The sequence below is a fragment of the Pseudomonas sp. REP124 genome, from assembly GCF_020164475.1.
GTDB lineage: Bacteria > Pseudomonadota > Gammaproteobacteria > Pseudomonadales > Pseudomonadaceae > Aquipseudomonas.
On record NZ_JAIQWX010000011.1, the window covers coordinates 1 to 54,226 of the forward strand.

At 58.9% G+C, this 54,226-nt stretch carries 59 protein-coding genes, 2 tRNA genes and 4 pseudogenes (1 of these 65 cut by a window edge); 26 read left to right on the plus strand and 39 right to left on the minus strand.

The annotated features are described in order from the left end of the window. Positions 1 to 42: 42 nt before the first annotated feature. Positions 43 to 1,980 (minus strand): bifunctional 5-dehydro-2-deoxygluconokinase/5-dehydro-2-deoxyphosphogluconate aldolase, encoded by a 1,938-nt coding sequence (locus tag K9857_RS04625; protein ID WP_224533699.1) that lies wholly within the window; start codon positions 1,978 to 1,980, stop codon positions 43 to 45. A 310-nt stretch (positions 1,981 to 2,290) separates the two neighbouring features. Between K9857_RS04625 and K9857_RS04630 the strand changes: the two genes are divergently transcribed. Next, on the plus strand, positions 2,291 to 3,211 hold the full coding sequence (locus K9857_RS04630) for a MurR/RpiR family transcriptional regulator (protein ID WP_224533700.1): 921 nt from the start codon (positions 2,291 to 2,293) through the stop codon (positions 3,209 to 3,211). Between the two features lie 113 nt (positions 3,212 to 3,324). Then, positions 3,325 to 4,440, plus strand: a complete 1,116-nt coding sequence (locus K9857_RS04635) for a Gfo/Idh/MocA family protein (protein ID WP_224533701.1) — start codon at positions 3,325 to 3,327, stop codon at positions 4,438 to 4,440. Between the two features lie 83 nt (positions 4,441 to 4,523). On the opposite strand, the gene K9857_RS04640 is transcribed toward K9857_RS04635, so the two are convergent. After that, the gene (locus K9857_RS04640; protein WP_224533702.1) at positions 4,524 to 4,712 is read right to left on the minus strand and encodes a hypothetical protein; all 189 of its coding nucleotides are present in this window, start codon (positions 4,710 to 4,712) and stop codon (positions 4,524 to 4,526) included. A 93-nt stretch (positions 4,713 to 4,805) separates the two neighbouring features. Next, positions 4,806 to 5,015, minus strand: a complete 210-nt coding sequence (locus K9857_RS04645) for a hypothetical protein (RefSeq protein ID WP_224533703.1) — start codon at positions 5,013 to 5,015, stop codon at positions 4,806 to 4,808. A gap of 259 nt (positions 5,016 to 5,274) precedes the next feature. Here K9857_RS04645 and K9857_RS04650 point away from each other — a divergent pair, with 259 nt between their 5' ends. Continuing rightward, on the plus strand, positions 5,275 to 5,592 hold the full coding sequence (locus tag K9857_RS04650) for a YceK/YidQ family lipoprotein (RefSeq protein ID WP_224533704.1): 318 nt from the start codon (positions 5,275 to 5,277) through the stop codon (positions 5,590 to 5,592). Between the two features lie 84 nt (positions 5,593 to 5,676). On the opposite strand, the gene K9857_RS04655 is transcribed toward K9857_RS04650, so the two are convergent. The 10 genes from K9857_RS04655 to thrS all read right to left on the minus strand — a co-directional run bounded on the left by K9857_RS04655 (position 5,677) and on the right by thrS (position 14,061). Next, entirely contained in the window at positions 5,677 to 6,222 is a 546-nt protein-coding gene (locus K9857_RS04655; protein ID WP_224533705.1) for a hypothetical protein, read from the minus strand. A 381-nt stretch (positions 6,223 to 6,603) separates the two neighbouring features. Then, positions 6,604 to 6,680: transfer RNA gene (locus tag K9857_RS04660), tRNA-Pro, on the minus strand. Positions 6,681 to 6,770: 90 nt separating this feature from the next. After that, a complete protein-coding gene (locus tag K9857_RS04665) occupies positions 6,771 to 7,127 on the minus strand; it encodes a MerR family transcriptional regulator (RefSeq protein WP_003179985.1) in 357 nt (118 codons plus the stop codon). Then, entirely contained in the window at positions 7,108 to 7,410 is a 303-nt protein-coding gene (gene ihfA / locus K9857_RS04670; RefSeq protein WP_002553164.1) for an integration host factor subunit alpha, read from the minus strand. Before ihfA ends, K9857_RS04665 begins: the two co-directional genes overlap by 20 nt. Positions 7,411 to 7,413: 3 nt before the next feature. Further along, positions 7,414 to 9,795 (minus strand): phenylalanine--tRNA ligase subunit beta, encoded by a 2,382-nt coding sequence (gene pheT, locus K9857_RS04675; protein ID WP_224533706.1) that lies wholly within the window; start codon positions 9,793 to 9,795, stop codon positions 7,414 to 7,416. Between the two features lie 26 nt (positions 9,796 to 9,821). Continuing rightward, complete coding sequence (gene pheS / locus K9857_RS04680; RefSeq protein ID WP_110967418.1) at positions 9,822 to 10,838, minus strand: phenylalanine--tRNA ligase subunit alpha; 1,017 nt, start codon at positions 10,836 to 10,838, stop codon at positions 9,822 to 9,824. A 109-nt stretch (positions 10,839 to 10,947) separates the two neighbouring features. Next, entirely contained in the window at positions 10,948 to 11,304 is a 357-nt protein-coding gene (rplT, locus tag K9857_RS04685; protein ID WP_007905879.1) for a 50S ribosomal protein L20, read from the minus strand. A 28-nt stretch (positions 11,305 to 11,332) separates the two neighbouring features. Then, positions 11,333 to 11,527, minus strand: a complete 195-nt coding sequence (gene rpmI, locus K9857_RS04690) for a 50S ribosomal protein L35 (protein ID WP_002553160.1) — start codon at positions 11,525 to 11,527, stop codon at positions 11,333 to 11,335. 60 nt (positions 11,528 to 11,587) lie between these two features. Beyond that, the gene (gene infC, locus K9857_RS04695) at positions 11,588 to 12,139 is read right to left on the minus strand and encodes a translation initiation factor IF-3 (RefSeq protein WP_178076697.1); all 552 of its coding nucleotides are present in this window, start codon (positions 12,137 to 12,139) and stop codon (positions 11,588 to 11,590) included. Then, the gene (gene thrS / locus K9857_RS04700; RefSeq protein WP_110967417.1) at positions 12,139 to 14,061 is read right to left on the minus strand and encodes a threonine--tRNA ligase; all 1,923 of its coding nucleotides are present in this window, start codon (positions 14,059 to 14,061) and stop codon (positions 12,139 to 12,141) included. Before thrS ends, infC begins: the two co-directional genes overlap by 1 nt. A gap of 372 nt (positions 14,062 to 14,433) precedes the next feature. Between thrS and K9857_RS04705 the strand changes: the two genes are divergently transcribed. Next, positions 14,434 to 14,736 carry a hypothetical protein gene (locus tag K9857_RS04705; RefSeq protein ID WP_224533707.1) on the plus strand — a complete coding sequence of 101 codons (303 nt, stop codon included), beginning with the start codon at positions 14,434 to 14,436 and terminating at the stop codon, positions 14,734 to 14,736. 291 nt (positions 14,737 to 15,027) lie between these two features. Next, positions 15,028 to 15,240, plus strand: a complete 213-nt coding sequence (locus K9857_RS04710; RefSeq protein WP_003179963.1) for a cold-shock protein — start codon at positions 15,028 to 15,030, stop codon at positions 15,238 to 15,240. A gap of 70 nt (positions 15,241 to 15,310) precedes the next feature. Here the strand turns inward: K9857_RS04710 and K9857_RS04715 are convergent, their stop codons facing one another. The 10 genes from K9857_RS04715 to K9857_RS04760 form a co-directional block, all read right to left on the minus strand. Next, positions 15,311 to 15,631, minus strand: coding sequence for an I78 family peptidase inhibitor (locus K9857_RS04715; protein WP_224533708.1), 321 nt, complete (start codon positions 15,629 to 15,631; stop codon positions 15,311 to 15,313). A 150-nt stretch (positions 15,632 to 15,781) separates the two neighbouring features. Then, a complete protein-coding gene (locus tag K9857_RS04720) occupies positions 15,782 to 16,087 on the minus strand; it encodes a hypothetical protein (protein ID WP_224533709.1) in 306 nt (101 codons plus the stop codon). Positions 16,088 to 16,151: 64 nt separating this feature from the next. Further along, positions 16,152 to 17,180, minus strand: coding sequence for a nucleoside hydrolase (locus K9857_RS04725; RefSeq protein ID WP_224533710.1), 1,029 nt, complete (start codon positions 17,178 to 17,180; stop codon positions 16,152 to 16,154). 37 nt (positions 17,181 to 17,217) lie between these two features. Next, positions 17,218 to 17,622 carry a D-ribose pyranase gene (gene rbsD, locus K9857_RS04730; protein ID WP_224533711.1) on the minus strand — a complete coding sequence of 135 codons (405 nt, stop codon included), beginning with the start codon at positions 17,620 to 17,622 and terminating at the stop codon, positions 17,218 to 17,220. Further along, on the minus strand, positions 17,619 to 18,536 hold the full coding sequence (gene rbsK, locus K9857_RS04735; protein WP_224533712.1) for a ribokinase: 918 nt from the start codon (positions 18,534 to 18,536) through the stop codon (positions 17,619 to 17,621). The genes rbsD and rbsK overlap by 4 nt, the downstream gene beginning before the upstream one ends. Before the next feature lie 24 nt (positions 18,537 to 18,560). Then, positions 18,561 to 19,580, minus strand: a complete 1,020-nt coding sequence (locus tag K9857_RS04740) for a LacI family DNA-binding transcriptional regulator (RefSeq protein ID WP_224533713.1) — start codon at positions 19,578 to 19,580, stop codon at positions 18,561 to 18,563. Positions 19,581 to 19,583: 3 nt separating this feature from the next. Continuing rightward, entirely contained in the window at positions 19,584 to 20,561 is a 978-nt protein-coding gene (locus K9857_RS04745) for an ABC transporter permease (RefSeq protein ID WP_224533714.1), read from the minus strand. Continuing rightward, complete coding sequence (locus K9857_RS04750; protein ID WP_224533715.1) at positions 20,558 to 22,111, minus strand: sugar ABC transporter ATP-binding protein; 1,554 nt, start codon at positions 22,109 to 22,111, stop codon at positions 20,558 to 20,560. Before K9857_RS04750 ends, K9857_RS04745 begins: the two co-directional genes overlap by 4 nt. Before the next feature lie 54 nt (positions 22,112 to 22,165). Then, positions 22,166 to 23,119 (minus strand): sugar ABC transporter substrate-binding protein, encoded by a 954-nt coding sequence (locus K9857_RS04755; RefSeq protein ID WP_175377514.1) that lies wholly within the window; start codon positions 23,117 to 23,119, stop codon positions 22,166 to 22,168. A 186-nt stretch (positions 23,120 to 23,305) separates the two neighbouring features. After that, the gene (locus K9857_RS04760) at positions 23,306 to 23,740 is read right to left on the minus strand and encodes a hypothetical protein (protein ID WP_224533716.1); all 435 of its coding nucleotides are present in this window, start codon (positions 23,738 to 23,740) and stop codon (positions 23,306 to 23,308) included. Between the two features lie 317 nt (positions 23,741 to 24,057). On the opposite strand from K9857_RS04760, the gene K9857_RS04765 reads away from it, so the two are divergent. The 3 genes from K9857_RS04765 to K9857_RS04775 all read left to right on the plus strand — a co-directional run bounded on the left by K9857_RS04765 (position 24,058) and on the right by K9857_RS04775 (position 26,286). Beyond that, positions 24,058 to 25,146, plus strand: a complete 1,089-nt coding sequence (locus tag K9857_RS04765) for an asparaginase (RefSeq protein ID WP_224533717.1) — start codon at positions 24,058 to 24,060, stop codon at positions 25,144 to 25,146. A gap of 206 nt (positions 25,147 to 25,352) precedes the next feature. Next, a complete protein-coding gene (locus K9857_RS04770) occupies positions 25,353 to 25,592 on the plus strand; it encodes a DUF1654 domain-containing protein (protein WP_175377517.1) in 240 nt (79 codons plus the stop codon). 1 nt (position 25,593) lies between these two features. Next, positions 25,594 to 26,286, plus strand: a complete 693-nt coding sequence (locus tag K9857_RS04775) for an endonuclease I family protein (protein ID WP_318011743.1) — start codon at positions 25,594 to 25,596, stop codon at positions 26,284 to 26,286. A gap of 81 nt (positions 26,287 to 26,367) precedes the next feature. On the opposite strand, the gene K9857_RS04780 is transcribed toward K9857_RS04775, so the two are convergent. Continuing rightward, positions 26,368 to 26,736, minus strand: a complete 369-nt coding sequence (locus K9857_RS04780) for an SPOR domain-containing protein (protein ID WP_175377519.1) — start codon at positions 26,734 to 26,736, stop codon at positions 26,368 to 26,370. Between the two features lie 250 nt (positions 26,737 to 26,986). On the opposite strand from K9857_RS04780, the gene csrA reads away from it, so the two are divergent. Continuing rightward, positions 26,987 to 27,181, plus strand: coding sequence for a carbon storage regulator CsrA (csrA, locus tag K9857_RS04785; RefSeq protein ID WP_077044507.1), 195 nt, complete (start codon positions 26,987 to 26,989; stop codon positions 27,179 to 27,181). Between the two features lie 97 nt (positions 27,182 to 27,278). Here the strand turns inward: csrA and K9857_RS04790 are convergent, their stop codons facing one another. Next, on the minus strand, positions 27,279 to 27,734 hold the full coding sequence (locus tag K9857_RS04790) for a DUF2214 family protein (protein ID WP_224533719.1): 456 nt from the start codon (positions 27,732 to 27,734) through the stop codon (positions 27,279 to 27,281). Positions 27,735 to 27,967: 233 nt separating this feature from the next. Between K9857_RS04790 and K9857_RS04795 the strand changes: the two genes are divergently transcribed. Further along, complete coding sequence (locus tag K9857_RS04795; protein WP_224533757.1) at positions 27,968 to 28,744, plus strand: carbonic anhydrase; 777 nt, start codon at positions 27,968 to 27,970, stop codon at positions 28,742 to 28,744. 53 nt (positions 28,745 to 28,797) lie between these two features. On the opposite strand, the pseudogene K9857_RS04800 reads toward K9857_RS04795, so the two are convergent. After that, a pseudogene (locus K9857_RS04800) lies at positions 28,798 to 28,990 on the minus strand (hypothetical protein). 320 nt (positions 28,991 to 29,310) lie between these two features. Beyond that, positions 29,311 to 29,649, minus strand: a pseudogene (locus K9857_RS04805) (hypothetical protein); the annotation flags it as partial. A gap of 22 nt (positions 29,650 to 29,671) precedes the next feature. Between K9857_RS04805 and K9857_RS04810 the strand changes: the two are divergent. Then, entirely contained in the window at positions 29,672 to 29,959 is a 288-nt protein-coding gene (locus K9857_RS04810) for a hypothetical protein (RefSeq protein WP_224533720.1), read from the plus strand. A gap of 29 nt (positions 29,960 to 29,988) precedes the next feature. On the opposite strand, the gene K9857_RS04815 is transcribed toward K9857_RS04810, so the two are convergent. Both K9857_RS04815 and K9857_RS04820 read right to left on the minus strand, forming a co-directional pair. Then, entirely contained in the window at positions 29,989 to 30,834 is an 846-nt protein-coding gene (locus K9857_RS04815; protein WP_224533721.1) for a hypothetical protein, read from the minus strand. Positions 30,835 to 30,978: 144 nt separating this feature from the next. Further along, entirely contained in the window at positions 30,979 to 31,239 is a 261-nt protein-coding gene (locus tag K9857_RS04820; RefSeq protein ID WP_224533722.1) for a hypothetical protein, read from the minus strand. A gap of 233 nt (positions 31,240 to 31,472) precedes the next feature. Between K9857_RS04820 and K9857_RS04825 the strand changes: the two genes are divergently transcribed. Next, on the plus strand, positions 31,473 to 31,841 hold the full coding sequence (locus K9857_RS04825; protein WP_224533723.1) for a hypothetical protein: 369 nt from the start codon (positions 31,473 to 31,475) through the stop codon (positions 31,839 to 31,841). Here the strand turns inward: K9857_RS04825 and K9857_RS04830 are convergent. Next, entirely contained in the window at positions 31,828 to 32,463 is a 636-nt protein-coding gene (locus K9857_RS04830) for a hypothetical protein (RefSeq protein WP_224533724.1), read from the minus strand. The two genes, K9857_RS04825 and K9857_RS04830, sit on opposite strands and share 14 nt — an antisense overlap. A 46-nt stretch (positions 32,464 to 32,509) precedes the next feature. Between K9857_RS04830 and K9857_RS04835 the strand changes: the two are divergent. After that, positions 32,510 to 33,433 (plus strand): annotated as a pseudogene (locus tag K9857_RS04835) (DNA cytosine methyltransferase). A gap of 43 nt (positions 33,434 to 33,476) precedes the next feature. Here the strand turns inward: K9857_RS04835 and K9857_RS04840 are convergent. After that, positions 33,477 to 34,124, minus strand: coding sequence for a hypothetical protein (locus K9857_RS04840; RefSeq protein ID WP_224533725.1), 648 nt, complete (start codon positions 34,122 to 34,124; stop codon positions 33,477 to 33,479). A gap of 268 nt (positions 34,125 to 34,392) precedes the next feature. Between K9857_RS04840 and K9857_RS30355 the strand changes: the two are divergent. From K9857_RS30355 to K9857_RS04860, 5 genes and pseudogenes are all read left to right on the plus strand, one after another. Further along, a pseudogene (locus tag K9857_RS30355) lies at positions 34,393 to 34,473 on the plus strand (hypothetical protein); the annotation flags it as partial. Positions 34,474 to 34,561: 88 nt separating this feature from the next. Continuing rightward, on the plus strand, positions 34,562 to 34,678 hold the full coding sequence (locus K9857_RS30255; protein ID WP_318011744.1) for a DUF4406 domain-containing protein: 117 nt from the start codon (positions 34,562 to 34,564) through the stop codon (positions 34,676 to 34,678). Then, a complete protein-coding gene (locus tag K9857_RS04850) occupies positions 34,675 to 35,136 on the plus strand; it encodes a hypothetical protein (protein WP_224533726.1) in 462 nt (153 codons plus the stop codon). Before K9857_RS30255 ends, K9857_RS04850 begins: the two co-directional genes overlap by 4 nt. A 146-nt stretch (positions 35,137 to 35,282) precedes the next feature. Continuing rightward, the gene (locus tag K9857_RS04855) at positions 35,283 to 35,588 is read left to right on the plus strand and encodes an HNH endonuclease (RefSeq protein ID WP_224533727.1); all 306 of its coding nucleotides are present in this window, start codon (positions 35,283 to 35,285) and stop codon (positions 35,586 to 35,588) included. Further along, on the plus strand, positions 35,585 to 36,337 hold the full coding sequence (locus K9857_RS04860) for a hypothetical protein (protein WP_224533728.1): 753 nt from the start codon (positions 35,585 to 35,587) through the stop codon (positions 36,335 to 36,337). Before K9857_RS04855 ends, K9857_RS04860 begins: the two co-directional genes overlap by 4 nt. A 45-nt stretch (positions 36,338 to 36,382) precedes the next feature. Here K9857_RS04860 and K9857_RS04865 read toward each other — a convergent pair whose 3' ends face one another. Further along, on the minus strand, positions 36,383 to 37,324 hold the full coding sequence (locus K9857_RS04865; RefSeq protein ID WP_224533729.1) for a hypothetical protein: 942 nt from the start codon (positions 37,322 to 37,324) through the stop codon (positions 36,383 to 36,385). Between the two features lie 161 nt (positions 37,325 to 37,485). Here K9857_RS04865 and K9857_RS30260 point away from each other — a divergent pair, with 161 nt between their 5' ends. Genes K9857_RS30260 through K9857_RS04875 form a run of 3 tightly spaced genes read left to right on the plus strand, consistent with a single transcriptional unit; the run spans position 37,486 to position 39,016 of the window. Beyond that, complete coding sequence (locus K9857_RS30260) at positions 37,486 to 37,608, plus strand: hypothetical protein (protein WP_263487774.1); 123 nt, start codon at positions 37,486 to 37,488, stop codon at positions 37,606 to 37,608. A 35-nt stretch (positions 37,609 to 37,643) separates the two neighbouring features. Further along, the gene (locus K9857_RS04870) at positions 37,644 to 37,877 is read left to right on the plus strand and encodes a hypothetical protein (protein WP_224533730.1); all 234 of its coding nucleotides are present in this window, start codon (positions 37,644 to 37,646) and stop codon (positions 37,875 to 37,877) included. Next, positions 37,877 to 39,016, plus strand: coding sequence for a tyrosine-type recombinase/integrase (locus K9857_RS04875; RefSeq protein WP_224533731.1), 1,140 nt, complete (start codon positions 37,877 to 37,879; stop codon positions 39,014 to 39,016). The genes K9857_RS04870 and K9857_RS04875 overlap by 1 nt, the downstream gene beginning before the upstream one ends. Before the next feature lie 112 nt (positions 39,017 to 39,128). On the opposite strand, the gene K9857_RS04880 is transcribed toward K9857_RS04875, so the two are convergent. Next, a tRNA-Val gene (locus K9857_RS04880) sits at positions 39,129 to 39,205 on the minus strand. Between the two features lie 183 nt (positions 39,206 to 39,388). Here K9857_RS04880 and K9857_RS04885 point away from each other — a divergent pair. Then, entirely contained in the window at positions 39,389 to 40,672 is a 1,284-nt protein-coding gene (locus K9857_RS04885) for an NAD(P)/FAD-dependent oxidoreductase (RefSeq protein WP_224533732.1), read from the plus strand. 133 nt (positions 40,673 to 40,805) lie between these two features. On the opposite strand, the gene K9857_RS04890 is transcribed toward K9857_RS04885, so the two are convergent. The 5 genes from K9857_RS04890 to K9857_RS04910 all read right to left on the minus strand — a co-directional run bounded on the left by K9857_RS04890 (position 40,806) and on the right by K9857_RS04910 (position 47,507). Continuing rightward, positions 40,806 to 41,777: an XdhC family protein gene (locus tag K9857_RS04890; RefSeq protein WP_224533733.1), complete on the minus strand. Its 972-nt coding sequence runs from the start codon at positions 41,775 to 41,777 to the stop codon at positions 40,806 to 40,808. Between the two features lies 1 nt (position 41,778). Beyond that, positions 41,779 to 43,014 (minus strand): c-type cytochrome, encoded by a 1,236-nt coding sequence (locus K9857_RS04895; RefSeq protein ID WP_224533734.1) that lies wholly within the window; start codon positions 43,012 to 43,014, stop codon positions 41,779 to 41,781. Positions 43,015 to 43,016: 2 nt separating this feature from the next. After that, entirely contained in the window at positions 43,017 to 43,556 is a 540-nt protein-coding gene (locus K9857_RS04900) for a (2Fe-2S)-binding protein (protein WP_224533735.1), read from the minus strand. Further along, complete coding sequence (locus tag K9857_RS04905) at positions 43,549 to 46,380, minus strand: xanthine dehydrogenase family protein molybdopterin-binding subunit (protein WP_224533736.1); 2,832 nt, start codon at positions 46,378 to 46,380, stop codon at positions 43,549 to 43,551. The genes K9857_RS04900 and K9857_RS04905 overlap by 8 nt, the downstream gene beginning before the upstream one ends. 185 nt (positions 46,381 to 46,565) lie before the next feature. Then, positions 46,566 to 47,507, minus strand: a complete 942-nt coding sequence (locus K9857_RS04910) for a LysR family transcriptional regulator (protein ID WP_224533737.1) — start codon at positions 47,505 to 47,507, stop codon at positions 46,566 to 46,568. A 124-nt stretch (positions 47,508 to 47,631) separates the two neighbouring features. On the opposite strand from K9857_RS04910, the gene K9857_RS04915 reads away from it, so the two are divergent. The 4 genes from K9857_RS04915 to aldA are packed head-to-tail and all read left to right on the plus strand — an operon-like array spanning position 47,632 to position 52,397. Then, positions 47,632 to 48,927 carry an MFS transporter gene (locus tag K9857_RS04915; RefSeq protein ID WP_224533738.1) on the plus strand — a complete coding sequence of 432 codons (1,296 nt, stop codon included), beginning with the start codon at positions 47,632 to 47,634 and terminating at the stop codon, positions 48,925 to 48,927. 17 nt (positions 48,928 to 48,944) lie between these two features. Then, a complete protein-coding gene (gene rhmD / locus K9857_RS04920; protein ID WP_224533739.1) occupies positions 48,945 to 50,129 on the plus strand; it encodes an L-rhamnonate dehydratase in 1,185 nt (394 codons plus the stop codon). A gap of 14 nt (positions 50,130 to 50,143) precedes the next feature. Beyond that, the gene (locus K9857_RS04925; RefSeq protein ID WP_224533740.1) at positions 50,144 to 50,944 is read left to right on the plus strand and encodes an aldolase/citrate lyase family protein; all 801 of its coding nucleotides are present in this window, start codon (positions 50,144 to 50,146) and stop codon (positions 50,942 to 50,944) included. 19 nt (positions 50,945 to 50,963) lie between these two features. Continuing rightward, on the plus strand, positions 50,964 to 52,397 hold the full coding sequence (gene aldA, locus K9857_RS04930) for an aldehyde dehydrogenase (protein WP_224533741.1): 1,434 nt from the start codon (positions 50,964 to 50,966) through the stop codon (positions 52,395 to 52,397). A 127-nt stretch (positions 52,398 to 52,524) separates the two neighbouring features. Here the strand turns inward: aldA and K9857_RS04935 are convergent, their stop codons facing one another. Beyond that, positions 52,525 to 54,226, minus strand: partial view of a TonB-dependent receptor gene (locus tag K9857_RS04935; protein WP_224533742.1) — the 3' portion only. It continues 722 nt past the right edge of the window; only the last 1,702 of its 2,424 coding nucleotides appear in the window; its start codon lies beyond the right edge, outside the window; its stop codon occupies positions 52,525 to 52,527.

The window sequence follows — 54,226 nt, forward strand, 5'->3', positions numbered from 1 at the left end:
AGGCTCGCTCCCACAGGATCAGTGTTCATGTATCTGAAATGTTCAGCTCCGGGCACTGCGCCAGGCATCGATCAGTTCAACGAAGATGCCTTGCACCTGGCGGATCAGCGTTTGATCGTCGATCTCACCGGCCAGCCACGCGCGGCTCGGCTCCTGGAAGATCGTGCGGCCCACGGCGAAACCGCGACAGGTCCGGCTCTTGCTGGCTTGCGCAAACCCTTCGGCCAACGCCGTCGCCGGAGCGTTCAAGCCCAGCAACACCACGCCACGGCAGTACGGATCGCGCTCCTGAATCAAATCGTCCAGTTGCTTCCACTGCTCGGCACTTTGCGCTTCGATCTTCCACCACGCCGGGTAGATGCCCAGGTTGTAGAGTCGCTTGAGCGCGCGATACAGCACGTCCGGGTGCGTCGAGGGGTGGTCCTTGGGCGGGATGATTTCCAGCAGCAGTTCATGACCGCTGACTTGCGAGGCCTGGTACAGCCCCTTGATCTGGGCCTCCTGCTCAAGGCGCAACAGGGGCTCGTCGTCGGGATGGAATTGCACCAGGCATTTGATGATCTGCTCCTGTGGCCAGGCAATCAGATTGCTGCCGATCGATCGCCCGTGTTCGAACGCCAGCGGTCGGGAGCCCTGGACCTCCACAGGCCGCGCCACCCACCAGCCACGACCGGTGGCGGCGTTCAGCGAGTCCTGACCGAATCGCTGGTCCGCCAACAGGCCGACGTCAGCCTCGATGCCCTGTTCGCGCAAATCGCTTTCGACCCGTTCGACGGCCGTAATGAACAGTTGCTTGAGTTCGCAGATAGCGTTGAGATCGCGCCCGCCCTTTTGCGCCAGCTCCACAAGTTGCCGGCGATGATCGAAGGCGAAAATGAACAGTTGCTTCCATTGTTTGCGCGGCACGCTGACCTGATGCAGGCGTTGCAGGGTGGCGTCCTGATCCGGTCGCGTGATCGGCACCGGGCTGCTGAACAGATAATCGAGTTCGGCGCGGGTCGGCATCGCCGGAGCGCAGGCATGGCGTGAAACCACCAGGCCACCGCAGGCATTGGCCAACTGGCAGCAGCGCTCATCGCTGGCATCCTCCAGCCAACCACTTAGAAAGCCCGACATGAAGGCATCCCCGGCGCCCAGTACGTTCAGCACTTCGACTCGCACGCCAGGATAAATCGCACCGTCTTCGAGCCGTTGTGGAATCGCCCCGTGAATCACTGTGCAACCTTGCGCACCGAGCTTGACCACCAGGGTCGCTTCGCTCAATCGGCGGACATTGCGCAGTGCGGTGAGCAAATCCCCGGCACCGCCGGCGATCAGGAACTCTTCTTCGGTGCCGACAATGAGATCGAAGCGCGGGAGGATTTTCTGCACGTGCTGGCTGACGCTCTGGTCGGCCACAAACCGGGTTTCGCCGTCAGCCTTGCCGGCAAGCCCCCACAACACAGGGCGGTAGTCGATATCCAGAATCCGTTTGACGTTGTGTTTGTGCGCATATTCCAGCGCCTGGACGCTGGTCTTGTAGACGCCGTCGGTGGAGAAATGCGTGCCGGTGATCAACAAGGCCTTGCTGGAGGCGATATAGGCTTCGCTGATGTCTTCGGCGCGCAACGCCATGTCGGCGCAGTTTTCACGGTAGAACACCAGCGGGAAGGTTTCGCGGTCCTTGAGACCGAGCAGCACCATTGCCGTCAGGCGCTCGTGATCGACCTTGACGGCGCTGATGTCGCATCCCTCCCGAGCCAGGGACTCCAGCAAGAAGCGTCCCATGTGATCGTCTCCCACCCGGCTCAGCATCGCCGATTTGAGCCCCAGGCGCGCGGTGCCGAAAGCGATGTTGGCGGACGATCCACCGAGGTATTTGGCGAAACTGCTCACATCCTCCAGTCGCGCCCCGACTTGCTGCGCGTAAAGGTCGACGCCAAGACGCCCCAGGCAAATCAGATCCAATTGACGTCCACTGGCAAAACGAGTCTGGCCCATGCTGGCTCCTGTTGTTTTTATCAGCCTGCGTTCACGACGATCAACGTGTCGCACACGCTTGGTGGAATCAGACTAAAACGAGCGGAAACGATAAATCAATAATTATTCCAATTATTTTTTACGTGGAATATTTTTTCCAATAGACTTCGATTCAAGCCAAGCTGGCGCGGTGCATCGTTTCAGCAACCGAGCCCTGCCCGCAAGCTCAAGATTTTGTCCGGGCCTAGCCTGTAGACTGCGCACAGCCAACCTATTGTCAGGGGACGACGCACAGCATCGTCCCCATAAGAACAAGCCAGAAGGATTCCCTATGTCCCGCACCGATCAGCCGGCTTCGACCGAGAGCACGTCAGACAGCGATCTCGTCAGCCCCCCGATCAACGCCGAGCGCCTGTTGCAACTGATCACCAACGAATACGAAAGCCTGCCACGCCAGCTCAAAAGCATCGCCAGTTACATGAGCCAGCAAAGCGATCGGATCATGGTCGACCGCATCAGCGACATCGCCCGCGAGTGCGAAGTACACCCGTCAGCCATCGTGCGGTTCTCCCAGCGCTTCGGCTTCAGCGGCTTCAGCGAAATGCAGGCGCTGTTCCGCGAGGCGTATACCCACAAAACCACGCCGGTGCAGAACTATCAGCAGCGCATTCGCAGCCTGATTGCCAACAAGTCGCAGAAAGCCAGCGGCGGCGACCTGGCGCGCGAGTGCATCGATGCCACCCTGTCGGGCATCGAACGGCTCGGACAGGAACTGGATGACCAGGCTTTCGAAAAGGCTGTGGACCTGGTGGTCAATGCCGACAACATCTACGTGGTCGGCGTGCGTCGCTCGTTCGCGGTCGCCGACTATCTGGTCTACAACCTGCAGCACACCAACAAGCGCATCCACCTGGTGTCGGGCCTGGGCGGCACCTATCGCGAGCAGATGCGCAGCGTGCGCGCCAACGACCTGGTGATCGCCATCAGCTTTACCCCGTACGGCAAGGAAACCCAGCACTGCCTGCGCATCGCCCAGCATCATCAGGCGAAAACCCTGATCATCACCGACAGCAATCTCTCGCCTCTGGCCAAACGCGCCAACACTCTGCTGCTGGTCAACGAAGGCAGTTCGTTCGCGTTCCGTTCATTGAGTGCGACTCTGTGTCTGTGCCAGGCGCTGTTCATCGCCGTGGCCTATCGACTGGAACTGAAGGTCGATGAGATTCACGAGCAGGTGGGGTTCGAAGACTGAAGAGGTGGAACATTGAATGACGTTTTGTAAATATTTTTTCTATTAATTGAATAGAGGGAATTTTTATTCTACAAATGAGCCTTCTGAAACTGAACATTCAAAAGGCTCCCGTCATGCGCGAACTCGGAATCGGACTTATCGGTACAGGCTTCATGGGCCGTGCCCACGCCCTGGCTTTCCGCAACGTCAGTGCGGCATTCGAACTGCCCTTCACAATTCGCCTCGCCGCGCTGGCCGACGCCAACCCGACCCGCGCGCAAGCCTGCGCCCAGGCCTGGGGCTTTGAGCAGGCCTATGCGGACTGGCAGCATTTGATTGACGACCCGAAAGTCGACCTGATCGCCATCACCACCCCCAACCATTTGCACTACCCGATGGCGATGGCCGCGATTGCCGCGGGCAAGCCTGTGTACTGTGAAAAACCGCTGTCGGTGAGCCTCGAACAGGCCAACGCCATGCACCTGGCGGCCAGAAATGCGGGCTTGGTCACCCGTGTCGGTTACAACTACCAGCACAATCCCATCATCGGCCTGGCCCGGGAACTGATCCTGAGCGGTGAACTCGGCGAAATCGTCAGTTTTCAGGGCGAATTCAGCGAAGACTTCATGGCCGATCCCGCATCACCCTGGTCGTGGCGCTGCGAGGCGGGGCACGCGGGCGGCGCGCTGGCGGATCTGGGCAGCCACTTGCTGGCCATGGCGCGCTATCTGCTCGGCGAGGTGGAAGCGGTTTGCGCCCAATTGCAGACCGTCCACGGTCAGCGTCCGGCCACAGCCGGGAGCCAGGAACTGCGTGCCATTGCCGTCGACGATCAGGTCCATGCATTGCTGCGTTTTACTCGCGGTGCCAGCGGCACGTTCAGCAGCAGTTGGCTAAAGCACGGCTACAAGAATCACCTGAGTTTCGAGATCAGTGGCACCCGGGGCACCCTGTCATTCGATCAGGAACGCTTGAATGAACTACGTCTGTGTCGCGTCGGACAGGAGGGTTTCCAGCGATTGCTGGCCGGCCCGAACCTGCCCGGTTACGCCGCGTTCAGTCCCGCAGCGGGGCATCAGCTGGGCTACAACGAGTTGAAGACGCTGGAAGTGCACGAGCTGATCATGGCCTTGGCCGGTCAAGGACAGACCGGCACCGATTTCGAGCAGGCCTTTGAAGTGGAACGATTGGCGACGGCGATTCGTCTGGCTGCGCGGGAGGAGCGCTGGGTGAAAGTCAGCGAGGTGTGATGGTTGATGAGTTACCAGCGCAGCCGGACCCATCGATCAAGCATGCGGGAAGAATGACCGCATGCCTGATCGATCCAGAGCATTCAATCCGCCATCGCCATTCTGAGTGCAACCGAAGCCTCAAGCAGCTTGTGCGCCTGAATCGAGACCGCCTCCGCCAACTCATCGTTTCCTGCTTGTTTGAACGTCGCAGCCAAATCCAGCAGCTTCCCGATCTCCGTCTCAATCGTGCGAACGGATTCTCCTACCTGGTATCGGAGTGAGTGAGCCATTTCCATCCTTCCTGTGAGCAAATCGCCCGGAAGACTACATCACGTTGGATCGTTCAGTGCAGACATCACCCGACTCGCGACCCAACCATCTGTTCAGTGGAGCGTCAACGCCCTGCGACTCTCACCAATCCTGATCCTGTCCAACGCCCGATTCAGCGCATCCAGGGCATCAAGCAACGCCTTCGCCTCGGCCTCGCGTCCGTTGCCCCAGAGACGTTCGGCCATTGTGTTCAAAGCCTGGATGGCGCGCTCGATTTCGGCGGCAGTGGCGGGTGGTGGGGGTTTTGTGAGTTTGTTTGGCATGGTCGAAGTTTCCGGAAGACGGTTTGTGACGACTTGGAACGTCGCATGATTGAGCTGGAACCGGGGGCATTTCGGATGCCTCGTTGACGACTTTCTGCTACCCCATATGATCGCCCGCTGAATCGTGAAGTGATCTCTCCAAGTGCCACTGCTGTAGCAACTGGCATCACTTTACCCCAAGCATGAAGAGGTCCATTAGATGGCGAGGCAATGGGACTGCAAATTATCATTCATGCCCGAACCGAAATGGATGACACGCATGAAGCTATGGATCGCAGTTTGTCTCGCCGCGGCAGTATCAGGTTGCGGCACCATCAAAACGCTGACGGACGAGGAAGGCGCCAGCGACAACCTGGCAAGGTGGAAGTCAAATTGCCAGACTATCCCTCGCGCCTACAGCGGCGCCGCTTATCAATTCTGCAATTTGAATGGACCAGCCCGGTCGGGCCCTCACTGGGCCGCACCGCCCATTGTTCTGGACATGGCAGTTTCCGGTATTGCAGACACGATTCTCCTTCCTTACACCGGCTATCTGCAGTATGAGCAAGGCGACATTCAGATTCGTCGAAGGCAATAGGTATTCAGGGAGGTGAGGCTTAAGCGTTTTTTAGACATGAAAAAGCCCAACCTTTTCAGATTGGGCTAGTCATTGAACATCAGCTTACTTAGCTTTAGCGCTCTTGATATCGCTGATGATTTGCTGAGCGATAGCTTCAACCTGCTCCTTGGTCATGGCTGACATGATTCCCTCCCAAGCAGACGACGAAGTGTCGTAAGTCCGAGTGCCAATAAGGCGTCCCGACTTAATATCTGAATAATCCGCGCTGGAGTTAACCCAGGCGTTACCGACCATCACGCCCGCACCATAGCGCGCACCCGGGGTGATGTATCGAAAGTTGGTCACGTTGATCCTGATGCCTACGCCGTCTTTGTCAGCGGGGATAGAAGCTTTAGTATCCAGAAGGCTATAGCCAGCACGAGTTGCTTCGTTGTGCAGAGCTTCGGTCCACTCTTGCTTCAGACGAGGCCAATCCTCATTCTGCTGAACCTTGTTGTTACCTTGGAAATTTACAATCAGGTTGTGTTTAGCTGATTCAGGAATGGCAAGCGACTCGGTGCCACCGCTTTTCACTTTGGCCGCACAGCCGCTCAGCAGCGATACGCCAATAAAGCACGAGGCGACGAATAGGGTTTTAGTGATTTTCATAGAATTTCCATATCCTGAAAAGCGTGCATGCGCACGATCAAAAGATCTCTGACAGATCGGTTCAGCAGAGAGGTGGAGCTGCGCGACTTTAGCCAATCCTGATTCGATCCACTCCCCCGATATGGTGCATTCAAAGCACCGAGAGATGCTTCGTCCCGGTTCTCGACCATCGTTCGGTCTGTTGTTCGGTGCCCTGGCTGGACAGAACTGTATCGGAGCCTCCACTCACCACGAACACGTTTGAAGCAAACAAAGTGTCAGCGACTGAATCAGGTGGGCCAGCTCTGGCCATTCTGAGGAGGAAAACAGAATCCCCTGCAAAATTCCCTGCACATGAAAAAGCCGAACTGATGAGAGTTCGGCTAAGTCATTTGAAAAATATGGTCGGGACGGAGTGATTCGAACACTCGACCCCTAGCACCCCATGCTAGTGCGCTACCGGACTGCGCTACGCCCCGACTAGGCGTGAAACCTGTTCTTCACCTCGAAGAACGCTCAAGAATATATCGCAAGCTTTTGAAAACTGGAAGTATTTAAAAGCAGTAATTTTATTTCTTGAGGACCACCAGAACATCTTCGAGCTCAGCGATCATCTGGCGGATCATTTGTTTGTATTGCGTGGTGTCGTCTTTGGCTTCATCGCCGGACAAGCGCAGGCGTGCGCCGCCGATGGTGAATCCTTGATCGTAAAGAAGCGCGCGGATCTGCCGGATCATCAGCACGTCCTGGCGCTGATAATACCGGCGGTTTCCGCGGCGTTTGACGGGGTTGAGCTGAGGAAACTCCTGCTCCCAGTAGCGCAGCACGTGTGGTTTTACCGCACACAGCTCGCTGACTTCACCAATGGTGAAGTAGCGTTTGCCTGGGATGACGGGAAGCTCGTCGTTATGACTTGGTTCCAGCATAAGCCTCAACTCGGGCCTTCAACTTCTGCCCTGGACGAAAGGTGACCACACGGCGAGCCGTGATTGGAATTTCTTCCCCGGTTTTCGGATTGCGGCCAGGCCGCTGGCGTTTGTCCCGCAGGTCGAAATTGCCGAAACCGGACAATTTGACCTGCTCGTTGTCTTCAAGAGCGTGCCTGATTTCCTCGAAAAACAGTTCGACCAACTCCTTGGCTTCCCGCTTGTTCAGGCCCAGCTCTTCATACAGACGTTCCGCCATCTCAGCTTTCGTCAAAGCCCCCATACGTCACTTCCTTAACGTGGCGTTCAACCTTTGTTCGAGCGAGGTGAGGATGTTTTGCGTTGTGGAATTCACCTCATCGTCATTAAGAGTGCGCGATGGATGCTGCCAGGTCAAGCCGACGGCGAGGCTTTTTCTATCAGGATCAATGCCTTTACCCTGATACACGTCAAATAGCCTGAGGTCTGTCAGCCATTCGCCTGCATTTTCACGGATTACGTCCAGTACAGCCGAGGCTGCAACGTCCTGGTGTGCAATCAGTGCAAGGTCACGACGCACTTCAGGAAAGCGTGACAACTCGTGGAATTTCGGCATTTTGCCCGACGCCACTTCCGCCAGAACCAGCTCGAAAACGAAAACCGGACGATCCAGACCCAGGGTTTTCGACAATTCAGGGTGGATGGCGCCGACGAAACCGACCAGACGACCTTCGCGTTCGATGCGCGCGGTTTGACCCGGGTGCAGCGCCGGGTGCTTGCCCGGTACGAAAGTGAACGCATCCAGTGCACCGGCGAAGCCCAGTACCGCTTCCACGTCAGCCTTGACGTCGAAGAAGTCGACCACGTCGCGACCTTGCGCCCAGCCTTCCGGCAGACGGCTACCGCAAACGACACCCGCCAGCATCGGCTCTTGCTTCAAGCCTTCCAGCTGACCCACGAAACGCAGACCGCTCTCGAACAGACGAACGCGATCCTGTTGACGGTTCAGGTTGTGCTGCAACGCCTTGACCAGACCCGGCCACAGCGACGAACGCATGGCCGCCATGTCGTTGGAAATCGGGTTGGCCAACAGCAACGGCTCGACACCCGGGTTGAACAGCTCGAACTGTTTCGGATCGATGAAGCTGTAGGTGATCGCTTCCTGATAGCCACGGGCAACCAGCAGACGACGCAGCTCGGGCAGATCGCTGCGGGCTTCAGCCTTGGCTTGTGGCGCCAGACGCGCTTGCGGGTAACGAACCGGCAGACGGTTGTAGCCGTACAGACGAGCCAGTTCTTCGATCAGGTCGACTTCCAGGCTGATGTCGAAGCGATGACTCGGCACTTCCACGCGCCACTGCCCTGCCCCTTCAGCCGTGACGACCAGACCCAGACCGCTCAGCAGGCTTTCGACTTCAGCCGAATCCATTTCCATGCCCAGCATCTGGGTGATGCGCTGGGCACGCAGGGTGACCGGGGCAACTGACGGCAAGTGCTGCTCGCTGACGGTCTCGATGATCGGGCCGGCTTCGCCACCGGTGATTTCCAGCAGCAGGCCAGTGGCGCGCTCCATGGCTTCACGGGCCAGCTGCCAGTCCACGCCACGCTCGTAACGGTGCGAGGCATCGGTGTGCAGGCCGTAGGAACGGGCCTTGCCAGCGACGGCGATCTGATCGAAGAAAGCGCTTTCCAGGAAGATGTCGCGCGTGGTCGCGGTGTTGACGCCGCTGTGCTCGCCACCCATGACGCCGGCAATCGCCAGAGCGCGGGTGTGGTCGGCGATCACCAGCGTATCGCTACGCAGACTGACTTCCTGACCGTCGAGCAGTACCAGCTTCTCGCCTTCTTCGGCCATGCGCACACGGATGCCGCCGTTGATTTCGGCGAGATCGAAGGCGTGCAGCGGTTGCCCCAGCTCGATCATCACGTAGTTGGTGATGTCGACGGCAGCGTCGATGCTGCGCACGTCGGCACGACGCAGACGCTCAACCATCCACAGCGGGGTTGGCTTGGACAGGTCGACGTTACGGATCACACGACCCAGGTAACGCGGGCAGGCAGCAGGTGCCAGCACTTCGACCGGACGCACTTCGTCGTGCGCAGCCGGTACCGCGTCAACGACGGGACGAGTTACCGGAGCGGCGTACAGTGCGCCGACCTCACGGGCCAGACCCGCCAGCGACAGGCAGTCGCCACGGTTCGGGGTCAGGTCGACCTCGATGCTGGCATCGTCCAGTTTCAGGTATTCACGGATGTCCTGGCCCACTGGCGCATCCGCCGGCAGTTCCATCAGGCCATCGTTGCCCTCGCCCACTTGCAGTTCGGCTTGAGAGCACAGCATGCCGTTGGACTCAACGCCACGCAGCTTGGCTTTCTTGATCTTGAAGTCGCCCGGCAGTTCGGCACCGAGGGTGGCGAACGGGATCTTCAGGCCTGGCCGCACGTTTGGCGCGCCGCACACGACCTGGAAAGTCTCCGAGCCGTTGCTGACCTGACAAACACGCAGCTTGTCGGCATCAGGGTGTTGTTCGGTGCTCAGCACCTCACCCACGATCACGCCGCTGAATTCGCCGGCGGCCGGAGTGACGCTATCGACCTCGAGACCGGCCATCGACAGACGAGCAACCAGCTCATCGCGACTTACCTGCGGGCTAACCCAGCCACGCAGCCATTGTTCACTGAATTTCATCCTGCTCTCCTAAGAATTCGTTACGACTAGCGAAATTGCGCGAGGAACCGCAAGTCGTTGTCGAAGAACAGACGCAAGTCGTTCACGCCGTAACGCAGCATGGCCAGACGCTCGACGCCCATGCCGAAGGCAAAGCCCGAAAACTCTTCCGGGTCGATCCCGGACATGCGCAGCACGTTCGGATGAACCATGCCGCAGCCCATGACTTCCAGCCAGCCGGTCTGCTTGCACACACGGCAGCCTTTGCCGCTGCACATCACGCATTCCATGTCGACTTCAGCCGATGGCTCGGTGAACGGGAAGTACGAAGGACGGAAACGCACGGCCAGCTCTTTTTCGAAGAACACGCGCAGGAATTCTTCGATGGTGCCTTTGAGGTCGGCGAAATTGATATCGCGATCGACCAGCAGGCCTTCGACCTGGTGGAACATCGGCGAGTGGGTGATATCTGAGTCGCTGCGGTACACACGGCCTGGGCAGACGATGCGGATCGGCGGCTGTTTCGATTCCATGGTGCGGACCTGTACCGGCGAGGTATGGGTGCGCAGCAACATGTTGGCGTTGAAATAGAAGGTGTCATGCATCGACCGGGCCGGGTGGTGGCCTGGGATGTTGAGCGCCTCGAAGTTGTGATAGTCGTCTTCGACTTCCGGGCCTTCGGCGATGCCGTAGCCGATGCGGGTGAAGAACTGCTCGATACGTTCCAGAGTCCGGGTAACCGGATGCAGACCGCCAGAGGTCTGGCCGCGGCCAGGCAGGGTCACGTCAATGGATTCGGCGGCGAGCTTGGCCGCAAGATCGGCCTCCTCGAACAACGCCTTGCGCGCATTGAGAACCTCTGTGACACGCTCCTTGGCAACGTTGATCAGCGCGCCGACTTGTGGGCGCTCTTCTGCCGGCAAATTCCCCAGGGTCTTCATCACCTGAGTCAATTCACCCTTTTTGCCAAGGTAGTGAACCCGGATTTGCTCCAGGGCATTGATATCTTCAGCGCTTTGCACAGCCTCTAGTGCTTGCGAGACGAGCGCGTCCAGGTTTTCCATGTACAGACTCCAGATACGAAATAGGGGAAGAGCTTGAAGGCTCTTCCCCTATTTATGACGTTTAACACCTGACCCCACAGAGGTGAGGTCGGGTGACTGTCGGGGGTACTTAAGCCAAGGTGGCTTTAGCTTTCTCGACAATCGCAGCAAACGCCGCTTTTTCGTTCACTGCCAGATCAGCCAGAACCTTACGGTCGATCTCGATGGACGCTTTTTTCAGGCCGGCGATGAAACGGCTGTAGGACAGACCGTTGATACGAGCACCAGCGTTGATACGAGCGATCCACAGAGCGCGGAACTGACGTTTTTTCTGACGACGGTCACGGTAGGCGTATTGGCCTGCCTTGATTACCGCTTGCTTGGCAACACGGAATACGCGCGAACGAGCGCCGTAGTAGCCTTTAGCAAGTTTCAGAATTTTTTTGTGACGCTTACGGGCAATGACGCCACGCTTTACACGAGCCATGAGTTACTTCCTCTATTCTTGACTAAAATTAACGAAGGCGCAGCATGCGCTCGACTTTTGCCACGTCGGACGGATGCAGCAAGCTGCTACCGCGCAGTTGACGCTTACGCTTGGTCGACATTTTGGTCAGGATGTGGCTCTTGAAAGCGTGTTTATGCTTGATGCCGTTAGCAGTTTTCAGAAACCGCTTAGCTGCACCACTTTTGGTTTTCATCTTTGGCATGTTCGGATACTCCGCATTCAGTTGATAAACATAATCAGAAGGCCTGCCGTGCCCTGTTGATTATTTCTTCTTTTTCGGGGCGATGACCATGATCAGCTGGCGTCCTTCCATCTTAGGATGCTGTTCGACCGAACCGTACTCGAGCAAGTCACCTTCAACTCGCTTGAGGAGTTCCATCCCCAGCTCCTGGTGGGCCATCTCACGGCCGCGGAATCGCAAGGATACCTTGGCCCTGTCCCCGTCACTCAGGAAACGTACCAGGTTGCGTAGTTTTACCTGGTAATCCCCTTCCTCCGTCCCTGGACGAAACTTGATTTCTTTTACCTGAATCTGCTTCTGGTTCTTCTTCGCCGCTGCAATCTGTTTCTTCTTTTCGAAGATCGATTTGCCGTAGTCCATCACCCGGCAAACAGGCGGGACTGCGTCAGCGGAAATTTCTACCAGATCAAGCTTGGCTTCTTCAGCAATACGAAGCGCTTCATCAATCGAGACGATGCCAATCTGCTCGCCGTCAGCGCCAATTAACCGAACCTCGCGTGCCGAGATATTCTCGTTGATCGGGGCTTTCGGTGCAGTTCGTTTATCTTGTCTCATATCACGCTTAATAATAATTACTCCGAATCTTGGCGACCACGCCGGGAAACCGCTTGCGCGAGGAACTCGGAGAATTGGGCGACGGGCATCGAGCCCAGGTCAGCACCTTCACGAGTGCGCACAGCGACAGTCTGCGTCTCGACTTCCTTATCTCCAATAACCAAGAGATAGGGAACCTTGAGCAAGGTATGCTCGCGGATTTTAAAGCCGATCTTTTCATTTCTCAAGTCAGACTTGGCACGAAACCCGCTTTCGTTGAGAGTTTTTTCTACCTGGGCGACAAAATCTGCCTGTTTATCAGTGATATTCATCACCACAGCCTGCGTCGGCGCGAGCCACGCAGGGAATGCACCCTCGTAGTGTTCGATCAGAATTCCGACGAAACGCTCGAACGAGCCAAGAATCGCCCGGTGCAACATCACCGGATGCTTGCGGCTGTTGTCCTCGGATACGAACTCGGCACCCAGACGGACAGGCAGGTTGAAATCGAGCTGCAGGGTACCACACTGCCAGACACGGCCCAGGCAATCTTTCAGCGAGAATTCGATCTTCGGACCGTAGAACGCACCCTCACCCGGCTGCAGATCGTACGGCAGGCCCGCGCTATCGAGGGCTGCGGCCAGGGCAGCTTCGGCGCGATCCCACAACTCGTCGGAACCGACGCGTTTTTCCGGACGAGTGGACAGCTTCATCTCGATGTCCTTGAAGCCGAAGTCGGCGTAGACATCCATGGTCAGCTTGATGAAGGCGGCAGATTCGGCCTGCATCTGCTCTTCAGTGCAGAAGATGTGAGCATCGTCCTGAGTGAACGCACGCACGCGCATGATGCCGTGCAAGGCACCCGATGGCTCGTTACGGTGGCAGGCACCGAATTCGGCCAGGCGCATCGGCAGCTCGCGGTAGCTCTTCAGGCCCTGGTTGAACACCTGCACGTGGCAAGGGCAGTTCATTGGCTTGATGGCGTAGTCGCGGCTTTCCGACTCGGTGGTGAACATGTTGTCGGCGTAGTTGGCCCAGTGGCCGGACTTTTCCCACAGGCTGCGATCAACGACCTGAGGCGTCTTGATCTCGAGGTAGCCGTTGTCGCGCTGCACCTTGCGCATGTACTGCTCGAGCACCTGATACAGGGTCCAGCCGTTCGGGTGCCAGAACACCATGCCCGGCGCTTCTTCCTGGGTGTGGAACAGGCCCAGGCGCTTGCCGATCTTGCGGTGATCGCGCTTTTCCGCTTCTTCGATGCGCTGGATGTAGGCGGCCAGCTGCTTCTTGTCAGCCCATGCGGTGCCGTAGACGCGCTGCAATTGCTCGTTCTTGGCATCGCCGCGCCAGTAGGCGCCGGACAGCTTGGTGAGCTTGAAGGATTTCAGGAAGCGGGTGTTCGGCACGTGCGGGCCACGGCACATGTCGACGTATTCTTCGTGATAGTACAGGCCCATGGCCTGTTCATTCGGCATGTCCTCGACCAGACGCAGCTTGTAATCTTCGCCACGGGCCTTGAACACTTCGATCACTTCGGCGCGCGGAGTGACTTTCTTGATCACGTCGTAATCTTTCTCGATCAGCTGCTGCATGCGCTGCTCGATCGCCGCCATGTCGTCCGGAGTGAAAGGACGCTCGTAGGCGATGTCGTAATAGAAGCCTTCGTCGATGACCGGACCGATGACCATTTTGGCGGTCGGGTACAACTGCTTGACCGCATGGCCAACCAGGTGAGCGCAGGAGTGACGAATGATCTCCAGCCCCTCTTCATCCTTTGGCGTGATGATTTGCAGCGTAGCGTCGCTGTCGATGATGTCGCTGGCGTCGGCCAGCTTGCCATTGACCTTGCCGGCCACGGTGGCCTTGGCAAGACCCGCACCGATGGATGCGGCGACCTCGGCGATGGACACCGGGTGGTCGAATGAACGTTGACTGCCGTCGGGAAGAGTAATAGTTGGCATGGCGCCTCCTCTCCTAGTGGTGACCCCTACCAAAGGTCACGTGGGTTGGGATGAGCCAGTACAAGATCCGATCCAGGCCATTCAATGACGAACGCCTGCCTTACAGCGGCAGGAGCCTTGCGGCCAACCGGAAACCGAACCAGAGTGACTGGGATTCAAATCAGGATTATTCGGGTTTCTGCCGCGGCCGGGACTGAAGGTCGACCGGCGCCTGCAAGCGCCCGAGCGCAGCATCCTAGCACAGATGAACGGTCGTGGCGGCGCGAAGGTTGGCGACGGCGCAAATCCGGCGTTTTTATGCCAGAGTGATGAACTAGATCGCCGCTTTACCCCTCAGATAACAAGACATTGACCCACAAGGAGCATCCCGGCATGCGTCTGAATCGTTTATTCGCTGTAGTCGCACCTATCGTTCTGTCGCTACCGCTGGCCGCCCACGCCGACTGGCCCAAGGGCGAGCGCGAGAAGTATATGGCGCAGTGCACCCAGGCTGCCGAGCAACAGATCGGTGCAGCCGCGGCAAAAGCCCACTGCGCTTGCGGGGCCGACGCGATCAAATCGTACCCGGCCAAGGACCTACAGGCCCTGATGGACAACCAGGCCAGTGACGCCCTGAAACAACAGGCCCTGACCCAGATCAGCAAGTGCAAGGCCAACAATCCGGCGAAAAAATAAGCCTGACCGAGCCTGCAAACGGGTTTTCCGAGGGGAAAAAGTCCCGGAAAGGTCATTTTTCCTGTGATTTATGCAGGTTTTACAGCTTTTTTTATCGTCTTTACGTTCGGCTGAAAGCCTTTTAAAACGGGGCTTTCAGCGATAACGGGCAACAAAGAATGTGCGACTGTAGGGCAAACAGCTGCCTCGGGGGGCTCCCAAAGCGAACATTTCGACTATGATACCCGGGTGTGCCCAGTTGGCCTGAGCAGCACAGTACTACTGAAAATATATGTTTCTTGGAGATACACCATGTCTAATCGCCAAACCGGCACCGTTAAATGGTTCAACGATGAAAAAGGCTTCGGCTTCATCACTCCTCAAGGTGGCGGTGACGACCTGTTCGTACACTTCAAAGCTATCGAAAGCGACGGTTTCAAAAGCCTGAAAGAAGGCCAAACCGTATCCTTCGTGGCTGAGAAAGGCCAAAAGGGTATGCAAGCTGCTCAAGTTCGCCCAGAGTAATTTCCAGGCGCACTAAAAAACCCCGTCCATGTGACGGGGTTTTTTGTGGGTGATGCAAACGTCCGGATGATCAGCCGCAGTTGACGCGGATCACGACCCGACTGGCATCGGTGTTGAGGTTCAGACGGTCGGAACGGTATTCCAGCGTGATCATGTCGTTAGGCTGGAGGAACCGGGCCATTTGCGCACCGGAACGGGTACGCGCCTGCTCCAGCAGTTCGGGCGAAGCCTGTTTGCCAACGGCAAATTCGGCCGCCTTGGCCTCACAACGGCTATGACCCGAGTCAGTCGTCGTTTCAGGGTTTGTGGTCGACTCGGATGTACCCGTGCTGCAGCCCGACAGCATGGCAACGGCCAACAAAGCACCCAATGACGCGAACTTCCAAGGCATGAAGCCTCCTTATTTCCAGAGATAAGCTGAGATCTTGCGACCGCCAATACGGCGATTGGTTTCACAGGCCGTTATCGATGATAAACGGCGAGTTTGCCTGACCATCGCCCCGCCCTTCACACTGCAATCGTGACTGAATATGAACAGCGCTCAATAGACGTCGATATAGTCGAACGCCGGCTTGGGCCAATTCTGCTTCAGCGCATTGAAAATCTGCATGACCCAGACCTCGTCGCTGGCGGCGACCCGGCCGACATAACCCGAGCCCTTGGCCCAGGTTTCCAGGCGAAACAGCAAGCCATCGATATCGGTGCCGCCGACGACTCCCGATGAAATATAGGCGATGCCACCCTTGGTCACACGCAGTTGCGTGTGCTCATTGTCGCTGGCCGACGCGAGCATTTGACGCACGGCTTCAAGGGTCAAGCCGTCAGGGTTGTTCAGATCGATCTGCACAGCGCAATCCTTGAAAAGTCCTCAAAGACCCAGTGTCGCATAGCGGACCCGGCATAAGAACCTGCTACTTCAACCGCGCCAGACGCTCCACCAGCAGATCGAAGAAACCATCGGCATCGCCGCCCTCGACCCAAAACGCATTTTTCGGCGCCCTGAGGCCGTCGTGCCAGTCGACGATGGTCTGGCCGAACGCCGGGCCCTCACTGCTATCGACCACCACGTTCACCTCGCGCCCGGTGAACAACTGGGGCTTGAGCAGATAGGCGATCACCGTCGCGTCATGCACCGGGCCACCCGGAATGCCGTAGTGCGCCATGTCGGCTTTGATGTAGTCATTGAGAATATCGACCACCAGCTTGCTGGCGTGATTGTTCAGCGCAGCGATCTTGTTCAGGCGAGCTTCGCTGGTGAGGATCTTGTGGGTCACGTCCAGCGACAGATAGGTCAGTTTGACGCCACTCTTGAGTACCACCTCGGCCGCCTGCGGATCGGCGAACAGGTTGAACTCGGCCACCGGCGTGATATTCCCGCCGTTGAAGTGCGCACCGCCCATGATCACCACTTCCTTGATGCCTTGAACGATGCCCGGCTCCTGGATCAATGCGAGCGCCAGATTGGTCTGCGGCCCGAGCATGGCGATGGTGATGCTGTGAGGCTTGGCCGCCATCAGCGTATCGATCAGATAATCGATGGCGTTGCCTTCCGCCAGGCCTTTTTTCGGTTCATGGACAGGCACGCCCGACAGCCCTTCCACGCCATGAATGTTCTCGGCGTAGATGGGAGTGCGCATCATCGGTTTCTTCGCGCCGGCGTAAACCGGCACGTCCTCGCGCCCTACCCACTCCCGCGCCAGCCGCGCATTACGCGAAGTCTTGTCCAGGCGCACGTTGCCGGCAACGGTGGTCAGCGCACGAATGTTCAGCTCCTGCGGCGAGGCCAGCGCGAACAGCAAGGCCACCACATCGTCGGCACCAGGATCGGTGTCGATGATCAGATCGATTTTTTCCGCCGCATGGGCGCCAGTGGCGGTCATCAGGGACAAAAGCAGCAGACTCCGAAACAGGTGATGCAGTTTGCGGGCACAACGATACATGGCGCACTCCTTGCGCAAAATGGAAAACAACAATCCGTCAGAACGTCACTCCGGCGACCAGCACGATGTTGCAGTACGGCTGGCATTCACCGGTGCGCACAACCGCTTTTGCTTGTCGACTGAGCACCTTGAACTGCTCGTGACTGAGCAACTCGCGCCGACCCAGCGCACCTTCGACATTCAGCTCGTCCAAGGTCACCAGGGCCGTCGGTTTCTTCTGCAGGATTTCCTCGGCCAGGACATGGCTTTCGACCTGCATTTCGCTGAGCACGACCTTCAGGGTGCCGATGAAATCCGGTACGCCATGGGTCAGGGCAAGGTCGATCAGTTCAACGCCCGGCGGCACGGGCAGCCCCGCGTCGCCGATCACTACTTTGTCGCCGTGGCCGAGGGAGGCGATCAGTCGCGACAACGCGACGTTGAGCAAGGGAGTCTTTTTCATGGTGTATTGAACGCCTGGACTTCGGACAAGGTAGGAATCGAGGGTTGCGCGCCAGCCCGGGTGACCGACAATGCGGCGGCGACCTGCCCGAAACGGATCGCCTCGGCTTCACTTTTACCGCTGGCCAACGCGGCAGCGAAACCACCGACAAAGGTATCGCCCGCGGCGGTGGTATCGACCGCCTTCACCGTCGGCGCAGGAGAATGCTCGAAGCGCTGGCCATCGGCGAACAGCGCGCCCTGGGCACCGAGGGTGATGATCACTTTGCCGGCGCCCATTTCGATCAGGCGCGTCGCGGCTGTTTCAGCCGTCTCCCGGGAATCCACCGGCAGGCCGCTGAGTGCCGACGCTTCGCTCTCATTGGGAATCAGGTAATCGATGTTGGCGTACCAGTCCGCCGGTAGTGGACCGCTGGCCGGCGCCGGATTGAGGATCACGGTCTTGCCCAGCTCCCGACCGCGCTTGAGCGCGTGGCCCACGGTGGCATAAGGGACTTCCAGCTGGCAGATGATCACATCGGCAGCCTGCAGGACCTGATCAAAGCATCCGATCAGGGCTGGGGTCAGTTCGCCGTTGGCGCCAGCCACGATCACGATCGCATTCTGGCTGTTGTCGTCGACCACAATCAGCGCCACGCCGGTGGAACCGGCCACGGTGCTGACCGCCTGGCAATCGATCTGCTCGGCCATCAAGGCCGCGCGAAGCTCGGCGCCATAGGCATCGCTGCCCACACAGCCGACCATCGACACTTGCGCTCCCAGTCGCGCGGCGGCCACGGCCTGATTCGCCCCCTTGCCGCCCGATACCGTGGCGAACGACTGGCCGATCAGCGTTTCACCGCCTCGCGGCAGCCGTGGCGCCCGGGTCACCAGGTCCATGTTCAGGCTGCCTATCACCACTACTTTTGCTGGCATTTCTCACTACTCATTCATTCGGTTTTAGCGGTATTCGGTGAACACACCGGCCAGCGGCGCAGTCGATTCGCGCATCACGATGCTCGGCGTCACGATTCGTTGCTCGGTAGCCAGGGCCGGCGTGGCGATCCGGCGCAGCAGCACGCCGGCGGCCATCTCGCCGAGTTGCAGGATCGACTGCCCCACGGTGGTCAATGCCGGGTAGACATAACGGCTCATCTGGATATCGTCGAAGCCGATCACCGACAGTTCCGTCGGGACGCGGATGTTGCGTTCGGCGGCGGCCCGCAAAACGCCGATACCGATCATGTCGTTGGCGGCGAAAATCGCACTCGGCGGCTTGCCTTCCAGCAACGTAGCGGCAGCGTTGTAGCCGCCGGTGCTGGTGAAGTCGCTTTCCACCATGCGTTCGGCGGGCACTTTCAGCCCCGCGTCTTTCAATGCCCGGCAAAAACCGGCCAGACGCATCTGCGCCACGCTGGTGGCTGCAGGACCGCTGATGGTGGCGATGTCGCGATGGCCCAGCTCCAGCAGATGCCGAGTCGCCAGGTAGGCACCGTATTCGTGATCGATCCGCACCAGATCGGCATCGACGCCTTCCAGTCCGCGGTCGACGATCACCATCGGCGTACGCACACCCGCCAGGCCTTCGGCCAATCCGCTATCGCCGCCGGCTGATGCAACGATCAGCCCGTCGATGCGCTTTTCCAACAACACGCGCAGATAGCTGCGTTGCTTGTCCGGGTCGTCGTCGGAGTTGCAGAGGATCACGCAATAGCCGTTGCGCTCGCAGTAGTCCTCAATGCCCCGGGCCAGTTCGGCGAAGTACGGGTTGAGACTGTTGGGCACCAGCAAACCGATGGTGGCCGTGGTTTTGGCCTTGAGCGACCGGGCAACCGCGCTGGGCACGTAGTCGAGGGTCTTGATCGCGGCCTCGACCTTGATCCGCACCTCTTCGCTGACCGGCCGGGTCTTGTTCACCACATGGGAAACCGTGGTGTAGGAAATCCCCGCCAGTGCCGCCACATCTTTGATTGTTGCCATGACTCAGCTCCGCCGGCTTGCGCGTTGACTGCGATAAGTATCGAGCACCACCGCGACCACGATCACCGCGCCGGTAATGATGCGCTTGGTCGGCTCGGTGGCGCCGATCTGCGCCAGCCCCGCCGCCAGCACCGAAATGATCAACACGCCGAAGAAAGTACTGATCACCGAACCGCGACCACCCATCAGGCTGGTGCCGCCGATCACCACGGCGGCGATCACTTGCAGTTCCAGGCCGGAGCCGGCGTTCGGGTCCGCCGCTTCCAGGCGGGAAATCTGGAACAGCGCCGCGATCCCGGCCAGCAGGCCCATGAGGCTGAACACCAGAATCTTGTAGGGCTTGGGATTGATACCCGCCAGACGTACCGCCTCTTCGTTGGTACCGATGCCGATCAGATAACGACCGAACACGGTGCGGGTCAAGACGGCTTGGGCGATGAAAATGATCAGCAAGGCGATGATGAAAGACGGCGAAATACCGAAGGCGATCGGGTTGGACAGCCAGGCAAAAGCATCGCCAATGTAAGCGGTGCGCGAGCCAGTCATCTGATACGCCACGCCACGGGCCATTTCCAGCACGCCCAGGGACACGATGAACGACGGAATGCGCCAGGCCACGGTGATCGAACCGGTGATGGTGCCGGCCAGAGCAGCCGCCGCCATACCCAGCAGAGCCGCCGGCAGAACGCTCCAGCCCCAGCCGAGAATCGCCACGCTGACCGTCGACGCGGCAAGCGCCAGCACCGAGCCCACCGACAGGTCGATGCCGCCGATGATCAACACGAAGGTCATGCCGACCGCCAGCACCATCAGGTCGGGAATCTGGTTGGCCAGGGTGCTGAAGGTGTCATAGGACAGGAAATGGCTGCTCAGGATAGAGAACAGCACAACCATCGCCAGCAACGCACCGGCCAGGCCAAGGTAAGTCCCAAGGCCATAAAAATTGCCGCTGCGTTTGCCGGCAGAAGATGCGGTTTTCATCGAATGTCCCCAGGCGCTGCTTCGTTGAGCAGCGCATCACGTTTTTGGTAGCCGGCGAATGCGGCGGCAAGCAAGTCATCCTGATTCCAGCTGTCGCGCTCGAAGGTGTCGATCAGGCGCCCCGCCGACAACACGCCGATGCGATCGCAGATCAGCATCAATTCGCGCAGGTCGCTGGACACCACCACCAGCGCCTTGCCCTGGCGGGTCAACTCGCCGAGCAGTGCATAAATGTCGAACTTGGCGCCGACGTCGATGCCTCGGGTCGGTTCGTCGAACAGCAGTACCGAACAGTCGCGCTCCAGCCAGCGGCCGATCACTACTTTCTGCTGGTTGCCGCCGGACAGTTCCGAGACCAACTGTGCCGGGCCGGAACTGCGGATGCGCATGGCATCGATCTGGCGCTGGGCCAGGGACGTTTCATCGCCCTGATTGACGAATCCGCCGCTGGAAATGCCGGGCATGTTGCCCAGCGCAATGTTGGCGCTGATCGATTGCGTCAGCAGCAGGCCTTCGCCCTTGCGGTCCTCGGTGATCAGGGCAATGCCATGAGCCACCGCATCCACCGGGGAGCGAATGCTGACCACCTGCGCGGGCGAACCCAGCGCCACGGTGCCGCTGTCTGCGGAATCGGCGCCGAAGATCAGGCGCAGCAACTCGGTGCGCCCTGCCCCAATCAGACCGGAAATGCCGAAGATCTCGCCGGCTCGCACCTCGAAGGACACGTCGCGCACCTTGTCGGCGCGGCTCAGGCCCTTGACCGTCAACAACGGGGCGCCGATGTTGCGCGCGCCCATGTCGATGTGTTCGCCAAGCTCGCGACCGACCATCAGCGTGACCAGTTGCTCGCTGTTGTAATTGGCCATCGGCTCGACGCACACCAGATTGCCGTCGCGCAACACCGCAATGCGCTGGGCGACCCGGGCCAGTTCTTCGAGGCGATGGGAGATATAGATGATGGAAACGCCACGGGCCTGCAGGCGGGTGATCTGCTCGAACAGCATTTCGACTTCGCGGGCGGTGAGCATCGCGGTCGGTTCGTCGAGGATCAGCACGTGGCAATCGCCGATCAGGTTGCGGGCGATCTCGACCATTTGCTGGTGACCGATGCCCAAGTCACCGACCAGGGTGTCCGGGTCGATGGCATCGAGCCCGACCTGGGCCATGGCTTCGATTGCCGCCTTGCGCAATTGCTTGCGACTGATCCAGCCGCCGTTGCTGGGCAAGTTATCGAGAAACAGGTTTTCCGCCACCGAAAGCGTCGGCAGCAGATTGAGTTCCTGCATGACCATGCGGATGCCCAGGTCTTCGGCCTGGGTACGGCTGCCGGGGCGGTAATCCTGCCCCTGGAATTGCATCTGGCCGGTGGTCGGCGTGACCAGCCCGCCAATGATCTTCGACAGCGTACTTTTGCCGGCGCCGTTTTCACCGGTCAACGCCAGCACTTCACCGCGCATCAGCGTCAGGTCGATGCCGGTCAGAACCGGTTGGGCATAGGTCTTGCCGATATCGCTGACCGACAGGACAGCGTTCGGGGCATGAACGGACATAAAACTCTCCATGCGCTCGCCCGGACGGACGAGCGCCAGTGTGTCGCCAGAGGCTTACTTGGTAACCAGCTCTACCGGCGTCTCGATCACGCCATTGGCGCTGTCGACTTTTTCGCCCTTGATGATCTTCAGAGCAGTCTCGATGCCGAATACCGCTTGCTTGGCAGCGAACTGATCGGCCGTGGCCAGCACGCGACCGTCATTGAGCATTGGCTTGATGGCATTGATGTTGTCGTAGCCGACCACTTGCACCTTGCCGGCCTTGCCCGCGGCGCGCACGGCGGAAACCACGCCGACCGCCATGCTGTCGTTACCGGCCAGCAGGGCCTTGATTTGCGGGTATTCGCTGAGCATGGCCGCGGCAACCTTGTTGCCCTTGTCGATTTCCCAGTCACCGGACTGCACGGAAACCACTTTGATCTGCGCCGCCTCCATCGCATCCTTGAAGCCTGCGGTGCGGGCCTGGGCGTTGGTGGTGGTGGAAACGCCTTCGATGATGCCGACTTCGTCACCGGCCTTGAGCTGCTTGGCCAGATAGTCACCAACCAGGCGCGCGCCCTTGCGGTTATCCGGGCCTACGAAAGGAACGTTGATGTTCTTGCTCTTGAGTACCGCAGGGTCGAGCTGGTTGTCGATGTTGATCACGGTGATACCGGCATCCACCGCTTTCTTGATCACCGGCACCATGGCCTTGGAATCAGCGGGCGCGATGACCAGCGCATCGACTTTGGAAACGATCATCTGCTCGACGATACGGATCTGGTTGGTCGTGTCTGTCTCGTCCTTGATGCCGTTGGAAATCAGTTCGAATTCGCCGGAGTGGTCTTTCTGGTAGGCCTTGGCGCCGTCTTCCATGGTCAGGAAGAATTCGTTGGCCAGGGATTTCATGACCAGCGCGACTTTGGGTTTTTCCGGGGATTGGGCGAATGCGGAAGAGACTGGCAGCGCGGCGGAGGCGGCAGCCAGCATAGCGACAGCGAGAAGACGTCCAGCGAATGGCAGCTTCATGGATTTACTCCGGTCTTATGATTATTGTGAGCAACGCTTGCTGACGTAAACTGCTTGGTGTTCACCGGCAGCTTTTGCTCACCGGAAACATCTCGCAAACGTTTGCGTAGACCGAACTATGCGAATCTTGTCGAAATTTGTCAACGACAGGAATTGCTCCTGTCGAAGTCGGGAGACGAACGTACATCATGCCGTAGTGTTGACGACGTTTCCGGAGCCCGCCAATTCCTTCGCCAGACTGGCCACCACCTGCATGAGTGCCGCAGTCGTCGACATGATCTGCGCCTGGATCGCCATGATCGCTGTGGTTTTCGCTTCCGGCGTCGGGAACGACGCGGCCTGAGTCGCCGCCAGTTGCTGCTGTTGCTCGCGCAATTGCTCCTGCAGTTCGCGCATGCGCTTGAGCAGTTCCTTCACGGTCGGGCTCTGGTTGCTGTCGGCGCTTTCGGCTTTCTCGGTGCGGTTGATGTCCTTGCCCAGAATGGTGGATTCCTCCTCCTCCACCCCCAACCTTTGCGCGGCGGTGTCCGAAGTCGATTCACTCAAGGTGTCGGTCGTCGAAGCAGGCTTGCCGCCGATATTGATGACCGATGCTTGTGGAAAACCGATAGTCAGCGACATGTGAACTTCCTGATAAAAAGATCCTTTACAGCGGCATCGGCCAAGGCAGCGGTTTCTTTAGCAAGGATTTACAAAGATGTTTTCGGGGAGCCGAACGAAATCGCGGCGTGCGGTCGGAAACCCGGACGGAGCAGGCTCGCAGCGCTTCTTTCAGTTTGTTTAAAAACACAAACAAATCAGTCAGTTAAACGCTTTTCTCTACACAGGATGTGACTGGTACAGATCCTGCTCTTCAACAATGCCTCCAAACGTTCAGATTCGTTTGGGCGCATCTAGATGAACCTGCATCTGCACCGTCACCACTAGAGAGAAAAATAATGACATCTGCTTTCAAAACCATCCTTCCGGGTGCCCTCGCCCTCCTGCTGCTACTGCCGACTGCCTCCCAGGCAAAAGAAGCCGAAACCCAACAGAAACTGGCCAACGTGGTGATCCTTGCCACCGGCGGCACCATTGCCGGCGCGGGGGCGAGCAGCGCCAACAGCGCGACCTATCAAGCGGCGAAAGTCGGCGTCGACAAACTGATCGCCGGCTTGCCGGAACTGGGCCAGTTGGCCAACGTTCGCGGCGAACAGGTGATGCAGATCGCCTCCGAGAGCATCACCAATGAAAACCTGCTGCAACTGGGCCGTCGCGTAGCGGAACTGGCCGACAGCAATGACGTCGATGGCATCGTGATTACCCACGGCACCGACACCCTGGAAGAAACCGCCTACTTCCTGAACCTGGTGGAAAAAACCGACAAGCCGATCATCGTGGTCGGTTCCATGCGCCCGGGTACGGCCATGTCGGCTGACGGCATGCTCAACCTGTATAACGCCGTGGCCGTGGCCAGCAGCAAAGAGGCGCGCGGCAAAGGTGTGCTGGTGACCATGAACGATGAAATCCAGTCGGGTCGCGATGTGAGCAAGATGGTCAACATCAAGACCGAGGCCTTCAAGAGCGCCTGGGGTCCGCTGGGGATGGTGGTTGAAGGCAAATCCTACTGGTTCCGCCTGCCGGCCAAGCGTCACACCATGGATTCCGAGTTCGACATCAAGTCCATCAAGAGCCTGCCCGACGTGGAAATCGCCTACGGCTACGGCAACGTCAGCGACACCGCCTACAAGGCACTGGCTCAATCGGGTGCCAAGGCCATCATCCACGCCGGCACCGGCAATGGTTCGGTCTCTTCGCGCGTCGTCCCTACCCTGCAGGCACTGCGCAAGGACGGCGTGCAAATCATCCGCTCTTCCCACGTCAACGCCGGCGGCTTTGTACTGCGCAACGCCGAGCAGCCTGACGACAAGTACGACTGGGTCGTGGCCCATGACCTGAACCCGCAGAAGGCTCGCATCCTGGCGATGGTCGCCCTGACCAAGACCAACGACAGCAAAGAGCTGCAGCGGATGTTCTGGGAATACTGATTCGCCCTCGCCCGAGCGATTCCGTTCGGGCACCGGTTCCGCCACTCGCCGGCCTTGGCGAGTGGCACCTTCCTGCAAAAAAATTCTCGTTGTCCTACATCGAATGGAAAAAGTTGCTGTCAGAGGATTCTCTTGAATTTTAAGCAGTTGCGAAAATGCCTACAGTTAAATACTGTATGCACGTACAGCTTAATAAGGATAATTCGATGGACTCCACTTCCGCTTCCGCTGATGCCTATGTCCGCATGGGCCTGCGCGTTCAGAAAATCATCAACTCCCCCACCGCTCAAAAAGCCAAGGCCGCGCTGATTTTCCGCCTGCCGGACGAGCCGATGGATGAATGGGAGCGCCTGCTCGAAGAGATCGATGAAAACGACAACGTCACCCTCGCCTATCGCGACGACGGCGGTGTGCAGGTTTTCTGGGTTGTGCCGAAGGAAGATTGAGTTGAAGAGTGTCCGCTGTTTGAGTTTGCTGTTTTTGCTGTTCACCGTGGGCGCCCAGGCCGAGGCGCCGCGCACCTTCACTGAAGCCAAGAAAGTCGCCTGGAAACTGTATGCGCCTCAGTCCACCGAGTTCTATTGCGGCTGCAAGTACACGGGCAACAAGGTCAACCTGGCGGCCTGCGGTTATGTGCCGCGCAAGAATGCCAAGCGCGCGGCCCGCATCGAGTGGGAACACATTGTCCCGGCCTGGCAGATCGGCCATCAGCGCCAGTGCTGGCAGGAAGGCGGACGCAAGAACTGCACACGCTACGATTCGGTCTATCAGAAGGCCGAGGCCGACCTGCACAACCTGGTGCCGAGCATAGGTGAGGTGAACGGCGATCGGAGTAATTTCAGCTTTGGCTGGCTGCCGGAGCAATCGGGTCAGTACGGTTCGTGCCTGACTCAGATCGACTTCAAGGCGAAGAAGGTCATGCCGCGCCCATCCATTCGCGGGATGATCGCCCGGACTTATTTCTACATGAGCAAGCAGTATGGGTTGCGCCTGTCGAAACAGGATCGGCAACTGTATGAGGCCTGGAACAAGACCTATCCGGCCCAGGCCTGGGAACGTCAACGCAATCAACGCGTGGCATGCGTCATGGGACGCGGCAACGAGTTTGTCGGTCCCGTCGACATGAAAACCTGCGGCTGACCGCCGCCTGAAAACACAAAGGCCTCGGATTTGTTTCCGAGGCCTTTGTGTTTTTACTGACTCTACGCTGCTGTCAATGCCTTACTGAGCCGCAGGACGTTCCAGAACCAGCACTTCGATATTCTGTTTCTTAGCCCGCACGATCGCTGCGTTCACTTCTGCCTGCTTGGCTTCGGCTTCAGCTTTCGAGGCGTAAGGGCCCATCAGGATTCGGGTCTTGCCATCGGCTTCCCGGATGACATTGGCCATGAACTGGTGCTCGATCATCCAGCCGCTCAGGTCGCTCACAGCCTGGGGCGTCGCTCCGCGCACTTCCAGATCCCATTGCGGTGCCGACGCCTGAGCCGGTGCGACTTGCGTGGCCGGCGCGGGCTTGGGTGCCTCGGTACGCTTGTCATCACCACAACCCGCCAGTGCCAATACCGCCATTACCAAGACCATTTTGCGCACAGCGTTTTCCTCTGAAGGCTAAAAGCGCGGATTTTAGCACTCATGGATACTTCCCGAGTGCCGCAAAATGGGCGCAAAACAACGAGAATGATGGATGCGGCCTCTGTATAGTTACGCCTTGGGAATTAATGCTGTATCTGCGCGTCAGAAAGAGGCACCCAAACCGTGAGAGTTCGCACTAATCTATACATACCACCGACTTCTGCACTGTCCGAATCAGGTGCCCCACGAAGCAATTAAGGAGAAGACCATGCTGATACTCACCCGCAAAGTCGGTGAAAGCATAAATATTGGTGATGACATTACGATCACCATCCTCGGCGTAAGCGGTCAGCAAGTCAGGATTGGCATCAACGCTCCAAAGGACGTTGCGGTGCATCGTGAAGAAATCTATCAGCGCATTCAGGCTGGCCTGACCGCTCCGGCGAAACCGCCGACCCCTTGAATCCTGGTGCAGTCAGTAGCCAGCCCGTTGGCCCTGCAACGACGGCTGGCTAAAGATTCATGTGCCGCAAAGCCCTATCCCGCCTCAACTCTTCTGTCTAACCGAACGTGAAACCACGCGCCATGCCAGTGGCCGCGATAACCATCAGCAACATCAGCAAACCCTCCACATGACTGATCCGTGCGAATAGCGTCGCGCGCCCGGTGTCGATTGCCGCGCCGCGGGCCAGCGCCACCCGCCATTTGATCAGCGTCACCATCGGCGCCACTTCGAGCAGCAAAATCAAAACGAAGAGTGTCATCTTCAGGTGGAACAACGGCTGGTGCAGGTAATAATCCGTACCCTTTTCATACCCGCCAAAAGCGCGCATACCACCGGTGACCAACAGGATCAGCGCGCAAATCCCCCAGAGATTGTCAGCGATCAACACGCTGCGAGCCTGCCCTGCGCCAGTCGCCAGGCGCCGGAAATTCGTACCTCGGGTCAACACCGCCCAAAACCCCAGACCGAATGCCAATAGGTGAAGCGCCGCAAGAAGCCAGTGAGCCAGCATTGGGTAACTCCTGTCAGGACCATGTGATCAAGCCTGTCAGTAGTAGCTCATCAAGGGCTGACTTGCATTCGGTCAATGATTAACAAATACGTACCGATCTGCACCGCAGGTCGCCCAAGACATCGCGTTACAGAGTCCAACTAGACTCCAATACGCCAGTGCGACATGTTCTCGCGTCCGCACTGCCCCCAACCGCAGTAATTCCCACCGCATAGACCTGAGTGAACAAAATCATGTGTAAATCATGTGATTCAAACTCTGCTTCAAACCCTACCTCCAACCCTGCCTCCAACAATAATGAACGTCGTCGTTTTCTCCGTCTTGCCGGATTAGGAGCCGGCGCACTGCTCCTGGCTGGCGCCCTCCCCGATCGGATCCTTAAGGCAGCCGAGAAAACCTCCACGCCGCCCAAACCGAAAAACGTCATCAGCCCGGATGAGGCACTGAAAAGACTGATGGCTGGCAATGAACGCTATGTCAGCGGCAACTCGGAAACCCACGACTTCAAGGACGAACGCGAAGCGCTGGTCTCCGGCCAGAACCCGTTCGTGGCAGTACTGAGCTGCTCCGACTCGCGCATCGCTCCCGAATACGCGTTCGACACCGCGCGAGGCGACCTCTTCGCGATCCGCGTCGCCGGCAACTTCGTCACGGATGAAGGCCTGGCAAGCCTGGAATACGGCGTCGCCGTGCTTGGCGCACCGTTGATTCTGGTGTTGGGACACGAAAGCTGCGGCGCCATTGAGGCCGGCATAAAAGCCGTCAAGGATCACACCGTCTTCCCCGGACAAATCCCGAAACTGACGGACGCACTCAAGCCCTCGATCGAACAAGTGATCAAACAACCCGGAGACCTGGTGGCAAACGCAACCGCGCAAAACGTCAAGAACTCGGTAGAGCGCCTCAAGAACGCCACACCGCTACTGACCGATGCACTCGGCAGCGGCAAGTTGAAAATAGTGGGTGGTGTGTATCGTCTGGCGACGGGCAAGGTCGAGCTGATCGCCTGACGCATCGGTGAAAGGCCAAATGAACAGAGCCCAGCGCAATGGCTGGGCTCTGGTTACCTTCTGTTTTCCATCATCTTGTCGGCAAGGGCCCTGGCCCTCTCGATCAACAGATTCTGTCGGTCTTCATGGGTAGCGCCACCGAAAACGGGGCGGTCAGATTGCTTTCGGCAATCAGCGCGGCGCGAAAAATTGATCCCAAACGGTTTGGGTGCCGGACGATGGCTTGTTTACCGGGTCGGCGATCATGGTCGACTCTTCTGGATGAGATAGCACGTTCCATTCTACGCCTGAATGGCGGCGTGACAGCCGCGGAACAGCGCTTGAGGTCAGGTTACAGAATCCACCTGAGCAGCACGTGAGATGCAATCCACGGAGACGCTTGCACTACCGTCCACTGAAGCAAGAGGCAGACGAACAGGTAAGCCGCAAAGAACTTGATCATCGCTCGCCTCCCCATTCGAAGCTCCCCGCTAAAAATCAGCGAAACACCTGGACATGTTCTGATTGGATTCGATGCAAGGCTGACAGTTCAATTTGAATCCAAATTATTTGCATTTGGATCGCACAGCGTAGATGCCGACGACGTCCACGCTCGTGGTGCCGATGCGCTGCAGCTTGATCCAGTTGCCGCTGTCCTTGCGCCATTCCACGTCATATCCGACCGCACCGGTCACCGCCGGCCAAGTGATAGTCATCGTCGCCACGGCGAGACCCTGCGACACCGCGGAGGTCGAAGACAGCGTTACGCTGGCCGGCGCCGGAACGACGGTGATCGGAATTACGCTGATCGGCCGCTCTTCAAGACGGGCGCCGGTGTCGACGAAAGCGAACTTGCTCGGCTCGTATTGCAGCGCGCTGATCTCGAAATCACCCTCGGTCGTGCGCCTGGTGCGCAGCACCCGGTAACCGGAATAGTTTTTCCACTCCATGGCCAAGAGCAACGCGGATATTCAGCGGGACAAGCGCGTAAAGGAGAAGGCCCTGCTCGAACGGATCGGCGCCGAGAAGCGCACGCTGATTGTTTCGAAAGCGCTCGATGATGCGTTGCAGGTCTTGGGCGAACGCCACGGCTTCGAGGAATGGCAGGAGACTGTTTCGACGTTTCTGATCAACCTGGCCGCCGCGCCAGCCGAAGACTCCGACCGCTTCGCCAACATGTCGCGACCTGAAATCATCATTTCTGAAAAGTGGTCGCGCTTATTGGCGAAATGTTGATATCCATACAAAAAAACTAGCGCTTCGACTCAGAGTCTCGGCGTTTTGAAATACTCATGAACAACTTCAGTAACAAAAAATTGAGGATGTAAATGATTTGACGGCGAATAAAGCCTTACATTCTTCCTATGCGTCCTACTCAAAAATGCGGCAGAAAGAAATATAACCACCTCGCATGGCTCCATTGAATCAATCAAAATTAAAAAATAATATTTTTTTCTGTCCAGCGGTAATTTTGATCTATTAATATAATGAAAAACCTGCCATACACGCATTATAATCTTTTTGTGTCTGTCAGGATTTAGAACCATTTTGACGTGCGCATAAACTTCTTTAATCCTTGTTTTTATCGGCAAACCGTCAAACTCTATTCGCTTTTTTCTGAGGTCTTGCAGAACCCTCAATCCACGAGTGAGTTTATCTTTGTCATCTTTCAACCTGAAGTGTGATTCTACAGCAGTTTCATACCTTTCAAGCAAGATAAAAAAAGCTGATTCAAACCGCTCTTGCTCAAACAGCTTTTGCTGCTCAAGCATAATTACTGATGTTTTGCGAGCTTCATTAGTTTGAATTAATGTAGTTCTAAGCAACACTACAAGCCCGATGAAACTTAAGACAGGGTTAGTTAGCCCTCCGACGAAATCCCCAACCTGCCCCATATTATTTTTTATTTCAAAACCATCACCAACAAACAGATAAAATAAAAACAATATAAACAATGCAAAAGCAGATGCAAACGCAGCAACTAAAAACTGATTGAACGGCTCGACCTGCAAATCGCGAGCACCATTACTTGCCAACTTATAAAAATAAATAGCACTAGCAATTGCAAAAAACAAAGCCACCACAAGAGCCATCGTAACTAGCGCATACATAATCAACTTTCCCCTAAATTCTCGCGAACGAATAATATTTAATTCGCAGCCCAATTCCAACAGATAATACGTAGTTTCCAGTTATGGAGGGTGCCGCCAATCTTTCCTTACCTACATTGACGGATACTCAAAATATCAGCGACCTCAGTCATTCAGAAATAGCGAAATAGCTTGTAGCCCAGCCGCACAGGAGGCCGCGATTGCTGCCCATGCGCTCAGTTGTGATTGCTTGTTCCAAGTGCTGATGAAATCGGTCTTGCCATCACTGAGAACTCCAACAGGAGAGCCGTCCGGATTCGTCCTTGACTCATATGGAACGTGAGCTCGTGCAGACCAGATCCAAAGCCCGGCCGAAATCACCCCTGCAGTTCCTGATAAAGCAACCACAACCGTTTTAAACGACATCTCGTCTTCCTTTTTCAAACTGCCAAATATACCGGTAAGGATCCCCTATGTCCGCACATCAGAAATTCCCTCAGATAAATTCCTGTCAGCCAAGCATGGGCCTGCCATTCAAAAAAATACTGGTGGACCTGTTCGCCGTGGAGGTGGTGCAAGCACTGGGATTGCCCGAGCGCACCAGCGCCGACGACAGACCTGGCTCGACTTACCGGCCAGTGCAATTGAAGAGGTAGGCCATGGCCGAGGAACAGCAGCCGACGGCGGAAGCCCTGAAGCAGCGAAGGAAGCGGGAGAAAGCCGCATTGAAGGATGCCGCGCTCGGTGTGGGCAAGTTCCAGATCGAGGTGGCCGGTGTGTTCAAGCCGGACCTCCAGCGCGTGATGAGAGCCCACGGCATCAACAACCAGCAGGACATTTACCAACGGCTGCTGATGAACTTGATCTCCGCCGACTTCGATACTCAGGCCGAGATGCTTCGTTGTGTCACGACACCTGTTGTTGTTGTTGTTAGCGAGAAGGTGTCGAGAGCGATCAGGGCGGGCGGATTGAAGTCGCTCACCGACGATCCGCTAGAACCTGATGACGAAGTATTCACCGTTGACTAACGTCCTTATTCATCTGTAGCAATTTATACGCTGTATCCGTTCTAGATTTATGAAACATGAGCTGCGTAGTCATAATAATTTCTTCAGTACCTGTGTTATCCCACGAGCCTAACCTTTCACAAACTTTTATGGCGAATGAGCAGGCCGTTTTTATATCCGTTAAAAATAACCGTTGAGCTCCAGTTAGGAGTTTTACATCAACTGATTGCATTGACTCCCTTTGGTGGATCCAGCGTAAGTCGTAGCCTTCAAGACGGTATCTAACAACTCCTGACACGCCATAACTTGAGAAAGACCCATTTATCGCGGAAATTAGAAACCCCAGGTGAATGTCAATATCTTGAGTTAAATGCAAAAGCAGATTTTTGGCTTCCTGAACTTCGAGTTTTTCGAGGTGCAGCCTTTGATCAACCTCTCTTCTGTGTTGAATACTACCAATCATGAATGCGCCAATGATGGCCGCTACCGACCCAATAGCCTGAACCCAGCTGGCAATTTCCGAGCTATTCAAACCGTTAGTCTTTATCACTAATCCGGCGATAAATGTTAGAGCGAGAACTAACGTCATGTTCTGCACAGAACACCATGGTTTGAACAAACTCTTCCCGTAATCGTTGAGCATGATCCCTCCCCTTTGAGCTGCGAATGATACGCGGCGAGGTAAACCAATGCCCACTGCAATCGATTTGTTCGCCGGACTCGGTGGATGGTCTATCGGCGCCCGCAATGCCGGTATCGACATTATCTGGGCGGCTAACCACTGGCCGGTCGCCGTCGAGTGGCACAGCGCCAACCACCCGAAGCAATACACATCAGCCAGGACCTGCACCAGGCGGATTGGTCGAAGTGCCGGCCCACGACATCATGCTGGCTTCGCCGTGCTGCCAGGGGCACACGAAAGCCCGCGGTAAGAAGGCCGGCCCCCCCTGCACGATGCGTCTCGGTCGACAGCCTGGGCCGTCATGTCCGCCGCCGAGTTCCACCGCCCGGAGGTGGTGCTGGTCGAGAACGTCGAAGAGTTCACCGACTGGGCGCTGTACCCCGCCTGGTCGCAGGCAATGGTCGCGCTGGGCTACATGATCGCGCCCCATGTCGTCGACTGTGCCGACCTCGACGTGCCCCAGCACCGTGTCCGGTTGTTCCTGGTCTGCACCCGCAGTAAGTCGCCGTTGATGCTCGAGCTGCACCGGCGCCACCAACATGTGCCCGCCGCGAGCTTCCTCGAATTCGACACGGGCCGATGGTCCCCGATTGAAAAGCCGGGCCGCGCCCAGGCTACCCTCGACCGGGTGCGCAATGGCCAGGAGCGCTTCGGCGATCAGTTCATCATGCCCTACTACGGCAAAGGCTCAGGGCTTACCGGCCGCGACATCAACCGCCCGATCGGGACCATCACCACGCTCGACCGCTGGGCCCTAGTGCGCGGCGACGAGATGCGGATGCTGTCAGCCAACGAGGCACTGGCCGCCATGTCCTTCCCGCCTGACACCCTGCGCCCAGACAACCATCGGCTGACCATGCACATGGCCGGTAACGCGGTCCCGCCGCTGGCGGGCCAACGAATCATCGAAGCGCTCAAAGCAGCGGCGTAACCCACCCTCCACCGCCCGGGCATGCCTCGGCAAGCGTCAATAACTACTTACCAGCCTTAGCTTTTTCCCACTCCTGTTTGAGGATGTGCTGGCACCAGTAAACAACGTTACCAGCTACCGCCTTCGCTGGGCCACCGGGCTGGTCGCACTCTTTATGCAGTTCATTAACGGCCTTCATAAATTCTTTCGAATCCACTTCTTCAGGATTTAGTAGAAGTTCAAGCTTTGCCTTTAAACTAACCAACTCTTTCATTGCCTGTATGTGTGACACCGACCAGTCCGCTTGAACCTCATTTGCTATTACCGAATCGTTAATTCTCTGTAAATTCCAAGATGGCTGCGCAGCCTCTCTGTAGACGTTGAGCTGTTGTACATTCAGTGCCGCAGCTATGTATTGAGCGCAGGTATCACGCAATTCATTAATCCAATTCTGCCTGCTCGCCTTCAGTGAACCCTGTTTTGCTATGAGTTCCTGGCTAGAAATGTTTTCCCTTTGGATCTTCGCATTCTCAGCCGCGAGCGCTTCTTGACTTGCAACCGTTTTATTAAAGTTTCGGATTGTCAAGTAAGTACCAAGCATAAAGACTAAAACTGTAGCGAAGAAGGTCCACAAGTTTGACCAGTCAAACCCGGTATCAACTACGATCTTCGGAATCTGCTCAAGATAAACAACTGACGTTTCGTACTTCACTGCCCACTCCCACTACGCATAGCCATCATCAGGCCATGATACGTCCGAGGTATCCTCCATGCCCAAAGAAAGCATTCGTTCGATCGTCACCGACTCCCTCGTAGGGATGATCAGCGCCGTAACCAGCGCGACGCCGCCGGCAAACCAGCCGCTCCCACAGTTCATTCAGTCGCCGATTGATCGTGCGGTTGATCGGATCAAGGCCGTAGTTGCTCCTGGTGTAACGCTCCACGCGACCCGCGCCAACCGCTTGTACCTGGCCGGGCCCATGACAGGCTTCGAATACTTTAACTTCCCCGCCTTCAACAAGATGGCCGCCGCCCTCCGCGCCCGCGGCTACGTAGTCGAGAACCCGGCAGAGCACGGTGTCGTAGAAGACGTGGACTGCGCCGACTACATGGCCTATGACCTGACTCCGCCTGTGCGGCCAGGTCGCGGTGCTGCCCGGCTGGGGAAACTCAAAAGGCGCCCGGCTCGAAGTTCACATTGCCCGTGAGCTCGGCATGCCGGTAGTGAATGCCCATGATCTGATATCGATGGAGATTGCAGGATGAGCGAACAATTCGAGCGCGAAGACCGTTACATCGTTCTGAAACTGAAACGCCTGCCGAGCTACGAGGTTGCATATCTTCAAGACCGCCACGCAAAAGCGATGGTCGAGTGCGTGGTGGTAGAGCATGACTGGCCCGAGTACAATCTGGTCTGGGCGATGATTGAGCACCGAATGGCCGGCGAACCAGTGCCGGACTTCAACCTTTGGCGTCGAGCCAATGAACTCCAAGAGCGCCTGAACGTAGCGGATCAGCGGATTGACGAGCTCTCTGGCGTGCTGGCTTTGGCGGCGATCAGCGTTGACTACCACGCCGGCATGAAGGGTGAAGACGGCCAACACATTTACGACTTGTTGAGCCAGATCCGCGCCGAACTCAAGCCGGTTGAGCGCGAGCCATACCAAGGAATTCCCGGCACCTCTTTCCAGCGCCTGAACATGCTCGCCAACCAGGGCGAATAGCCAATAGGAGTACATCTGTCCCCCCCCGCCGTAACTCCCCCCCTTCAAAGTCAGCCGCTATAGCGGCAAGGATCCGTATACGCCTGAAGAAAGCTGAGCGCGAGCAGGTTCGCCTCAAGTACGGCGGGCACTGCGCCTACTGCGGCGTGCTGCTGGGTGACCGCTGGCATGCCGACCATCTCGAAGCCGTCCAGCGCAACTGGGGCACGGAGGCAAAGCTGGTGCCGGCGCTCAAGCCGGAGAACCACAACATCGCAAACATGATGCCCGCCTGCGTTCCCTGCAACTTGAGCAAGCACGCGATGCCGCTCGAAGTCTGGCGCGACTGGCTCGCCGGGTACGTCAACAGCCTCAACAACTACCACCCCATCTACCGGCTGGCCAAGGCCTACGGCCTGATCGCCTGGACCGGCGCGCCGGTTGTCTTCTTCTTTGAAAAGGTGAACCCATGACTGCAATCAAGGAACGGCCGATCAACTTCTCGGCCCCGATGGTGCGCGCCATTCTGGAAGGCAGGAAGACGGTCACGCGGCGGCCGGTGAAAGCAACGAAAGCACACGCCGACGGCTTCATCATGCTCGACCACGGTAAAGGCTGGTGGCCTTACAACATGTTCGGTGATTCCGAAGTTGACAGCGAAGCCATGGAATACCCGATCACCTGCCCCTACGGAAAGCCTGGAGACCGGCTGTGGGTGCGCGAAAGCTGGTGGCAAGCGGGCGATTGGCAAGCTACCTACCCCGAGGACGATACCGGTGCCTGGTTCGGCAGCAGGCGGGTTTTCTACTCGGCCGACGGCACACCACCGAACGAGCCCAACAACAGCTATCCGAATGGCTTGCGCAACGGAGCTTACTCGGCAGCAGCACCGAACAAAGTCTGGCGGCACCGACCGAGTATCCACATGGACCGCTGGGCCAGCCGCATCCTACTGGAGATCGCCGACGTGCGCGTCGAGCGGTTGCAGGCCAGTGAAGGCGAGACGGCTTTCGAGAGCCGCTACGTCGCCGAGGGCATTCACCGCATCCACCACGGCGACGGCGCGCACTACTTCCACCCATTCAAGAGCGAGCCCGGACCGGGCAACTGGGCCGACCCATTCGACGCCTGGCGCGAGCTTTGGGTATCCATCAACGGCGCCGACTCTTGGAACGCCAACACTTGGGTCTGGGTCGTCGAATTCAAGCAGGTGACACCTTGACCGTAATGGGCCACCTCGACTAACCCAACCCCAAAAGTCGGAAGGTCAGAACTTTGAAGGAATCGGCGCATACGGGAAGACTCGTTCGATCTCCGCTTCCATTGACTTCGCAAACTCTCCTACCAATTTCGAAACGCGTCTGACGTCTTCTACGGAAACTCTTACTGGGCGTCCCTCCTTATTGCGACCACCCCTGTGTACAATGTCATGACGGATATTGATTTCTTGAATAAACTCAGAAATATCCGGGAATTTAATCTTCAAGGTTATTTCCAACAAGGGTTTTGCTTTGTCTAAACGATGCCAAATAAATGCTTGGAGATATTCGATGACTTTTTTCTCAAGATCATCCATTACTAAAAAAACATCTGACAACTTAAATTTTTCGTTAGCGAAGTCGGTATTCGCTTTAACGAAAGATCTAAGTAACTGACGATCGTGCGTAACCCAATACGCTGTAGTATCCCAAAGGTATGATTCTAAGGCGGTTATCGTAGCGCTGTGAAGAAGCTGTGTGACAAAACCGGAAGGGCTAACGTCGGAAATGGTTTCCTCTATTTGACCCAAACGCACATTGAGCATTCTGAACGGATCTGAACGGTCCTCCGGCAACATGGAATAGATATCGTCATAATCCCAACCTCCGTGGTTTGCAGAAGCCCATTCATCTCCGCACTCTTGGTATAAATCCTCTATGAGTTCTTCCATCACTTTATAGTCCACGACTTCTGAAAATCGCTCCTGAATTTCATCATTTGGATCGTATGGGCCTCCGAAAATGAATTGGTATCCACCCTCACCACTGTCATAGGGAGTGCAATTAGCGGGATCTTCAAAGCGAGCATAGAACCAAAGTCGCATTGCCTCGATCTGTAATTCTTTTGGAGCGGATTTCAGCCAACCATCATCAGGATCAAATTCTAAAACATCTTTATTACCAGCTTCTGGAGGTAACTCAGGCCTATCGTCGTAGTCCCATTCGCTCATGAGTAGATCTCCATCATCGTATTTAGCCAAGTAATAAGGTTCAGAAAGCAACTGCTGCATCCTACGGTAAAACCCGCTCTCTGATTACGCATTCATCAGATGATTACTTTCCTACCACCCCACACAAGAGCCTGCCGGTGTACGGCGGGCGAGGCGAAGCCATGAGCATCACGAAGATCATCAAGGGCCCGCACAGATTCGCCGGCCTCTGGTGGGTGATCGCTGAATGCAACGGCAAGATTCAGCACATCTCCCCAGGGCAGGACAGCGTGACCATTCACTGAACACACTGCCGCCGCCGGCGGCATGGAGCATCATCATGGCGAAAGTCATTGCCCAGATTACTGTAAAGCTCCCGCGCGTGATGGAGTTGAGTGAGTACCGGAAGTTGCGCTACGCCGGCGGCAAGCCGAGTGTGCAACAGTTGAAGAAATGGATTGAGGAAGGCGAAGTGATCGGGGAGGTAAAAGGCGGGATGTATTTCGTGGACTTGCAGGCGGCCGTGATGGGGTCGAATGATCCCCTTCTGGCCAAGATGCTGGAGGTGGGCTGATGGCGCCACCACGGGAGAGGACCGTAAAGAACCGGCATCTGCCAGCCAACCTCTACCCGAACGGCAAATACTGGCAGTACAAGAACCCGGTCACCGGCAAGAAGATCAGCATCAACAAGCCGATGGCCGAGGCCATCAAGCTGGCCAATGCCGCCAACGCGAAGCTGCTCCCACTGCTGGCCGACGACGGTTCGTTGCTGGCCATGCTCACCGGGGATGCCGCGCCGAAGTTCAACGGCTGCCTTGATCGCTTCGAGACTGAATGGCTGCCGACCAGGTCCTACGCCGCCAGCACCCTGAAAGAGATCAAATTCAAGCTGGCCCGGTACCACGATGACTTGGGCGATCTGATGATGGGGCAACTGGATGTGCTGACGGTTGCCGAGTATCTGGACAGCTTCGAGAACAACGCCTACACCAAGCACCGGGGCCTGCTGATCCAGGTGTTCGCCTTCGCCGTGGCCAAAGGCCTGTGCGAGCGCAATTCGGCGGAGCTGACCCTGGTCAAGAAGGAGGCGGAGAAAAAGCGCCAGCGGCATACGGTCGAGGGGCTGAACAAGATTCTGGGGTATGTCGGAACGCCGACCTGGCTAAAACGCGCCATCCGGCTGGGGTTGCTGAGTCTTCAGCGGCGGGAGGATATCGTGGTGTGGCCGAAATCGGCCGTGGACCTCGAGCAGAACACCATCAAGGTGTCGCCCGGGAAGACGCAGAACTACGAGAAGCCCGTGCACTTGGAGATTGTCATGGGCCAAGCGCTGCGGGAGGTGGTGATGGAGTGCCTGAAGTCGCCGGTCGTCTGCCCGTACCTGATCCATTACTCGCCCAAGGCGCGTAAGCGGTCCCAGCTGGACGCTAAGCTGCACTGGAACTCGGTGACGGCCGACTACCTGACCAAGTCATTCGCCCAGACGCGGGACGATTCTCAGGCCTACGCCGACATCCCGGCCAGCGAGCGCCCGACCTTCCACGAAATTCGAGCGCTCGGCGCCTGGCTGTATGAGCAGCAGGGTTTCGACCAGGAATACATTCAGGGGTTGATGGGACATGCGGATGTGAAAATGACCGAGCACTACCAGGCGGGGCACGGTGAAGAGGCGGTGGTTTATATGAAGGTCAAAGCCGACCTGACTGTGTAGCCCGGTGGTCGTTTGCCCAAAATATTCCCAAAGTTTGCCCAAAGGCAGAAAGCAAAAAGGGGTCACCGTTTCCGGTGACCCCTTTAGACCGCCCAGCAGAGCGGATTTTGTTTGGTAGGCGCGATTGGACTCGAACCAACGACCCCCACCATGTCAAGGTGGTGCTCTAACCAACTGAGCTACGTGCCTGCTGTGAGGCGGCATTCTACGGAATTGCGTAGGGGTGTCAACACCTTTTTTCGCGCTAACCCTATGAATATGCAAAATATTTAATTTCGCCGCTGCAAAGAAGATTTTGCGGTGGCTGGCGGAGGTTTTTTATCTCGGGTAGGATCGACGCACTCGTAAAATATATTAAACAGAGGCAGCAGGATGGCGAACACCCCCTACCCAGAGTCCTACTACGCCGCATCGGCCAATGCTGTGCCGCCGCGCCCGGCTTTGCAGGATGACGTTGAGACTGATGTCTGTGTGATCGGTGCCGGTTATACCGGTTTGTCCTCTGCCCTGTTTTTGCTGGAGAGCGGTTTCAAGGTTACGGTGCTGGAAGCCGCGAAGGTCGGTTTCGGTGCGTCGGGGCGCAATGGCGGGCAGATCGTCAACAGCTACAGCCGCGATATCGACGTGATCGAACGCAGTGTCGGCCCCAAGCAGGCGCAGTTGCTGGGGCAGATGGCGTTCGAGGGCGGGCGGATCATTCGTGAGCGGGTCGCGAAGTACAACATCCAGTGCGACCTGAAAGACGGTGGCGTATTCGCCGCGATCACGGCCAAACAGATGGGGCACCTGGAATCCCAGAAGCGTCTTTGGGAGCGGTTCGGCCATACGCAGCTTGAGCTGCTGGACGAGCGCCGCATTCGTGAGGTGGTGGCGAGCGATCAGTACGTCGGCGGCATGCTCGACATGAGCGGCGGGCATATTCACCCGCTCAACCTGGCGCTGGGCGAAGCGGCGGCTGTGGAGTCGCTAGGCGGCACCATCTATGAGCAATCCCCGGCGGTGCGTATCGAACGCGGCGCCAATCCGGTGGTACATACGCCACAGGGCAAGGTTCGGGCGAAGTTCATCATTGTGGCCGGCAATGCGTACCTGGGCAATCTGGTGCCGGAGCTGGCGGCCAAGTCGATGCCATGCGGCACTCAGGTGATCACCACCGAACCTCTGGGCGACGCATTGGCCAAGAGCCTGCTGCCGCAGGATTACTGTGTCGAGGACTGCAATTACCTGCTCGACTATTACCGCCTGACGGGCGACAAGCGCCTGATTTTCGGCGGTGGCGTGGTCTATGGCGCGCGGGACCCGGCGAACATCGAGGCGATTATCCGGCCGAAGATGCTTAAGGCTTTCCCGCAACTCAAGGACGTGAAGATCGATTACGCCTGGACCGGCAATTTCCTGCTGACCCTGTCGCGTCTGCCGCAGGTTGGGAGGCTCGGCGACAACATCTATTACTCACAGGGCTGCAGCGGGCACGGTGTGACCTACACGCATCTGGCGGGCAAGGTGCTGGCGGAAGCGTTGCGTGGTCAGGCGGAGCGGTTTGATGCGTTTGCGGACTTGCCGCACTACCCGTTCCCGGGCGGGCAATTGTTGCGTACGCCGTTTGCGGCGCTGGGGGCGTGGTATTACGGGTTGCGGGACAAGTTCGGCTATTGAACAAAAACCCCTGTGGGAGCGAGCCTGCTCGCGATGGACGTCAACGATAACGCGGGGCATCAGATACCCCGCGTAGTCATTGGGTTCATCGCGAGCAGGCTCGCTCCCACAAGGGAAAGATCAGGGGGATGTGTCAGAGACGATCTCGAGGGATGCCACTGCGGATCCGCAGGATATCCGCCAGCACCGCCAGAGCAATCTCCGCCGGCGTCTTGCTGCCCAGGTTCAACCCGATCGGCGCATGAACCCGCGCCAAATCCGCCTCCCCCAACCCACCAATCCGCCGCAGACGCTCAAAACGCTTCTGCGACGTCTGCACCGACCCCATCACACCGATGTAAAACGCCTCGGTGCGCACCGCTTCCATCATCGCCAGATCGTCGATGCGCGGATCGTGGGTCAAGGCGACCACCGCCGTGTCACGGTGGCAGCCGCCATCGGCGATGAAAACCGATGGCAGTTGGCGCCGAATCTCCACGCTGTCCATCACGACGCCTTCAAGCACCTCGTCCCGGGGATCGCAGAGAATCACCTCAAACCCCAAGCCCACGGCAAACTCCGCGCAGGCCTGCGCCACGCTGGAATACCCAGCCAGCAACAGACGCTGAGCCGCACCGATGCGCAAGCGAACCCGGTCGATCTCACGCTCGACACGCACACCCTGCTCGCGATCATCGAACAGGCTGCGGGCGCCGCTGGCGAGATCTACTTCGCGGATCAGCCGTCGACGGCCCAACAGCGCCGACTCCAGCTCGCGCAGATGCGCCTGCACTTCGCAATCCGGCTCAAGCTTCTCGACCAGAACATCAAGCACGCCGCCACAGGGCAGGCTGACCCGCGAGCGCGGATCATCGCCTTCGCCGTAGCGCACGACGCTGACCGCCTGCTCGAAGGCGCCTTCGGCGACGCGCTCGAGGAAGTCTTCCTCGACACAGCCGCCGGACAGCGAACCGATCCACTGTCCAGCAACGTTCACCGCCAGCAACGAACCCGGCGCGCGCGGCGCCGAGCCGTAGGTGGCGAGCACCGTGCAGAGCCAGATGCGCTGCCCCGCCGCCGACCACTCCAGCGCCCGGCGCACCACTTGCAGATCCAGATGCTGCATGTCAGTGGGCCTTGTGCTCGAGCGGCGGCGCGTCGGCGCGCAGCGTCTGCACGGCATTGACCGCCAGATCACCCGGTTGACCGCCCCAGCCCTGACGCAGGTAGTTCAGCAGGTCAGTCAGTTGCTCGTCGCTGAGCTTCTCGGCGAAGCCCGGCATCGGTTGCATGTGCTCAAAACCGGCGAATTTCTGCTCGCCGATACCGTCGTCGATCACCCGCACCAGGTTGCGCGGATCTTCCAGGCGCAGCGTGGTGTTGCCACGCATGGCCACGGCGATGTGCGGCTTGCCTTCGCCTTCAGGCGCGTGGCAACCGGCGCAGACATTCAAATATTCCTGACGGCCGCGCTGGGCACTGACGGTGAGCTTGTCCAGAGGCACGTCGGTAAGCACCTTCGCCGCCGGCGGCTGATCGCCGAGCAGGAAGGTGGCCATGGCCGCCAGGTCCGCATCCTTCAGGCCCTGGGTGCTGTTGTGGAACACCGGGAACATCTCGTTGAACATCGTGCCCTGGGCGCTCATGCCGTGCTTGAGGAAGGCGCTCAGGTCCTGGTGATTCCAGCCGCGGGCGGCCAGGTCAGTGGCCAGCAGGCTCGGTGCCAGATAACCGTTGAGAATCCCGCCGGTCAGGCGCTTGTCCTGTTGCATCGCTCCGGTCTGGCCCCGTGGCGTGTGGCATTCGCCGCAGTGCCCGAGCACGTCGACCATGTATTGGCCGCGTTTGAAGGCTTCGCTTTTGCCCTCGGTCGACTCCAGCTTCACATCCTTGCCGTACATCATGTTCCAGGCGATCAGGCCCGGGCGCACGTTGAACGGGAAGCTCAGGCTGGTCACCGGCGCCGCGCGCTCGATGGGCTCGAAAGTCTTCAGATAGGCATGAATCGCATCGGAATCTTCACGGGGCATCAGGTGGTACGAGGTGTACGGCATCGCCGGATACAGGTTGGCGCCATCACGACGCTTGCCCTCGGTCAGCGCGGCGAAGAACTCGTCATCGTTGTACAGGCCAATGCCGTGCTCTTTGCTCGGGGTAATGTTGGTGCCGTAAATCGTGCCGAACGGCGAGACGATCGGCAGGCCGCCCGCGAACGGCGCGCCACCTGGCGCGGTGTGGCAAGCCATGCAATCGGCGGCGCGGGCGAGGTATTCGCCGCGCTTGACCTGATCATCGGCCTGCGCCAGCAATACCGGCGCAGCCAGACCGACCGCCAGTGCCAGGCGGGTCACTAAATGCTTCATGTTCAGCCCTCCTTGACCAGGCCGAGATCGGTCAGCACGTTGCGCGTCGCGTTGTAATAACGCACGTAGCCGGTGCAACGGCAGATGTGATGACCGAGGCTGTCCTCGATGACTTTTTCCAGCTGGCTCTTGATGATCGGCTGGCGTTGCAGCTTCTCCACCAGCACGGTCGCGGCGTTGACGAAACCTGGCGCGCAGTAGCTGCACTGGAAGGCGAATTCGTCGACGAAACGCTGCTGGATCGGGTTCAGTTCAGTGACCTTGCCCTGCTCGTCGCGGGTCGCGTGGCCTTCGATGGTCCGTACTTTCTTGCCTTCGAAATAGTGCGCGCCGGTGATGCAGGTGCGCACTTCTTCGCTGGTGCCGTCCGGGTTGTCGACGATCACCACGCAGGCATGGCAGATGCCCTGGCCACAGCCCAGGCGCGAACCGGTGAGGTTCTTGTATTCGTGCAGGTAATCGATCATCGGCAGGTCATCAGGGATGTCCACCGGGCCGACGGATTGACCGTTGAGGGTCAGTTGAAGCGGACGGTTAGCCATTGAGGGCCTCCTTGATGCGCGCAGAAGTGATAGGCAGGTCGCGGACACGTTTGCCGATGGCATGAGCCACGGCGTTACCGATGGCGCCGACCACCGGAATCATCACCACCTCGGCGATGCCCTTGGACGGGTCGCTCGGCGACAGCGGCGGAAGGATTTCCGAGGTCTGCTTCCAGACGGCGACGTGGCGCGCCATCGGCAGGCGATAGCGGTTGAAGTTCCAGTCACCCTCCCCCGGTCCGCCTTCGTACAGCGGCATGTCTTCCATCAGCGCATGGCCGATACCCATGGCCGTGCCGCCTTCGATCTGGCCCTTGACCAGTTCCGGCACCAGCACCCGACCGCACTCGACCCACGAGTGATGGTTGAGCACTTCGACGTCCGCCGAGCCCTTGTTCACTTTCAGTTCCACCAAAGTTGCCACCGGGCTGTAGTAGGTCACCGCCGCGTTGTTCAACTGGGTTGGCGGATAGGCGATGTTCTGCCGATCCAGCAGATGGAAACCGGCGCTGGTCATTTGCGCCAGTTTTGCCTTCGGGGCGCCGTCGCCGTACTTGACCGCCAGGCCGTCGAGCGGCAGACGCTCACGCACGCCGTCGATGCTGTACTCGGCCTCGGCCCAGCTCCAGCGGTTGAAACCGTGCACCGTGGCACCGGTCACCAGACCGCGCTCGTGGGCACGTTTGGCCAGCATCGCGAATGGCAGGGGTTCCATGCCGTTGGCGGTGAGCTTGCCGTCGACCCAATGGGCGTCTTCGCGGCGTACGACGTAAGGGTTGGCCTGGCCGCCAAAAGGACCTTGCCGCCAGATCTCCAGCGCCGCCGGCCACAGGCCGTGGTTGAACAGCACGCGCGCCGCTTCACGGGTGGCGTGGCTGAAGTAGTAGGCGGAGTTGGTCGCCGACGAGGCCGAAGCGATCTTGCCGACCCAGCGCGGATTGCGCAGGAAGCCATCCTGTTCGGCTTGGCTCATGATGTAAGGGTTGCCGCCGGAGATCAGCTGCATTTCCTTCCAGTCGGTTTCGCCGGTCTTCACTTCGTGTGCCGGGTTGCCAAGGAAATCGGCCACGACCATCGCCTGCGAAGTGGACATGCCGGTACCGATTTCGATGCCGATATGACGCAGGCTGATGCGCCCTTCCGGGGTGAATTCGACGCTGGCCATCGGCGCTTCGGAACCGGTGCCGAAGTCTTTCTGGCAGATGGCGAAACCGATGCCGTACCAGTTGTCCGGGTCGGCGGCTTCACGCTGCTTTTTGATCGCGTCGCGGTTTTTCCAGACGTCGTGCACCGCGGCCTTGTCGAGAATCTCGTGCAGGCGCAAGGCACCGGCGGGCACGGCGCCCTGGGTGTTTTTCATGCCCGAACGCAGGGCGTTCTTGCGGCGCAGTTCGATGGCGTCGATGCCGAGGCGATTGGCGATTTCATCGACCATCATCTCGGTGGAGGCCATGCTCTGCAGGGTGCCGTAGCCACGCATCGACCCGGCCTCGACGGCGCGGGAATGGTAGGCGGTGACCTGCAGATCGTTCTGCGGCATGTAGTAGATCGACTGCGCCGCCGTGGCGCCAACCGCCGCCACCGACGGGCTGTAGTTGACCCGACCGCCACCGTCCACGCTCATCTCGGCGCGGAAGATCTTGAAGCTGTAGTCGCTCTTGTCCACCGCCAGCTGATAGCGAATATCGAACGGGTGACGCTTGATGCCGCTCTGGAACTGCTCGTAGCGGTCGTTGGCCAGACGCACCGGCACACCGGCGCCGTACAGCGCAGCGAGGGCCGCGTAGTAGACGAATATATTGTGGTCCTTGGAGCCGTAACCCACGGTGTAGCCAGGGTGCATGTTCAGGTTGGCCAGGCCGAAGCGCGACGGCGCGATCATCTTCGCGGTCTCGGTCGCGGTTTCCAGCGGGCACTGGGTGGCAACGACGAAATGCAGGGTCTTGGTCGCCGGGTCGTACCAGCCGTTGCCGTTGTCCGGCTCCATGGCCGCAGGCTCGATCGATGGCGTCTTGTAGCGCTCATCGAACACCAGCCAGTTGTCCGGCGGCGTGTCGATCTGCTGCTTCATGCGATCGGCGTAAAACAGCCCGCGCTCGGTCAGATTGCCGTGCAGGTTCGGCTGTGAATCCCACACCGGACGGCGGTTGCGCAGCATCGGGAACAGGATCGAATCCTTGAGGCTGGCGAATTCATCTTCGTCCGCCGAAGTCGCGCCACCCACACGCACGTAGCGGAAACTGCCGTACGGATCGCCTTCGTAGAACGGCACCTGGGCGCCGTAACGAATCGCCTTGTCGTTGAACTTGAGCTTGGCCTTGGCCTGACGGAAGCGCTCGAAATCGTTCCAGATCAGGATCGCCACCGGGTGACCGATGAACATCGGCACCTTGCCGGCCGGCAACAGTGGGTCGGGGGCGTGTTCTTCGGGGAAAACGATACCGTCCTTGACCAGGTCCTTGGCGGTGACGATGCGGTCCGGCTGCAACTCGGCGCCGAGCCACGACAGGTCATACCCGTCGTAGATGCGGTCGGCCTTGATGGTTTTGAGCAACATGGCGTGGCCCTGCTGCTGCGGCCAGCCCGGCATGTCCTTGGCGCGGATGTCGCGGGCGAACACTTTGCTGCCGCAGACCTTGGACAGTGCGTCGTTACGTGCGCGCGCCTTGCCGTTATTGCCAAGCCATTGCTCGGACGGCACGGTCACGCTGTTTTCCATCAGGGCCGCCAGCGCCTTGCTGCTCAGCGGCGTGAGCGTCACGCTCACGCCCGCTACCAGCCCGCCCTGAAGGAACGAACGCCGGGATATATCACGGTTGGACATGGATCATCCTCTGGGCGGTTATGGGATCCGCCCTTTTGGTTATCTACTGGAAATCGGGGGTGTTGCAGGAGCCCTTCCGATGTGGCGAAGGGCTGAAATGACAGCGTAAAGCTGACTGAAGGGTTAAGTTTATAGGCTTATGCCGTTGCGGCAAACATCCAGACACAAAAAAACTGACCAAAAGATCAGAATTTCGTCGCTTTACTGCGTAGCAGATCGATGAACAGACCCAATTCCCGACTGATGTGCTCGCCCTTGCGCAACAACAGCCCGAACGGCGCCAGTTGCACATCCAGCTCCACCGGCAATGCCACCACCAGACCCATCTTCAGGTAGTCGCGCAGCGCGGTTTCCGACAGCACCATGATCGCGTCGGTCAGTTGAATCAGTTGCTGCATCGAATACACCGAACTGCACTCGATGATGTCCGCCGGCAGTGGCAACGCCTGGCGCTGCAGGGCCTGATCCAGACCGATACGCGCCGGGCTGGTTTCCGGTTGCAGGATCCACGGCCAGGCGCTGACCAGTTCCGCCAGCTCCAGCTTCTCGCGTTTGGCCAGCGGATGGCCGGCGTGCACCACCACCAGCAGGCGCTCATTGCCCAGTTGCTCGAATTCGTAATGCTGGCTGTCGGTGGCGGCATTGCGCCGGGCGATGGCCAGATCGATGCGCCCCTGCTCCAGCAACTGGATCACCTGGTCGCTGGTGTCGCCCATGATGCGAATCCGCAGTTGCGGGTTGAGCGCCTTGATTTCGGCAATCGAATCCATCACCAGATCCGGCGCCGCGCCCATGATGGTACCGATCGACAGATAACCGTAGCCGCCCTGCTGCCGCGCCATCAGATCCTCGGCGCAGCGATCCAGGCCGCTCAGGGCAGACTCGGCAAAACGGATCAGCTCCTGCCCCAGCGCGGTCGGGCGCATACCCCGGGGCAGGCGCTCGAACAGATCGCAACCAAACATGTCTTCAATTTCATGGAGCATGCGGGTAGCCGCCGGTTGCGACATGTTCAGATTTTGCGAGGCGCGGTGCAGGTTCTGGCTGGTGCTGAGCGCCACCAGCATGTGCAGATGCTTGTAGCGCAGGCGATTGAACAGGCTGCGAGAGAGGATCGGCGTGGTCATGTCGGGCCTTTTTTATCGATAACTTCAGGGTATTGGTTGTGAGCTAGATTCGATTTGTAACGCATCGATCAAGGGCCGTACAGTCTTTCCCATAAGAACAAATGCCCTACCAAAGGAAACTGCGATGAAGACTCTACCCGCGCCTCTGCTCGCCAAAATTTCCTGGCGGCTGCTCCCGTTTCTCCTGCTGATGTACATCATGGCCTTCCTCGACCGCGCCAACGTCGGGTTCGCCAAGCAAGCCTTTCAAGCCGACACCAACATCAGTGACGCCGCCTTCGCCTTCGGCGCCGGGGTGTTCTTTGTCGGTTACGCGCTGCTCGAAGTGCCGAGCAACCTGATCCTGCACCGCGTCGGCGCCCGCCTGTGGATGTGCCGGATCATGGTCACCTGGGGCCTGGTCTCCGCGGCCATGGTCTTTGCCCACAACGAAACCACTTTCTACGTCCTGCGCTTCTTGCTCGGTGTCGCCGAGGCCGGTTTCTTCCCGGGCGTCATCCTCTACCTCACCTACTGGTTCCCCAGCGCCGTGCGCGGCAAAGCCATGGGCTTCTTCTACTTCGGTGCGCCTCTGGCGTTCATCTTCGGCAGCCCGCTGTCCGGCCTGTTGCTGGAGCTGGACGGCTTTGCCGGCTTCCACGGCTGGCAGTGGTTGTTCGCCGTTGAAGGCTTGATGGCATCGGTGGTGGGCATCTGGGCCTACTGGTACCTGGACAATCGCCCGGCCGATGCCAAGTGGCTGACCGTGGAAGAACGTACGCAGATCCAGACCCTGCTCGACCAGGAAGACAGCCACAAACAGAGCCACGGTCGCAGTCTGCTCAACGTGCTGTGCCAGCCTTCGGTGCTGTACCTGTGCCTGATCTACCTGCTGATCCAGGCCAGCGTCTACGGCGTGGTGTTCTACTTGCCGAGCCAGGTGGGTGGACTGCTGGGCACCAAGGTAGGTCTGATGGTCGGCCTGGTCACGGCGATCCCGTGGATCTGCGCGCTGCTGGCCGCTTACCTGATTCCCGGCTACAGCGACCGCACCGGCGAACGTCGCCGCACCGCGAGCCTGACCTTGTTGATGGCCGCCACCGGCATCGCCTGCTCGGTGACCTTCAGCAACCCGCTGCTGGGGATCATCTCGCTGTGCTTCGCCGCCTCCGGCTTCATCGCCGTGCAACCGGTGTTCTGGACCTTCCCGTCCAGCTACCTCGCCGGTAGCGCCGCGGCGGCCGGTATCGCCCTGATCAACTCGTTCGGCGCCCTGGGCGGCTTCATCGCCCCGGTGCTGAAAAACTGGGCCGAAGGCGCCTTCCATTCTCCGGCAGCCGGTCTCTACCTGCTGTCCGCCACCACCGTCATCGCCGCGTTGCTGGTGCTGGGCGTGCGCTCACCTGCCGCCAAAGCCTCGAACAAACCGGCCACCGTTTAAACCTGAGGAGTCACACCATGGGCATTCCAACCATCAAGCACGTCCGCGCCTTCACTCTGCGAGGCGGCGGCGCGGATTACCACGATCAGGCGGACGGTCACTGGATCGACGATCACATCGCCACCCCGATGAGCAAATACCCGGAGTACCGCCAGAGCCGCCGCACCTTCGGCATCAACGTGCTCGGCACCCTGGTGGTGGAGATCGAGGCCAGCGACGGCACCGTCGGTTTCGCCGTGACCACCGGTGGCGAGCCCGCCGCCTACATCGTCGAGAAACACCTGGCGCGTTTCCTCGAAGGTGCGAAGGTCACCGACATCGAAAAGATCTGGGACCAGATGTACCAGTCGACCCTGTATTACGGGCGCAAGGGCATCGTGATCAACACCCTTTCCGGGGTCGACCTGGCGCTGTGGGACTTGCTCGGCAAGATCCGCCAGGAGCCGGTGCACCAGTTGCTCGGCGGTGCGGTGCGCGATGAGTTGCAGTTTTATGCCACCGGCGCCCGTCCGGATCTGGCGCAGAAAATGGGCTTCATCGGCGGCAAGATGCCGTTGCACCACGGCCCGGCCGAAGGCGAAGACGGTCTGCGCAAGAACCTCGAGGAACTGGCCACCATGCGCGAACGGGTCGGCCCGGATTTCTGGCTGATGCTCGATTGCTGGATGAGCCTGGACCTCAACTACGCCACCAAGCTGTCGGTCGGCGCCCACGAATACGGTTTGAAATGGATCGAGGAAGCCCTGCCGCCGGACGATTACTGGGGTTACGCCGCCCTGCGCAACAACGTCCCCAAAGGCATGCTGGTGACCACCGGTGAACACGAAGCGACCCGCTGGGGCTTTCGCATGCTGCTGGAGATGGGGTGCTGCGACATCATCCAGCCGGATGTCGGCTGGTGTGGTGGCCTGACCGAACTGGTGAAAATCTCGGCGCTGGCCGACGCCCACAACGCCCTGGTCATCCCCCATGGCTCGTCGGTGTACAGCTATCACTTCGTCGCCACCCGGCATAACAGCCCGTTCGCCGAGTTCCTGATGATGGCGCCGAAGGCGGACGAAGTGGTGCCGATGTTCCATCCGCAACTGCTCGGCGAACCGGTGCCGGTGAACGGCCGCATGCGCCTGTCGGCCCTCGATCAGCCCGGCTTCGGCGTGACGCTCAACCCCGAATGCCAACTGCATCGGCCGTACAGCCGCTGAGACAGGAGTCCGTGATGAAAATGCCGCACAACGCTTTCAAGGCCGCCCTGAAAAACCCGGCGACCCAATACGGTATCTGGGCCGGCTTCGCCACCGGCTACGCTGCCGAGATCGTAGCCACCACCGGTTACGACTGGATGCTGATCGACGGTGAACACGCGCCCAACACCGTGCCCGGCGTGCTCGCCCAATTGCAGGCGGTCGCCCCCTACTCCACTGCGCCCGTGGTGCGCGCGGTGACGGGCGACGCCAACCTGATCAAGCAATTGCTGGATATCGGCGCCCAGACCCTGATGATCCCCATGGTCGAAACCGCCGAGCAGGCCCGGGCGCTGGTGCGGGCCATGCGTTATCCACCCCACGGCATTCGCGGTGTCGGCGGCGGCCTGACCCGCGCCACGCGTTGGGACGGGGTGCCCGATTACCTCAATAGCGCCCATGAACAGCTGTGCCTGATCGTCCAGGTGGAGTCGCGCCTGGGTGTGGAAAACGTCGTAGAAATCGCTGCCGTGGAAGGCGTGGATGCGGTGTTCATCGGCCCGGCGGACCTGTCCATCGGCCTCGGCCATGCCGGCAATCCCGGGCATCCCGAGGTCCAGGGACACATTCGCCATGCGGTGGACGCCACGCTGGCGGCCGGCAAGGCCTGCGGCATCCTCGCGCCGAATGAGGAAGATGCGCGGCGCTATCAGGGCTGGGGCTGCCAGTTCATCGCGGTCGCCATCGACATCAGCCTGTTGCGCCAGAGCGCCATGGCCGCCCTCGCCCGCTATCGCGAACCCGCTGACACGCAAGCACCGTCACGCACTTACTGATCTGCCAAGGAGTCGCCTCATGTCGTCCGTGCCTGTCTACGAAAACTTCATCAACGGCCAGTTTGTGGCCAGCGCTGCCCATCTCGACGTGCTCAACCCGGCCACCGGCGCGCTGCTGTCGAAAGTCCCGGCCTCCACCGCCGAAGACGTCGACCGCGCCCTGGCCGCCGCCCGCGCCGCGCAAAAGGACTGGTCGCGCAAACCGGCCAACGACCGCGCCGGCTACTTGCGGCGAATCGCTGCCAAACTGCGGGAGAACGTGCCGCACCTGGCGCGCACCATCACTCTGGAACAGGGCAAGATCAGCGGCCTGGCGGAGGTCGAGGTGAATTTCACCGCCGACTACCTCGACTACATGGCCGAATGGGCGCGGCGTCTGGAAGGCGAAATCATCACCAGCGATCGCCAGAACGAAAACATCTTCCTGTTCCGCAAACCCCTGGGCGTGGTCGCCGGGATCCTGCCGTGGAACTTCCCGTTCTTTTTGATCGCCCGCAAGATGGCCCCGGCGCTGCTGACCGGCAACACCATCGTGATCAAACCCAGCGAAGAGACGCCGAACAACTGCTTCGAATTCGCCCGTCTGGTGGCCGAAACCGACCTGCCGCCCGGCGTGTTCAACGTGGTTTGTGGTGACGGCCAGGTGGGCGCGGCGCTCAGTGCGAACAAGGGCGTGGACATGATCAGCTTCACCGGCAGCGTCGACACCGGCTCACGGATCATGGCCGCCGCCGCGCCGAACATCACCAAGCTAAACCTGGAACTGGGCGGCAAGGCGCCAGCGATCGTGCTGGCGGATGCCGATCTGGATCTGGCGGTGAAGGCCATCCGTGATTCGCGGATCATCAACAGCGGCCAAGTGTGCAACTGCGCCGAGCGGGTGTACGTCGAGCGCAAGGTGGCGGATCAGTTCATCGAGCGCATCGCGGCGGCGATGAGCGCCACGCGTTATGGCGACCCGATCGCCCAGCCGGACGTGGAGATGGGGCCGCTGATCAACCGTCAGGGGCTGGACAGCGTCAACCAGAAGGTCCGCACCGCGTTGAGCCAGGGCGCGAGCCTGATCAGCGGCGGGCAGATCGCCGATCTGCCGAACGGCTTCCACTTCCAGCCCACGGTATTGGCCGGCTGCCGCGCCGACATGCAGATCATGCGCGAAGAAATCTTCGGCCCGGTGCTGCCGATCCAGATCATCGACGACCTGGACGAAGCCATCGCCCTGGCCAACGACTGCGAATACGGCCTGACCTCCTCGATCTACACCCGCGACCTGAGCAAGACCCTGCACGCGATGCGCGAGCTGGATTTTGGCGAAACCTACGTCAACCGCGAGAACTTCGAAGCCATGCAGGGCTTCCATGCGGGGGTGCGTAAATCCGGTATCGGCGGTGCGGATGGCAAGCATGGGTTGTATGAGTACACCCATACCCATGCGGTTTATCTGCAGGGCTGAAGATGGCGCTGAGGCTGATGACGCCTTCGCGGGCAAGCCCGCTCCCACATTGGATCTGTGTCGTTCACAAATACCCTGTGGGAGCGGGCTTGCCCGCGATGGCGTCAGATCAGTCAGCAAAAGGCCATCAGAAATCCACGGTCGCCGACAGCAAATAGGTCCGCGGCGTCGCCAGCGTCAACCCCGGTTCACTGTCATCCGACGCCCCCGCCGAACTCCAGTAGCGCTTGTCCGCCACGTTCTCGACGTTGGCGCGCACGGTGATGGTCTTTTCGTCGACCCGGAACGCATAGCGCGCGCCCACGTCGAAACGCTCCCACGAATCGATTTCCTTGTCGTTGGACTGATCCAGATACTGCGAGCTGGAATACATGCCGCGACTGGTCAGCGTCAGCCCTTCCACGCTCGGCACATCCCACTCCGCGCCCAGGTTGACGTTGTACTTGGGCGTCGCCGGTGCGCGGTTGCCGTCGAAGGTGCCATTGGTGGTGTTGGTCAGTTCGCTGTCGATGTACATCACACCGCCGAGCAGACGCACGCCCTTGAGCGGTTCACCGAAAACTGTCAGCTCCACCCCATCGTTCTGACGCTTGCCATTGGGACCGAAGACCCGCGTGGTCGCGTTGGTTTCGTAGGCGGGCTGTTTGATGCGAAACACCGCGGCCGTCACCGCAAACGGACCGGCGTCGTACTTGGCGCCGACCTCCACCTGACGGCTGATGAACGGCGGGAAAATCTCGTCCTCGTTCACCGAGGTCGACGGCGCGATCTTGCCCTGGCTCAAGCCTTCCATGTAGTTGGCGTACAGCGACAGCTTGTCGGTGGCCTTGAACAGGATGCCGCCCGATGGCGAGAATTTTTCCTCGTCGTAAGCGGTGTCGCCTTTCACGCCGTCCGACCAGTCGTCGACCTTCACTCGTTGCCAGCGACCACCCAGGGTCAGCAGCACGCGATCATCGAAGAAACCCAGGGTATCGGACAGCGCCACGCTGCTGAAGCGGTTTTCGGTGTAGACCTTCGCATCCTGGCGCGTGGCTCGTACCGGTGTCGGCGTTTCCACGGGGTTGTAAAGGTTGCTGGGCGCTGCGGCATAACGAGCGCCGCCGTTTTCGAAGTCCATGTAGAAATAGCTGGCGGCCAGATTGACCTGATGGCTCACAGGCCCGGTGTGGAACCAGTTGCGCACCCCGGCCGTGGCCGTGCGGACATTTTCGTCGCGGGTGAAATCCCGGGGCAGGACGCTGAAATCGCCGGCATTGTTCGTGACGGAAACCGCGTGCCGGAGGAAGTCATGATTGCTTTTGCGCGCGCCGACACCGCCGTAGAGCATCACGGAATCGGTGACATCAAACTCGCCATTCACCGTGCCGAACGTATCTTCGGTCCGCGCCTTGCTCCAGGGCTGCGCGTAGTTGTGGCGCACATCGCTGGCATGGGGCACCTGCGCATTGGCGCCGACCTGCACCCTTTCCTGCGGTGCATCGGTGTCGCGCTCGGTGTGGCCGATATCGGTCGAGAGGCGCAGGCGATCACCGCGAAAATCCAGACCCAGCACGGCCATCTCGCGGTCGACGCTCTGGTGATCCCATTCGGTATCGCCCGACTGTTTTACGCCGTTGAAACGCAGACCGAATTTGTTGTCCTCGCCGAAACGCCGGCCAACATCCACCGCACCGCCCAGCTGATTGTTGGAGGCGTAATCACCGGTAAACGAGGTGATCGGCGCATCGGTCGCACGCTTGGCCACCACGTTGATTCCGCCGCCCACGCTGCCCCGGGGCGAGATGCCGTTGATCAGCTGGCCGGGGCCTTTGAGGATGTCGACGCGG

Excerpts from the sequence above, each read along its gene's own strand:
- rbsK (WP_224533712.1), bottom strand. The coding sequence starts at position 18,536 with ATGCCAGCAAAAGTAGTGGTGATAGGCAGCCTGAACATGGACCTGGTG.
- K9857_RS04630 (WP_224533700.1), top strand. The coding sequence starts at position 2,291 with ATGTCCCGCACCGATCAGCCGGCTTCGACCGAGAGCACGTCAGACAGC.
- K9857_RS04815 (WP_224533721.1), bottom strand. The coding sequence starts at position 30,834 with ATGTATGCGCTAGTTACGATGGCTCTTGTGGTGGCTTTGTTTTTTGCA.
- K9857_RS04825 (WP_224533723.1), top strand. The coding sequence starts at position 31,473 with ATGGCCGAGGAACAGCAGCCGACGGCGGAAGCCCTGAAGCAGCGAAGG.
- K9857_RS04875 (WP_224533731.1), top strand. The coding sequence starts at position 37,877 with ATGGCGCCACCACGGGAGAGGACCGTAAAGAACCGGCATCTGCCAGCC.
- pheT (WP_224533706.1), bottom strand. The coding sequence starts at position 9,795 with ATGAAATTCAGTGAACAATGGCTGCGTGGCTGGGTTAGCCCGCAGGTA.
- K9857_RS04770 (WP_175377517.1), top strand. The coding sequence starts at position 25,353 with ATGGACTCCACTTCCGCTTCCGCTGATGCCTATGTCCGCATGGGCCTG.
- K9857_RS04710 (WP_003179963.1), top strand. The coding sequence starts at position 15,028 with ATGTCTAATCGCCAAACCGGCACCGTTAAATGGTTCAACGATGAAAAA.
- K9857_RS04765 (WP_224533717.1), top strand. The coding sequence starts at position 24,058 with ATGACATCTGCTTTCAAAACCATCCTTCCGGGTGCCCTCGCCCTCCTG.
- K9857_RS04820 (WP_224533722.1), bottom strand. The coding sequence starts at position 31,239 with ATGTCGTTTAAAACGGTTGTGGTTGCTTTATCAGGAACTGCAGGGGTG.
- K9857_RS04725 (WP_224533710.1), bottom strand. The coding sequence starts at position 17,180 with ATGTATCGTTGTGCCCGCAAACTGCATCACCTGTTTCGGAGTCTGCTG.
- rbsD (WP_224533711.1), bottom strand. The coding sequence starts at position 17,622 with ATGAAAAAGACTCCCTTGCTCAACGTCGCGTTGTCGCGACTGATCGCC.
- K9857_RS04750 (WP_224533715.1), bottom strand. The coding sequence starts at position 22,111 with ATGTCCGTTCATGCCCCGAACGCTGTCCTGTCGGTCAGCGATATCGGC.
- K9857_RS04650 (WP_224533704.1), top strand. The coding sequence starts at position 5,275 with ATGAAGCTATGGATCGCAGTTTGTCTCGCCGCGGCAGTATCAGGTTGC.
- pheS (WP_110967418.1), bottom strand. The coding sequence starts at position 10,838 with ATGGAAAACCTGGACGCGCTCGTCTCGCAAGCACTAGAGGCTGTGCAA.
- K9857_RS04790 (WP_224533719.1), bottom strand. The coding sequence starts at position 27,734 with ATGCTGGCTCACTGGCTTCTTGCGGCGCTTCACCTATTGGCATTCGGT.
- K9857_RS04740 (WP_224533713.1), bottom strand. The coding sequence starts at position 19,580 with ATGGCAACAATCAAAGATGTGGCGGCACTGGCGGGGATTTCCTACACC.
- K9857_RS04865 (WP_224533729.1), bottom strand. The coding sequence starts at position 37,324 with ATGAGCGAATGGGACTACGACGATAGGCCTGAGTTACCTCCAGAAGCT.
- K9857_RS30260 (WP_263487774.1), top strand. The coding sequence starts at position 37,486 with ATGAGCATCACGAAGATCATCAAGGGCCCGCACAGATTCGCCGGCCTC.
- K9857_RS04900 (WP_224533735.1), bottom strand. The coding sequence starts at position 43,556 with ATGGCTAACCGTCCGCTTCAACTGACCCTCAACGGTCAATCCGTCGGC.
- csrA (WP_077044507.1), top strand. The coding sequence starts at position 26,987 with ATGCTGATACTCACCCGCAAAGTCGGTGAAAGCATAAATATTGGTGAT.
- K9857_RS04745 (WP_224533714.1), bottom strand. The coding sequence starts at position 20,561 with ATGAAAACCGCATCTTCTGCCGGCAAACGCAGCGGCAATTTTTATGGC.
- K9857_RS04925 (WP_224533740.1), top strand. The coding sequence starts at position 50,144 with ATGAAAATGCCGCACAACGCTTTCAAGGCCGCCCTGAAAAACCCGGCG.
- K9857_RS04715 (WP_224533708.1), bottom strand. The coding sequence starts at position 15,631 with ATGCCTTGGAAGTTCGCGTCATTGGGTGCTTTGTTGGCCGTTGCCATG.
- K9857_RS04655 (WP_224533705.1), bottom strand. The coding sequence starts at position 6,222 with ATGAAAATCACTAAAACCCTATTCGTCGCCTCGTGCTTTATTGGCGTA.
- rhmD (WP_224533739.1), top strand. The coding sequence starts at position 48,945 with ATGGGCATTCCAACCATCAAGCACGTCCGCGCCTTCACTCTGCGAGGC.
- K9857_RS04795 (WP_224533757.1), top strand. The coding sequence starts at position 27,968 with ATGTGTAAATCATGTGATTCAAACTCTGCTTCAAACCCTACCTCCAAC.
- K9857_RS04905 (WP_224533736.1), bottom strand. The coding sequence starts at position 46,380 with ATGTCCAACCGTGATATATCCCGGCGTTCGTTCCTTCAGGGCGGGCTG.
- K9857_RS04830 (WP_224533724.1), bottom strand. The coding sequence starts at position 32,463 with ATGCTCAACGATTACGGGAAGAGTTTGTTCAAACCATGGTGTTCTGTG.
- K9857_RS04870 (WP_224533730.1), top strand. The coding sequence starts at position 37,644 with ATGGCGAAAGTCATTGCCCAGATTACTGTAAAGCTCCCGCGCGTGATG.
- K9857_RS04755 (WP_175377514.1), bottom strand. The coding sequence starts at position 23,119 with ATGAAGCTGCCATTCGCTGGACGTCTTCTCGCTGTCGCTATGCTGGCT.
- K9857_RS04910 (WP_224533737.1), bottom strand. The coding sequence starts at position 47,507 with ATGACCACGCCGATCCTCTCTCGCAGCCTGTTCAATCGCCTGCGCTAC.
- K9857_RS04635 (WP_224533701.1), top strand. The coding sequence starts at position 3,325 with ATGCGCGAACTCGGAATCGGACTTATCGGTACAGGCTTCATGGGCCGT.
- K9857_RS04705 (WP_224533707.1), top strand. The coding sequence starts at position 14,434 with ATGCGTCTGAATCGTTTATTCGCTGTAGTCGCACCTATCGTTCTGTCG.
- K9857_RS04625 (WP_224533699.1), bottom strand. The coding sequence starts at position 1,980 with ATGGGCCAGACTCGTTTTGCCAGTGGACGTCAATTGGATCTGATTTGC.
- K9857_RS04915 (WP_224533738.1), top strand. The coding sequence starts at position 47,632 with ATGAAGACTCTACCCGCGCCTCTGCTCGCCAAAATTTCCTGGCGGCTG.
- K9857_RS04760 (WP_224533716.1), bottom strand. The coding sequence starts at position 23,740 with ATGTCGCTGACTATCGGTTTTCCACAAGCATCGGTCATCAATATCGGC.
- K9857_RS04895 (WP_224533734.1), bottom strand. The coding sequence starts at position 43,014 with ATGAAGCATTTAGTGACCCGCCTGGCACTGGCGGTCGGTCTGGCTGCG.
- thrS (WP_110967417.1), bottom strand. The coding sequence starts at position 14,061 with ATGCCAACTATTACTCTTCCCGACGGCAGTCAACGTTCATTCGACCAC.
- K9857_RS04810 (WP_224533720.1), top strand. The coding sequence starts at position 29,672 with ATGGCCAAGAGCAACGCGGATATTCAGCGGGACAAGCGCGTAAAGGAG.
- K9857_RS04860 (WP_224533728.1), top strand. The coding sequence starts at position 35,585 with ATGACTGCAATCAAGGAACGGCCGATCAACTTCTCGGCCCCGATGGTG.
- rplT (WP_007905879.1), bottom strand. The coding sequence starts at position 11,304 with ATGGCTCGTGTAAAGCGTGGCGTCATTGCCCGTAAGCGTCACAAAAAA.
- ihfA (WP_002553164.1), bottom strand. The coding sequence starts at position 7,410 with ATGGGGGCTTTGACGAAAGCTGAGATGGCGGAACGTCTGTATGAAGAG.
- K9857_RS04890 (WP_224533733.1), bottom strand. The coding sequence starts at position 41,777 with ATGCAGCATCTGGATCTGCAAGTGGTGCGCCGGGCGCTGGAGTGGTCG.
- K9857_RS04885 (WP_224533732.1), top strand. The coding sequence starts at position 39,389 with ATGGCGAACACCCCCTACCCAGAGTCCTACTACGCCGCATCGGCCAAT.
- K9857_RS04645 (WP_224533703.1), bottom strand. The coding sequence starts at position 5,015 with ATGCCAAACAAACTCACAAAACCCCCACCACCCGCCACTGCCGCCGAA.
- K9857_RS04640 (WP_224533702.1), bottom strand. The coding sequence starts at position 4,712 with ATGGCTCACTCACTCCGATACCAGGTAGGAGAATCCGTTCGCACGATT.
- aldA (WP_224533741.1), top strand. The coding sequence starts at position 50,964 with ATGTCGTCCGTGCCTGTCTACGAAAACTTCATCAACGGCCAGTTTGTG.
- K9857_RS04665 (WP_003179985.1), bottom strand. The coding sequence starts at position 7,127 with ATGCTGGAACCAAGTCATAACGACGAGCTTCCCGTCATCCCAGGCAAA.
- K9857_RS04850 (WP_224533726.1), top strand. The coding sequence starts at position 34,675 with ATGAGCGAACAATTCGAGCGCGAAGACCGTTACATCGTTCTGAAACTG.
- rpmI (WP_002553160.1), bottom strand. The coding sequence starts at position 11,527 with ATGCCAAAGATGAAAACCAAAAGTGGTGCAGCTAAGCGGTTTCTGAAA.